Source organism: Streptomyces sp. NBC_00354, assembly GCF_036106915.1.
In the GTDB taxonomy this organism is placed as follows: Bacteria; Actinomycetota; Actinomycetes; order Streptomycetales; family Streptomycetaceae; genus Streptomyces.
This window is the reverse complement of record NZ_CP107983.1, coordinates 1992744-2049975: the sequence shown is the minus strand read 5'-3', so window position 1 is coordinate 2049975 and position 57232 is coordinate 1992744. Positions and strand designations below refer to the sequence as shown.

The following is a 57232-nucleotide window of genomic DNA, read 5'->3' as shown; positions in this document are numbered from 1 at the left end:
ACGGCTGCCTCGGCCGCCGCGAAGGGGAACTCCGGTCGCAGTTGAAGGCGGTACGTCGACGACGGGACCGCAGCTGACGGAGCAGCGGGCGACTCCGGAGTGACGGCTGTCAGAACATTGGATTCCGTTTGGCTGCGCGGGTGCGGCTGGCTCATGAGTTCGTACGTACCCACCTTCCAGGATTCCGTGCCATGACCCAATGCATCCGGGTGACTGCGCCGCGTTAGGGTCGATCAAGTGGCCGGAACCGTCAACACCTACCGAAGAGTCATCGCCCTCACCGGGCCCCTACTCCCGCTCCTCTCCTTCCTCGCGCGGCTCCCCGTTGCGATGTCCCAGTTCGGGAGCGTGCTGCTGGTCGCCGAGACCAGCGGCTCCCTCGCCACCGCCGGCATCGTCGGCGGCATCCTCTCCGCCGGACAGGTGGTCTTCGGGCCCGTCCTGGGCCGGCTCGCCGACCGGTACGGGCAGCGGCCCGTGGTCCTGACCGCCGCCGCGGTCAACGCGGTCGCCACCGGCGCCCTGGTCGCCGGGGCCCTCGGGGGCCTCGCCACCGCCCCGCTCGCCGCGATCGGCGCCGTCACCGGAGCCTCCGTACCGCTGATCGGACCACTCGCCCGGACCCGCTCCGTGGCCCTCGCCCACCGCGCCGAGGCCGACGAGGGCGTGGTGGGCGCCGTCCACTCGCTCGAAGGCACCCTCGACGAGGTCTCCTTCGTCTTCGGACCGGCCCTCGTCGGACTCGCCGCGCTCGCCCTGCACCCCGCGATCGCCCTCGGCGGGGCCGCCGCCCTCGTCGCCGTTTTCGGCACCGCCTTCGCCCTGCACCCGACCGCCGCCGTCACGGCCGGGGCGGGAGCGAAAGCGCACACCCCGCGGGGGCGGGGCATCCACACCGGTGCCGCCGATGCCCCAGCCGGCGTCGAGCGCCGCAGCCGGCACCCGCGTGTCGTGTACGCCGTACGGGGCTCCCTGCTGCTCCAGGGCGCCATGTTCGGCGCGTGCCAGGCCGGAATCGCCGCCCTCACCGCTCGTCTGGGCGTCCCCGGCCAGGCCGGCATCGTCTACGCCGCCATGGGCGTCGTCAGTGCCGCCGTGGGCCTCGCCCTCGGGGCGCTGCCCGCCCGGATCGGGCTGCGGCTGCGCTGGCGGGCGGCCACCGCCGCCGCGCTCGTGCTCTCCGTACCGCTGCTCTTCACCGACACCCTGTGGCCGCTGTACGCGGTCGTCACCGTGCTCGGGGCCGCCTACGCCCCCCACCTGATCACCGCGTTCGCGCTGACCGAGCGGGTCGTGGAGCCGGCCCGGCTCGCCGAGGCCACGGCCTTCGCCGCCAGCTCGCTCGTGGCCGGGCAGGCCGCCGCGCTCGCCGCCTCCGGACGGCTCGCCGAGTCCTACGGGCCCGCCGGGGCCTTCGCCGTGGCCGTCGGGGCGGCCGCACTGTCCCTGCTCCTCGCGCTGGTCACCCGGGTGCCGGCCGCCCGGACGCACCCCGCCGCGCCGAAGGCCTTCATTCCGGCGCAGCAGACGGCCTCCCCGAACGTGACCGGGAGCCCGTCGGGCCCGTCCGGTTCCTCCTACGCCGGGCGCTGAAGCACCACCAGACACCGCCCTGTCAGCGCCACCCGGTCCCCGGCCGCATACTGCGGTCCGGTACCGGGTGGCAGTACGTCCGGCCGCGCCGTGTCCACGACCAGCCGCCACTGCGCCCCGTGCCCGGCCGGGACGGTGAACTCCTGCGGATCGGCGCCCGCGTTGAACATCAGCAGGAACGAGTCGTCCGTGATCCGCTCCCCGCGCGAGCCTGGCTCGGAGATCGCCTCCCCGTTGAGGAACACCGTCAGCGAGCGTGCGTGCTGCGCCTGCCAGTCGCGGGCCCGCATCGGCTCCCCGTGCGGGGTGAACCAGGCGATGTCGGAGAGCTCGTCATTGGTCCCCTCCACCGGCTGGCCGTGGAAGAACCGGCGCCGCCGGAACACCGGGTGGTCGCGCCGCAGCCACACCATCCGCCGGGTGAACTCCAGCAGGGAGGGCGCCGGCTTGCCCGGCTCGGGCCAGTTGACCCACGACAGCTCGTTGTCCTGGCAGTAGGCGTTGTTGTTGCCGCCCTGCGAGCGCGCGAACTCGTCGCCGTGGCTGAGCATCGGCACGCCCTGCGAGAGCATCAGGGTGGCCGTGAAGTTGCGCATCTGGCGCTCGCGCAGCTCCTGGATCTCCGGGTCCTCCGTCGGCCCCTCGGCCCCGCAGTTCCAGGACCGGTTGTGGGTCTCCCCGTCCCGATTGCCCTCGCGGTTCGCCTCGTTGTGCTTCTCGTCGTACGAGACGAGGTCGTTCAGGGTGAAACCGTCGTGGCAGGTGGTGAAGTTGATGGACGCCAGCGGGCGGCGGCCGTCGTCCTGGTAGAGGTCCGAGGAGCCGGTCAGCCGCCCCGCGAACTCCGCGAGCGTCCGCGGCTGCCCGCGCCACAAGTCCCGCACGGTGTCCCGGTACTTGCCGTTCCACTCGGTCCACAGCGGTGGGAAGTTCCCCACCTGGTAGCCGCCCTCGCCCAGGTCCCAGGGCTCCGCGATCAGCTTCACCTGGCTGACCACCGGATCCTGCTGGACCAGGTCGAAGAACGAGGACAGCCGGTCCACCTCGTGGAACTGCCGGGCGAGCGTCGCGGCGAGGTCGAAGCGGAACCCGTCCACATGCATCTCGGTGACCCAGTACCGCAGCGAGTCCATGATCAGCTGGAGCACGTGCGGGGAGCGCATGAGCAGCGAGTTCCCCGTCCCGGTCGTGTCCATGTAGTGCCGGGGATCGTCCGCGAGGCGGTAGTACGAAGCGTTGTCGAGCCCCCGGAAGGACAGCGTCGGGCCCAGGTGGTTGCCCTCGGCGGTGTGGTTGTAGACCACGTCGAGGATCACCTCGATCCCGGCCTCGTGCAGGGCCCGCACCGCCGACTTGAACTCCAGCACCTGCTGGCCACGGTCACCCGAGGCGTAGCCGTTGTGCGGGGCGAAGAAGCCGATCGTGTTGTAGCCCCAGTAGTTGCTCAGCCCGTCGTCGACCAGCCGGTGGTCGTTCACGTACTGGTGCACCGGCATCAGCTCCAGCGCCGTCACCCCGAGCTTGCTGAGGTGCCCGATGACCGCCGGGTGCGCGAGGGCCCCGTACGTGCCGCGCAGCTCCTCGGGCAGATCGGGGTGACGCATGGTCAGCCCCTTGACGTGCGCCTCGTACAGCACGGTGTGGTGGTACTCGTGGCGCGGCGGGCGGTCGTTCGCCCAGTCGAAGTACGGATTGACCACGACCGAACTCATCGTGTGCGGAGCCGAGTCGAGGTCGTTGCGCGAATCCGGCCGGCCGAAGTGGTAGCCGTACACCTCCTCGCCCCAGTCGACGCTGCCCGCGACGGCCCGTGCGTACGGGTCCAGCAGCAGCTTGGCCGCGTTGCAGCGCTGCCCGCGTTCGGGCTCGTACGGGCCGTGCACGCGGAAGCCGTAGCGCTGCCCCGGCATCACCCCGGGCAGGTAGGCGTGGCGTACGAAGGCATCGGTCTCGCGCAGTTCGACGGCGGTCTCCGAGCCGTCCTCGTGGAGCAGGCACAGTTCGATGCGTCGGGCGGCCTCTGAGTAGACCGCGAAATTGGTGCCGGCGCCGTCGTACGTGGCGCCGAGCGGATACGCCTGTCCCGGCCAGACCTGCATGGATACGACTCTTCCCCTCGTTCCCCCGGCTGTCGGGCTGATGGTTCGGGCTGATCCGGCGTGGACCACGTCCCTGCAGATCTTCCCCGAAAGTGGGCCCGCACGCGGGGACTTGGGATGCTCCTCCCGGGTGACCCGGAGAGCTGATATGCGGGTCAGCGGACTATGCGGGCATCGGATAATGGGTCAACAGACCACCGGTGTAAGGGCCATCGGGCTGCATCGGGCGCCGCGCTCGGAGTACCCTTCCGTGATCACTGGAGACGGGCGTCCAGACGCAGAAGGCGGTGCACGGGTGAGCTCGGGAGGTCTGGAGCTGCCCCCTGGTGACAGCGGTCACGAGGGCGGCCCGGCGGACGCCCCAGGAGGTGCACCCGGTGGTGCGCCCGGCGGGGTGTCGGGCGGCGTGTCGGGCGGCGTTCCCACGGGGGTGCCGGCCGGGGCGGTGTCGCTGGCCCCGACGGCGGCCGGGAGCGTGCGGGCCGGGGCCGAGCTGGACTGGGGCGCGGACGCGTGGAGCGAGGTCCGGACCCGGGCGCAGCGCGCCGGGCGGGCGTACATCTGGCTGAACCTGATCGAGCAGCGGCTGCGCGCCGTCGTCGGCGCGGTGCTGCGGCCGATCTACGAGCCCGTGCACGGCGGGGACGACTGGGTGGTCGCGGCCGCCGGACCCGCCGGCCAGGAGTGGGTACAGCGGGCGGTCGCGGTCCGCGAGGTCAGCCGGCGCAAGGGCTACCTGCTGGACCCGGCCGACGACAACGTACTGAGCTTCCTGACGCTCCCGCAGCTGCGGGAGCTCATGGTCCAGCACTGGCCGTGCTTCGAGCCGTACTTCGACGACCGGCGGGAGATCGAGCTCGCGCTCGACGAGCTGGAGGTCACCCGCAACGTGGTCTCCCGCAACCGGGCGCTGTCGCGGGCGGTGCTGGAGCAGGCGGAGCGCGCCTCGGCCCGGCTGCTGGAGGTGCTGGGCGGCGGCGCGGGCTCCCCGGCGGCGGACCGGCTGCCGATCGACGCCGTCGAGGACCTGGTGGGCGACCGGTACGCGGACGTCATCTCGGTCCACCCGGACCGGGTACGGCTGCAGCGCCAGCTTCCGGCGGAGGACCTGTTCGGCGGGGCGCGGCGGCTCGACGCCATCGGCATAGGGCTCAACCTGCTGGTGCAGAACTTCTCGGGCCGAAGACTCGTGCGCCTCACGGAGGCCGGCTGCCGGGTCCGGCTGCTGTTCCTGAACCCTGCCAGCAGCGCCGTGAAGCGGCGCGAGCGGGAGCTCGGTCTGCGCAAGGGCGAGCTGAGCCGCTCGGTGGAGATGAACATCCTGCACGTGCGCCGGGTGCGGGCGGGGCTGCGGGATCCCTCGCGGTTCGAGATCCACGTCTTCGACGAGACGCCCCGTTTCACCGCCTACCTGGTGGAGGGGGAGTCCTCGGGCATCGCCGTCGTGCAGTCGTACCTGCGCCGGGCGCGCGGCATGGAGGCGCCGGTGCTGGTGCTGCGGGGCGGCGGAGCCCGCGGTTCCTCGCGTGACGCGGAGCAGGGGCTGTTCCCGACGTACCGGGAGGAATTCGAGTCGATCTGGCAGGACTCCCGCCCGGTGTCGTGACTGTCAGTGCCCCGTGGCAGGCTGAAAGTCGTTGACCGAAGGTGTACGGGGTGCACGGGGAGTACGGGGGAGGGGCACGGGGTGGAGAACTGGCGCGGCATGGGGGACTGGCACGGCGGTGTGCTGATCGGATTCGACCTGGAGACGACCGGCACGGAGCCGGGGGAGTCGCGGATCGTGACGGCGGCGGTGGTCGAGGTGCGGGCAGGCGAGGTGCGCGAACGGCGCGGCTGGCTCGCGGACCCGGGGATACCGATCCCCGACGGCGCCTCGGCGATCCACGGGATCAGCACGGAGCGCGCGGTGGCGGAGGGCCGCCCGGTGCGGGAGGTCGCCGACGAGGTCGCGCAGGCGCTGGTCGAGCACTGGCGGCGGGGCGCGGTGGTCGTCGCGTACAACGCGGCCTTCGACCTGACCCTGCTGACGGCCGAATTGGCCCGGCACGGGCTGCCCTCGCTGGCCGACCGGCTGGGCGGGGAGCAGCAGACCGGGCCGGTGGTGGACCCGCTGACCATCGACCGGGCCGTGGACCGCTACCGGCGCGGCAAGCGGACCCTGGAGGCGGTGTGCGGGGTGTACGGGGTGACCCTGGACGCCGCGCACGACGCGGGCGCGGACGCGCTGGCCGCGGTGCAGGTGGCCCGCGCGATAGCCGCCCGCCACCCGGAGGTGGCGGCGCTCACCCCGGCCGACCTGCACACCCGCCAGGGCGGCTGGCACGAGCGCTGGGCCCGCGACTTCCAGTCGTACCTGCGCCGGCAGGGCACCCCGGACGCGGTGATCGACACGGCGTGGCCGCTGCGGAGCCTGCTGCCGGCGTCGGCCTGAGGGCCGCGGCCGGCTTCGGTCCTCCGCTCGTACGCGCCGGACGGGCGAGCCACCGGTTTCAGTTGGGGATGGAGCAGTTGGCGTCGGGGGCCCGGCCGGCGGGCCACGCGATGCCGTCGAAGTCGGCGGTCTTCTTCACCGGGTTGAGGTGGACGATGGAGACGGTCTTGTTGTACGGGTTGCCATATTTGTCGAGGCAGATCCAGCCGCTGGCACCCTCGACCCGGTTGTTGCCGTGCAGCCGCAGCCAGCCGGCGGTGACGTCGGAGAGAGAGGGCATCTTCACGTCGCCCACCGCGTTGTTGCGGATGCCCGCGACGGCGGTGGTGACCGCGTCGTAGGTGATGATGACGCGGCCGTCGGAGAGGTCGACGGACCCCATCGAGTCCGGCTCCTTGGTTCCGAGCTTCTGGGCCAGGTCGGTCAGCTCCTTCAGCGCCGCCTTGGAGCCGCCGGTCGCCGCGGTGCTGTCGTCCCCCCAGGCGCCGGGGTGGGCCAGGGCCGCGTAACGCACGGTGATGCCCGCGCCCTTGGTCAGGGCGTCCCACTGGTCGGCGAACTTTTCGTCGACCGTCAGGGTGGAGGCGTGCGAGCCGCTGATGACGGTGTAGGGCTTGTTGCAGGTCCGGTCGCCCAGCTCGACGAGGAACTGACGCAGTTGCACCGGGCGGCCGGCGAAGTAGACGGTCTTTGCCGCGGAGGTGCAGATGTCCGGCACCATCTGGTGGAAGTCGTTGGCGAGGTTGCCCTCGTCGTTGAAGTCGGGCGGCGACCGGAAGGTCTCAGGGGCGTTGGGCGCTCCCTTGGCGAGTTTCTGGAAGGTCTGGCGCAGGCTGGTCAGGTAGTTGTCGCCCTCGCGGACGTCCTCGACCACCAGCGTCTCTTCGGGCTTGATGTCCGCCCCGTACGAGGCGAGGGCGTCGGCCTGGTCGGTGTTGCCGGGGGCTACCCGGGCCAGGCCCGGGTAGCGGTACTCGTCAGCCTCGGTGTTCTTGATGTCGTCCGCGGTCATGGGGCCGGCGACGACCGGGATCCCCTTCTCCTTGGTGAGGTAGCGGACGGCCTCCTCGGTCTCGGTGATGCTGATGTTGATGCCGGCGACGGCCCGCAGATTCTGCTTCTTGTCGGACGCGGCCTGCGCCAGCTGGTCGGCGACGGTGCGCCACTCCTTGTAGCCCCTGCCTGGGTTGGCGAGCACCAGCCGGATGGGCGGCTGTTTGTTGTTGGCCTGGTGGTTGGCGCGGTACTGGGCCAGATAGGCGCCCTGTACCTGCTCGACGTACTCCCGCCGCTCGGCGGGGGCGTCGGAGATCATGGGGATCATCAGGGCGACGGTGGCGGGGGACTTGCCGGCGACGCTGTCGTTCTCCGCCTTGATCCGCTCGGTGACCTGCTTCAGGGACGGGGCGAAGACGAAGCTGCCGTCGGTGACGCCGACGCACTCGTGCTTGGGGCCGTGCTTGGCCACGCCGGGGGCGCAGTCCTCGGCGAACCAGTAGTCGTAGCCGACGTAGCCGCCGGTTCCCAGGACGATGGCGACGGCGGCGGTCAGCAGGGCGCGGTTCAACGGTCCGGCGGGCCAGAGTGTCATGTGCGGGGCTCTCCGTAGGTCGGCAGGTCGGGTGCCTGGAGCCAGCGGTTCAGGAGCTGCGGCCACTCCTCGTAGGCCTGGTAGAAGACCTTCTGGGGGCCGACGGGGCTGTTCTGGGCCAGGGTGAGCAGCTGCAGCCTGATGCTGTTGATCTTCTGCTGGTCGGGGTGTGCGAGCGGGTGCGATTGCAGCCACAGGTTGAGAACGAGGAGCTCCACGGCCTGGCGCACGGGGTCGCCCCCGGCTGTGCGCGGGTCCGTGGCCGGTTCGGCGGCGTTGCCCGGCGGGTGCGGCGCGGCGCAGACCAGGTTGAGAGCGGCGAGCCACCCGGGCGCGTCCTGACGGGCCAGGCGTCTGAGCAGGGCGCGGACGACGAGGTCGGTGCCGCCGATCGCGAGCGAGTGGTGCAGGTAGCGGGCATCGTGCGGCTCGGCCGCGTCCGTGGGGTACAGGATGCGCAGGCGCTCGTGGCTGCCGGTCCACTCCTCGGCCTCGACTGCCCGTCCCGTGCGGGTTCGCAGGTCGTGCACGAGCAGGGCGCGCAGGGTGGGATGACCGACGAAGGGCCCGTCCGTACCCGGCCAGGGGCGATGGTCCCAGCACTCCTGCCGCAACAGGCTCCTGGTCCCCGCCACGGGCACGACGGCGGCCCCCTCCACGGGCTCCCCGCCAGGGTGACGGGGTGCGTAGCCGGCGTTCAGCACGTGGGCGGCCGCGTCGTCGAGGGCCGGGGTGTAGTAGGCGAGTCGCTCCCTCGTCTCCCCGTCGGGGGTCAGGAGCCGCAGCAGCCGTTCGTACACTGGCAGCGTCGGCCCGTCCTCGGGCGCCGGCAGCTCGATCGGCAGGTCGAGCAGCGCGCCGTGCTCGACGGGTTCATGGAGGCGGATCCTCCGCTGGGCGGCCTGCACCAAGGCGTCGGCGACCCCGGCGCGTCCGGCGCTGAGCCGGTGGATCACGTGGGCGGTGCCGGGCTCCGGCCGGTCCGCGCCGAACATCTCCGCGACCTCGTCGAGGTCGAGCTGTGCCAGCGGCAGCCTCAGCACCCAGCCGGCCGCCGTCTGCGGCCGGTCCTGCCGCCAGAACGGGCCCGCTGCACTCCTGGTCGACGGGGCCGTGTCGTCGGAGCCGGGCACGGCCGGCTCCTCCGCGAGGGCCGTCGCGACGATGCCGGGACGCGTCCGGGCGGGCTCGTCGTGCCAGACGCGGGTCAGCGTGTCCAGGACCGCCCGGCCGAGCGGGGTGTGGACGTTGTCGAGGAGCAGCAGGGGGCGTGGCACCCGGTTCTTCAGGCGCAGCCAGGTGTAGTGGTCGGCGATGTCCTCCAAGAGGGCGGCCACCAGGTGGTGTTCGGCGCGCCGCCGGTCGCCCCCGTCGCCGCGGAACCGCATGGCGAGATCGGTCAGCTGGGAGTGCCCGTCGCCCTGTGGGCCGACCCGCCGCTCGGCCCACCAGCTCAGGCCGTGCTTGTTGGCGCGCGGGCCGAACAGTTCGGTGGTGACGATGTCGGTGAGTGGCGCCACCAACTCGCCCACCCCGGGGCCCAGCCCCGCCGCGGCGGCCGGGGTGACCTGCCTGATCCAGCCGGCCACACGCTGGTTGCGTTCCTGGAGGTCGGGCTGGCTCTCCCGGAGCAGTCCCGCGAGCCGGCGGCGGGCGGCCGGCAGCTCGGCGGGCTGGACGACCACGGACTGCCAGCTGGTGATCGCGAGCAGCCCCTGGGTGAGCCGCGGGAAGGACAGCTTCCCGCCGAACTCGGCCGGCTTCTGGCTCAGCCCGTCCATCAGGTAGAAGAGCAGGTCCGAGGTGCCCGAGGCGTTGGCCGTGGTTTCGTCGGCCACGGAGGCCAGCCCCGGCCGGCCGAAGTCCGCTGCCCCGAGGTCGGCGTACGCCTGAGGTAAGCGCTGCGCGTACCGGTCCGACAGGTCCTTCAGAAGCGCGGTCTTGCCGGTGAGCCGCCCGCCGCCGCACTCGATCAGCAGCGGGCTCCCACCCGGTATCCGCAGCCGGGCGGCGCCCCGCGACTGGAGCCCCACCAGTGAAGGCACGACGGCATCGAGCAGTGCCGTCCGTCCGTACAACGTCACGTGACCCCCCCCGTCATGCGGCTCGACCACCACCGCGATGGATGGAGAGTAAGCGGATGACTGCATAGCGCCACAGGTATATGACGAACCCCTGCCTCTCGGTTATACGTTCGTGACTCATGTTGGGCGGAACGCCCCCTTGGCCCCTTGTGTCGCCCCTGTGGGCCCGTCGGCACCCACGGGCACCCTCAGGCACGGAGCGCACCCGCTGCCGCGGCAGGAGGAGGTACCGGCCAGGGCCGCGCCGCGGGGTCCTCGAGGTGCAGGTCACGGTCTCGGCGGGATCGCGGTCCACGCTCCGGTCCCGGTTCGCCCGGTGGCGCCGGTCGGATGCGCCGGGCCCGCGGCGGGGTCGGCGGCGCAGGTCCAGGGCGCGCGGGCGCCCGCGGCCGCGCCGGCCGCGCAGCTCCTTCCACCGGGACGGGCGAACTGCAGGGAATGGTGCAGCAGGACGAGGCCGACGGGCGCCGCGCGCCCGTGTCCGCTCCGCCCGCCGCGTCGGCCCGGATCGGCAGGTGGACCAGCGGCCGGGGCGAGGTGGCCGCGACGGCCCACCGCCCTGCGGTGGTCTGAGCGGCCTCCGGGGCGAACCAGCCGTTCAGGAAAAGGCGTCGTCGACGAGCATCGCCCGGACCAGGGTCCGGGTCGGGTGGATGGCCTTGAACTCCGTCGCCGCCCAGGCGGCGGTGTGGATCGTGGTGTGCCGTCTCATGTGCGGTTCTCGGTACGGCACGGCTACTGCGGTCACAGCACTAGAAAGCGTGCCAGCGCATTTCCGGGTCGCCGTCGCGCAGGGAGGTCACCCGGCGGCGGAATTCGGCCAGCGCCTTCGGGTTGGTCAGGGCGTGCTGGGCGACCCAGGCGCAGCTGGCCGTCTCGCGGGCGCCCCGCAGCACCGCGCAGCCCGCCCAGTCGCGCACGTCCCATCCGTACGCCGCCACGAAGGCCTCGTGCGACTCCGGCGGCAGCCCGTACCGATCGCGGGAGAGGGCCATCACCACCAGGTCGTGCTCGCGCAGATCGGCCGAGACGGTCTCCAGGTCCACCAGGACCGGCCCGTCCGGGCCCACGTGGACATTGCGGGGGAGGGCGTCGCCGTGGATCGGGCCGGGCGGCAGGTGCGGGGTGAGCGTGGCGACCTCGCCGGCGTACGCATCGCGCCGGGCCCGCAGGTACGCCGCGTCGGCCGGGTCGACGGCCTCGCCCGCCAGCCGCAGCCAGCGCTCGACCCCGCCCAGCAGGTCCCGCGCGGGCAGCGCGAACGGCGCCGCCGGGAGGGCGTGGATCTGCCGCAGCAGCACCGCCAGGTCCTCGGGACCTGCCGGCCGGACCGCATCCGCGAGGCGGTGCCACAGGGTCACCGGGTGCCCCGCCACCAGCCGCGGCTCCGGCTCGGCCGCGCGGACCGCAGGGATCCCGGCCTCCTCGAGCCAGCCCGCCACGGCCAGCTCCCGCTCGGCCCGCTCCAGCAGCGCCGCCTCCCGGCCGACCTTCACCACCAGATCGCCGGCCGCGAAGACCGCGTTCTCGCCCAGCGCCAGCAGCTCGGCCGGCCCCGTGAGCCCCGCCGCCGCCAGCACACCCCTGGCCTGCGCCTCGTCCATGCCACCGCTCCACATCCGGATCACCGCGAACCCGCCAAGTCTTGCATCCCGGAGCGCAAACGGTTTGACGTGCCATCAGCCGTCAGCAACGCGCCCCCGCACCACGACGCCCCCGCAACCAGCAGGCTGCGGGGGCGTTCGCGTGGAGTCCCGCTCCGGCGGCCGGATATCTCCGTTGCACGAGACGTATCGTCTCGTTAGGCTCGTGGCATGACCTCAGCCAAGCCCGCACACATCGCCATGTTCTCCATCGCCGCCCACGGGCACGTGAACCCGAGCATCGAAGTGATCCGGGAACTCGTCGTCCGCGGCCACCGCGTCAGCTACGCCATCCCCGCCTCCTTCGCCGAGAAGATCGCGGAGACCGGCGCCACACCGGTGATCTGGAACTCCACCCTCCCCACCGACGACGAGCCCGAGGCCTGGGGCACCGAGCTCATCGACAACATCGAGCCGTTCCTGAACGACGCCGTCCAGGCCCTTCCGCAGCTCGCAGCCGCCTTCGAGGGCGACGAGCCCGACCTGGTCATCCACGACATCACCTCCTACCCGGCGCCCGTCCTCGCCCACCGCTGGGGCGTCCCGGCCGTCTCGCTCTCCCCGAACCTGGTCGCCTGGACCGGCTACGAGGAGGAGGTCGCCGCGCCGATGACCGCCGAGCTGCGCGCCTCCGAGCGCGGGCAGGCGTACTACGCCCGCTTCCGCTCCTGGCTCGACGAGAACGGCATCGACGAGGACAGCGACCGCTTCGTCGGCCGGCCGCGCCGCAGCATCGTGCTCATCCCGCGCGCCCTCCAGCCGCAGGCCGACCGCGTCGACGAGTCCGTCTACACCTTCGTCGGCGCCTGCCACGGCGACCGCAGCGCCGACCAGGGCACCTGGGAGCGCCCGGCCGCAGCAGAGGGGAAGAAGGTGCTGCTGGTCTCCCTCGGCTCCACCTTCACCAAGCAGCCCGCCTTCTACCGCGCCTGCATCGAGGCCTTCGGCGACCTGCCCGACTGGCATGTCGTCCTTCAGATCGGCAAGTTCACCGACGAGGCCGAACTGGGCGCCGTCCCCGCCAACGTCGAGGTCCACCGCTGGGTTCCCCAGCTGGACATCCTGCGCCGGGCCGATGCCTTCATCACCCACGCGGGCGCCGGCGGCAGCCAGGAAGGCCTCGCCACCGGCACCCCGATGGTCGCCGTCCCGCAGGCCGTCGACCAGTTCGCCAACGCCGACATGCTCCAGGGACTCGGCGTCGCCCGGCACATTCCGATGGAGGAGGCCGACGCCCCGACCCTGCGGGAGGCCGTCCTCGCGCTCCTCGCGGATCCCGAGGTCGCGGCCCGCGCCGAGGCCGTCCGCGCACAGATGGCCTCCGAGGGCGGTACGGGACGGGCCGCCGACCTCGTCGAGGCCGAACTGCCCGCGCTGTCGGTGCCCCGTCCTATCGTTCGGTCATGACCACGAAGACCACGAAGAAATACGCGGCCCTGCTGCGCGGAATCAATGTCGGCGGGGCCAAGAAGGTCCCGATGGCCGAGCTGCGCGAGGTCCTGACGGGCCTCGGCCACACCGGCGTGCAGACGTACCTGCAGAGCGGCAACGCCGTCTTCGCCAGCACGGAGCAGGACACGGCCGCCCTGGCCCGCGAGCTCGAGCGGGCCATCGAGGCCCACTTCGGCTTCGCGGTGCGCTGCCTGGTGGTCGACGGGCCCTACCTGCGCGCCGTCGCCGAGGCCTGCCCCTTCCCGGCCGCCGAGCTGGAGGGCAGGCAGCTGCACGCCACCTTCCTCTCCGAGCAGCCGGCCGAGGAGCGGTTCGCCTCGATCGACGGGCCCGCGTACCTCCCGGAGGAGTACCGGATCGGCGACCGGGTCGTCTACCTCTACGCGCCGGACGGGATGGGCCGCTCCAAACTGGGCGAGGCCCTCGCCAAGCCCGCGGTGTTCAAGGGCATCGACGCGACGACCCGCAACTGGAACACCGTCGCCAAGCTCGTCGAGCTGACGGAGGGCACACCCTAGCTCCAGTCGATGTCGGCCACACCCTCCAGCGGACTCCGGTCCTCCAGGGCCTCCGGGACCACCAGCGTGTCCGCCTGGACCAGCGTGGCGGGGAACTTGAGGCCGGTCCGCTTCTGGACCTCGCCCAGCTTGATCTGGAAGACCCGGAACTCGTCCAGCTCCAGGACCTCCGCCAGCACCAGGTTCTGGGTCAGCAGGAACGCCTTGGCCTTGAGGGTGCCGTTCTCGGAGTACACGAGCACCTTCCAGAACTCGCGCGGAAGCTGCACGCCCCGGAAGAGGCGGTCGTCGTCCTGGAACACCGGCCCGCCGAACACGCTGACCCTCAGGCCCTCGACCTCGATCTCCTCGAAGAGGGCGTTCTCCAGCTCACCCCAGATCCCGGCCTTCGCACTCTGGTTGAAGTCGTCCATCTGCGGGGTGATGTTGGTGTAGAAGAACGAGTCGGTGTTGGCGCGGTCCGCCTCGGGCATGGGCCCCCAGATCAGGTCGGCGCGGCGCGCTATGTGGCCCCGGTCGAGCCGGTTGCCCTTGTAGATCTCATTGCCGACCTGGACGTCGGCCGGCAGCCGCGGATCCTTCTTGAACTCGATCCCGCTGCGGTCGATCTTCTTGATGGCGCCGCCGTCGATGTTCCAGGCCACCCAGAACGCGAATCGCCGCTTCCCGTTCAGCGCCAGCGAGAAGTGGGTGTACGGGATGACCTCGGTCCCGGAGAACTGCACGGCATCCGCCTTGACGGCCGCACCCAGCTGCGGGGTGGCTATCGGCACCGCGAGGAAGCCCGGGTCGTACCCCGTCACGGCCTCCAGCGAATCGCGGGCCGGCGGCTGGAGGGTGATCTTCAGTTCCTCGAAGACCGCGTGGGGGAAGCAGGCCAGCGCCCGGTCCTCGGGGTCCGCGTCGCTCTCGCCGCCGAAGTGGAGACCGGCCAGGACGTCGGTCGGCCTGCCGGTGCGCGCCTTGAACAGCCAGGCCGAACCGGAGTCGCCGGGCAGGCTGATCTCGTCGCCGTCCGCCGGATGGCCGGAATCGGGGCCTATCTCGAAGCACTCGATCTCGCGCACCCCGACCGGCGGTCCGTAGTTGATGCTCACCTTGGCGAAGGGCCGCGTCACCACCCCGTGCGTGACACCGGTGGTCCGCCCGCTCTTGACGACCTTGTCGTCGATCTGCGGCTCGCCCAGCTGCGTCGGCGTGACCCCGAGGTCGAGGATGGCCGTGTCGAAGTCGCGTTCCGTGATGCCGGCGACGGCGCAGTCGCCGGCCTGGCCGAGGTGGGAGCGCTTGAGCGTGCCGAGCCGGTTCAGGGCGATGCGGCTGTCGTCGGCGGTCCCCGGCTGGACGACCTCGTCGCCGGGTACGCCCTTCCGGCCGTTCAGCACGTGCCAGTTGCTCAGGACACAGGTCGAGCCGTCGTTCTTGTCGAAGACGATGCAGCCGAGGGTGCCGGCGCTCACCTTGACGTTGCCGACGCTCACCCCCGGACGGACCGGGTCGACGCGCTTCTGCCGCTCGGGCGTCTGGGCCTCGGGCACCACCAGGAAGTGTGGCTTGTAGCTGCGCTGCACGACATCGGTCGGCACCTCGACGCCGCCGCCTATGTCGATGACCGCCGGTATCTCGACGCTGCCCACGTCGCGTACGCCCTCCGGCCGGACCTTCTTGTCCACCGTGAACTGCAGTGCCAGTTCCTTGCTCCGCTTCCCGTTCTTCTCCTTGTAGCCGATGCCGATCGAGGACACGTTCGGGTCGCTGAGGTAGCTCGACCCGCGGGTACGGATGAATTGCTTGAGCGAGGTGATCAGTTTGTCCTGGCCGTTCGCCGAACGGGCCGAACCAGCCGAACGGGCCGAACCAGCCGAACGGGCCGAACCGGCCGCTCCGGCGGAGCGGGCGGAGCCGGCGGTCGCGGGCTTGGCGGACGTGTGCTTCTTGACAGCCATCAGGGGCTCCCTTCAGGCAAGGAGTTCAGGCGAGAGAAGCCCCGCCGAGAAGATTCCGGCCCCCGAGATGGTTGAAACCGACGCAGACAGACCGGGGCTCCCCGCTCCGTGCGTGTACTTCCAGCCTACGGCCGGGCTACCGGCCGAGCGCGTCGAGGACGGCCAGCTCCTGGGGCGTCAGGTGGATGGTTGCCGCGTCAATGTTTTCGGCCAGGTGGACGGGGGATCCTGTGCCCGGCATGGGGCACAGCACCGGCGACCGGTGCAGCAGCCAGGCCAGCGCGATCTGCCCCGGGCCCGCGCGGTGCCCGGTGGCCACGGCGGTCACCGCGGCCGCGCTCTCGCGGGTCAGGGCGCCACTGCCCAGCGGGTAGTACGGGAGGAAGGCGATCCCCCGCGCCTCGCACAGGGCGAGCACCTCCGCCGAGGACCTGTCCAGCAGGTTGTACGGGTTCTGGACGGCGGCGACCGGGACGATCTCCAGCGCCCGGCGCAGCTGTTCGGCGGTGACCGTGTCCAGCCCGATGTGCCGGACCTTGCCCTCTTCCCGCAACCCGGCGAGCGCGCCCAGCTGTTCGGCCATCGGGACCGACGGATCGAAGCGGTGCAGCTGGTAGAGGTCGATGCACTCCACCCGCAGCCGCCGCAGGCTCGCCTCGCACATCTCCCGCAGCTGCTCGGGACGCCCGGCGAGATGCCACCGGTCGGGGCCGGTGCGCACCACCCCGCCCTTCGTGGCGATGACGAGCTGCTCCCCGTACGGGTGGAGGGCCTCGGCGATCAGCTCCTCGGCCAGGTCGGGGCCGTAGTTGTCGGCGGTGTCGAGGAAGGTGACACCGCGGTCGACGGCGGTGTGCAGCAGGGCCCGGGCCTCGGCGCGGCTGCCGCGAGGGCCCCAGTAGCCGGGTCCGACCAGACCGCCCGTGCCGAGGCCGAGCCGCCGTACGGGGAGATCGCCACCGAGAAGGAACATGTCATCCGCCATGCCCCGACGGTAACTCAGGGCTCCGGATGTGCCAGGCTCCTGGCCATGCGTTACATCATCATCGGCGCCGGCGCGATCGGCGCGACCATCGGCGGACGGCTGGCGGAAGCAGGCGCGGAGGTCGTGCTCGTCGCGCGCGGCGCGCACGCGCAGGCCCTCACGGCGGACGGGCTGCGGCTCACGACGGCGGACGGGGCCCGGGTACACCGGATCCCCGTGGTCACGGGCCCGGCGGAGCTGGGTGAACTGCGGCCGGACGACGTGCTGCTGCTCACCGTCAAGACCCAGGACGCGATCGCCGCGCTCGATGCGTGGGGCGATGCGGAGGTGGCGGGCGGCGGTACGGCGGCCCAGCGGCTGCCGGTGCTGTGCGCGCAGAACGGGGTGGAGAGCGAGCGGCTGGCGCTGCGCCGCTTCGCGCGCGTGTACGGGGTCTGCGTATGGCTGCCCGCCACGTTCCTGGAGCCGGGGGAGGTGTCCGCGCTGTGTGCGCCACTGACGGGCATCCTGCACATCGGACTGGCCGCCGGGGGCGCGGATGCGCGGGCCCGGCGGATCGCGGCCGACCTGGAGAAGTCCGGCTTCGAGGCGCCGGTCGTCGAGGACGTGATGCGGTGGAAGTACGCGAAGCTGCTGGGCAACCTGGGCAACGCGATCCAGGCGACGACCGGGCCGGAGCCCGACCCGGCCAAGGCGGCGCTGCTGCAGCGGGCACAGCGGGAGGGCCGGGCGGCGCTCGAGGCGGCCGGGATCGCGTACGCCTCGGCCGCGGAGCAGTCGGCGGCCCGTGACGGCAAGGTCGACCAGCCGCCGAGCCTACGCGGCGGCTCCTCCTGGCAGTCGCTGCAGCGCGGCACCGGCTCGATCGAGGCGGACTACCTGAACGGCGAGATCACCCTGCTGGGGCGCCTGCACGGGATCCCGACCCCGGTGAACGACACCCTGCGCCACGCGGCGAACATCTTCGCCCGCGAGGGTCTCCCGCCGGGCGCGATGTCCATCGAGGACCTGACGGCCCTGGCCGACGAGGCGGCGGCCAGGGCCTAGGCACGGGCGTCAGAACGTGCGGTCGCTGCGCCAGGTGGACTGGCTGGACGGGTTGTTCAGGTCGACGGTGAGGCCGGAGAGCCGGCCGTCCGCGCCGCGGGTGCCGGTGTACCGGCCCCTGGGCCCGTGGTTCCACTGGACGACGAAGTAGATGTCGTTCCCGGTGACGGCGCCCTCCTGCACGGTCCCCACGGTGTTTCCGGACGACGTGGATCCGAAGAGGTTCCCGCCGGCGTCCTGCCTCAGGTCCACCCGCACGGTGGCGTTGGTCTGGAAGATGGTCCAGACCCCACTGGCGTTGAACGCCGCCGCCCGGGCCTCCCGCACCACGCTCGGCGCACTGGCGGGGGCGGCGTTCGCGGGGGCGGTGAGACCCGCCCCCGCGGCGGACAGGATCAGGGCGGCGGCGGACGTGGTGAGGAGCTTGCGCGTACGGCGTGACATGGACATCTGCCCTCCAGGGGCGGCCAGGACGATCGATTCCGTTGTGTGATGCACGGAATCTCGCGGCTGGACTACCCATGATCCACTGGCCCGAGCCCTTGATTCACTCGAACGAGAATCAGGCCGCGGCCAGGAGCGGCACGCTGCGCGGCGCCGTGTCGTAGCGGCGCAGGAGCAGGCGGGCCAGTTCGGGGGCCGCGCCGAGGACGCCGGACACCAGTTCCGCCCCGGAGGCTTCCGCGCCCGCCGCGATACGGTCCGGCAGGCGCCCGGGGGCGATGACGTACGGGGCCACCGCCACCCGGCGGACGCCCTCGGCGCGCAGGGCCCGTACGGCATCCTCCGTACGGGGCAGAGCAGCGGAGGCGAACGCAGGCCGCACGGCGCACCAACCGGTGTGCCGCCACTCCCGCGCGATTTCAGCGATCACTGCGATCGCCTCCGGGTCGGAGGAACCGGCGGACGCGAGCACCACACCGGTGGTGGCGCGGTCCGCCGGGGTGAGGCCCGCTTCCGCGAGGCGGCGCTCCAGGGCGCCGACCAGCAGCGGGGACGGGCCGAGGACGTCCGCAATCCGGACTGAGAGGTCCGGCAGGTGGGACGTGGCCTCGGCCAGCACCGCGGGTATGTCGGACTTCGCGTGGAACGCCCGGGTCAGGAGCAGCGGGAGGGCCACGACCTCCCGTACGCCGGACCGGTACAGGGCGGAGGTCACCTGCGCCACCGTCGGGGTGTCGAAGTCCAGGAACGCCGTCTCCACCCGCAGCCCGGGCCGCAGCGCCCGCACCCGCCGGGTGAGGGCGTGCACGGTCGCCGCGTGCCGCGGGTCGCGGCTGCCGTGGGCTATGACCAGCAGGACGGGGGACATGCCGGTCAGCTCTTCACCAACAGGCCGCGGCTGCGCAGCACCCACCGCTCGACCGGGCTGAAGATCAGCAGGTCGATGGCGATGCCGACGACGAGGATCAGGATGATCGCGAGGAACACGCCGGGCAGGTCGATGTTGTTGCGGCCGTTCTCCAGCAGCTGGCCGAGGCCGAGGCCGAGGTCGGGGGAGCTGGCGATGATCTCGGCGGCCATGAGGGAGCGCCAGGAGAAGGCCCAGCCCTGCTTGAGGCCGGCGAGGTAGCCGGGGAGGGCGGCGGGCATGACGATGTGCCGGGCGCCGCGCAGGCCGGTGGCGCCGAGGGTGCGGCCGGCCCGCAGGTGGAGCGGGGGGATCTGGTCGATGCCGGAGACGAGGCCGTTGGCGATGGACGGGACGGCGCCCAGCAGGATCACCGTGTACATCATGGCGTCGTTGAGGCCGAACCAGAGCACGGCCGGGGGCACCCAGGCGACCGAGGGCAGGGACTGCAGGCCCTGGAGGATCGGGCCGATCGCGGCGCGGACGAACTTGACGCGGGCGACGATCAGGCCGAGCGGGGTGCCGATGGCCAGGGCGAGGAGGAAGCCGAGCAGGCCGCGGGAGACGCTGGTCCAGATGACCTCGAGCAGGGTGCCCTTGAGCCACATGTCGGACAGGCTGTCCCAGACTGCGGACAGCGGGGGGAGCTTGGTCTCGTCGGTGACCTTCGCCGCGACGAGGATCTGCCATACCAGCAGGACCAGGCCGACGGCGATGATCGGCGGCAGGACCTTCTTGACGAGGACCTCGCGGGCGGGGGTGCGGTGGGTCTGGACCGCGTCGAGCGCGTCCAGGCCTGCCTCCAGGCCCGCCAGGTCGTCGCTCCTGGCGCCGGCCGCGGCCTTCGGGGTGGTGTCAGTGCTGGCCATGGCGGCGGATCTCCCCACGCAGGTGTTCAGTGATCTCGACGGACAGCTCGGCGACGTCCGCGTCCTCGATGCGGCGGGGCTGCGGGATGTCCACGGTCCATTCCTTGGCGACCCGGCCGGGCCGCGAGGAGAGCAGGACCACGCGCTGGGCGAGGCGGACGGCCTCGCGCACGTTGTGCGTGACGAAGAGGACGGAGACGTTCGTCTCGGCCCAGATGCGGGTGAGTTCGCCGTGCAGCACGTCCCGGGTGATGGCGTCCAGGGCTGCGAACGGCTCGTCCATCAGCAGCAGCCGGCTGTCCTGGGCGAGGGCGCGGGCCAGGGCGACGCGCTGGCGCATGCCGCCGGACAGCTCGTGGACCCGCTTGCCGTACGCACCGCCGAGACGGACCAGCTCGAGCAGCCGCTCGGCCTCGGGCTTGCGGTCGGCCTTGGCCACCCCGCGCAGGCGCAGGGCGAGTTCGATGTTCTTGCCCGCGGTGAGCCACGGGAAGAGGGCGTGTTCCTGGAACATCAGGGCGGGCCGGCCGGAGGTCTCGATGGTGCCCGCGCTGGGCTTGTCGAGTCCGGCGACCAGGTTGAGCAGGGTGGATTTGCCGCATCCCGAGGCCCCCAGGATGGTGACGAACTCGCCGGGTGCGACATCGAGGCTGATGTCGTCCAGGACGAGCTGCGATCCGGCCGGGCCGGAGAAGGACTTCGAGACGTGCGCGATGCGGGTGGCGTGCGTCTGCTCCGCTACCGTGCCCTCGGCAGCCTTGGCGAGTGTGGTGGCCATGGTCGTCACCTCCTGGGGTTCGTACGGACGGCTGCTGTGTTACTTGGAACTACCGGCGCCGAGACCGGCGTCGGAGACCTCGGGCTTGCCCGCGGCCTTGAGGACCTTGTTCAGGAGCGTCAGGTCGTAGATCCCGGCGAGGTCGGGCTGCTCGATGAGCTTGGCCTTGACGGCCCAGTCGGACTCGGTCTTCAGCGTGGTGGCGAGGGGGTCGTCGGTGACGAGGATGCTCTTCCACGCCGGGTCGATGACCTTCGCGTCGAGCGGCTTGCCGCCGTCGGCCTCCAGCTTGGCGTTGGCGGAGGCCTTGGCCTTGTCCGGGTTGGCGTTGATCCACTCGTTCGTCTTCACGGTGCCGCGCAGCACGGCCTCGACGACGTCCGCGTGCTCCTTGAGGAACTTCTGCGACACGATGACGTTCGTGATCACGAACTTCTTGTCGGGCCACAGGTCGGTCTCGTCGAGGAGGACGGAGCCGCCGTCGGCGACGAGCTTGGAGGCGGTCGGCTCGGGCACCCAGGCGCCGTCGATGGAGCCCTGCTTGAAGGCGTCCGGGGTCACCTTGTTGTCCGTGCGGACGACGGAGACGTCACCCTTGCCGGACTCCGGGTCGACCTTCCAGCCCTTCTCCGCGATCCAGTTGAGGAACGCGACGTCCTGCGTGTTCCCCTTCTGCGGGGTGGCGATCTTCTTGCCCTTGACGTCGTCCAGGGTCTTGATCTTGTCCGGGTTCACGACGAGCTTGACGCCGCCGGAGGCGGAACCGGAGACGATGCGCAGGTTGGTGCTCTTGGACTTGACGTAGCCGTTGATCGACGGCGAGGGGCCGATGAACCCGATGTCGAGAGAGCCCCCGTTGAGGGCCTCGATCTCGGACGGGCCGGCATTGAACGTCTGCGGCTTGATCGCGGTCCCGCCCAGCTCCTTGGCGATCAGGCCCTCCTGGAGACCGACCAGAGCGGTGGCGTGCGTCAGGTTCGGGAAGTACCCGATACGGACCTCGGAGGCGGAGAGCTTCGCTCCGTCGGCGGTCGCGCCGGCCTTCTTGGCGTCCTCGCCGGCGGGCTTCTCGGCCTGGGAGCCGTAACCGCAGGAGGCGAGCGCGCCGATCAGGAGCGGCAGGGCGGCAGCGGCGACAACGCTGCGGCGCAGGGACTTGCGGGTGATACCGGTGGCAGGCACGGGAGGGCTTCCTCTCGTAGCGTCATCTCATGACGCACGTCTTCGTCTGTGGAGCAAGGACAGGTAACGCAGTTCGTGGGGGGTGAGGGCGCGCATGCAGTGCGCGTACGTCATCGCGCACATCGCGCCACTCCGCCCTGGCCGCTGCCGAGGCGGCCGCTGCCTACGCGGCCGCCCTCCTTGGCGAAGGTCGAGTAGATGTCGCAGAGCATGGCTAGAAGTCCCACCCTTCTTCATCCGCCTGGACGGTGGTGCGGGCCTGGGAGGCGAAGGACTCGCCGGCCATGCCCGCCGCCAGGGTGGTTCCGTCGGCCGGGTCGATGAGCAGGAACGATCCGGTACGGCGCGAGTCGGCGTACGCGTCGAGCGCGAGCGGCTCGGCGGTGCGTACGACGACGCGGCCGATGTCGTTGGCCACCAGCTGCCCGGGGTCGGGGTGCTGGGACAGGTCGTCCAGGGTCAGCCGCGAGGGGATCTCCTTGACGATTGCCTTGACCGTGCGCGTGGTGTGCTTGAGCAGCACCCGCGCACCCACGGCCAGCGGCTGGTCCGCGACGTGGCAGACCGTCGCGACGACGTCCTGCGTGGTGGCCGGGGCACTTGCCGACGGCGCGATCAGGTCGCCGCGCGAGATGTCGATGTCGTCCGCCAGACGCACCGTCACCGACTGCGGGGCCCAGGCGATGTCCACGCTCTCGCCGAGCGCGTCGATCCCGGCGATGACCGAGGTACGGCCCGACGGCAGGACCGTGACCGGCTCGCCGACGCGCAGTACACCGGAGGCGATCTGGCCCGCGTAGCCGCGGTAGTCGGGGTGCTCCGCGGTCTGCGGGCGGATCACGTACTGCACCGGGAAACGCGCCGGGCAGGCCGTGAGGTCGTGGCTGACCGGGACGGTCTCCAGGTGCTCCAGCACGGTCGGGCCGCCGTACCAGTCCATGTGGGCGGAGGGCTCGACCACGTTGTCCCCGGCGAGCGCCGAGATCGGGATCGCGGTGATCTCCGGGACGCCCAGGTCCGAGGCGTACGCGGTGAACTCCTCGGCGATCTTTGCGAAGACCGACTCCTCGTAGCCCACCAGGTCCATCTTGTTGACGGCCAGCACCACGTGCGGGACGCGCAGCAGGGCCGCGACGGCGGCGTGCCGGCGGGTCTGCTCGATCACGCCGTTGCGGGCGTCGACCAGGACCACGGCCAGGTCGGCGGTGGAGGCGCCGGTGACCATGTTCCGGGTGTACTGCACGTGCCCGGGGGTGTCGGCGAGGATGAACCGGCGCCGCGCGGTGGCGAAGTAGCGGTACGCGACGTCGATGGTGATGCCCTGCTCCCGCTCGGCCCGCAGGCCGTCGGTCAGCAGCGCCAGGTCGGGGGTGTCCTGGCCGCGCTGGGCGGACACGGCCTCGACGGCCTCCAGCTGGTCCGTCAGGACCGACTTGGAGTCGTGCAGCAGCCGCCCGACCAGCGTGGACTTGCCGTCGTCGACGGAACCGGCGGTCGCGAAGCGCAGCAGCGTGGTCGCTGCAAGGTCGGCGAAGCCGGCGACCTGATCAGTGGTGGAGGTCATGGTTAGAAGTACCCTTCGCGCTTGCGGTCTTCCATCGCGGCCTCGGACATCTTGTCGTCGGCGCGGGTCGCACCCCGCTCGGTGAGCCGGGAGGCGGCGATCTCGGTGATCACGGCGTCCAGCGTGGTGGCGTCGGAGTCGACGGCACCGGTGCAGGACATGTCACCGACGGTGCGGTAGCGGATGAGCCGCGTCTCGGGCGTCTCGTCCTCCTTCGGGCCGCCCCACTCGCCGGCCGTCAGCCACATGCCGTTGCGCTGGAAGACCTCGCGCTCGTGCGCGAAGTAGATCTCCGGCAGCTCGATGCCCTCGCGGGCGATGTACTGCCACACGTCCAGTTCGGTCCAGTTGGACAGCGGGAAGACGCGCACGTGCTCGCCCGGGGCGTGCCGGCCGTTGTAGAGCTGCCACAGCTCGGGGCGCTGACGGCGCGGGTCCCACTGCGAGAACTCGTCACGCAGCGAGAACACCCGCTCCTTGGCGCGGGCCTTCTCCTCGTCACGGCGCCCGCCGCCGAACACGGCGTCGAACTTGAGCTGCTGGATCGCCTCCGTGAGGGGGACGGTCTGCAGCGGGTTGCGGACCCCGTCCGGGCGCTCGCGCAGCTTGCCGGCGTCGATGTACTCCTGGACGGAGGCCACGTGCAGACGCAGGTTGTGCTGCGCCACCGCCCGGTCGCGGTAGGCGAGGACCTCGGGGAAGTTGTGCCCGGTGTCCACGTGCAGCAGCGTGAACGGCACCGGCGCCGGCGCGAACGCCTTCAGCGCCAGGTGCAGCATCACGATGGAGTCCTTGCCGCCGGAGAACAGGATCACCGGCTTCTCGAACTCACCCGCCACCTCGCGGAAGATGTGCACGGCCTCCGATTCGAGGGCGTCGAGGTGCGACAGCGCGTAGGGCGCGTCCGTCCCTTCGTGGACGTGTGCGACGGTGGCGGTCATGCCAGACCCCTCTCGGTGAGCAGCGCGTGCAGGGCGGAAGCCGACTCCTGCACGGTCTGCGTGTGCGACTCGATGCGGAGGTCCGGGGACTCCGGCGCCTCGTACGGGTCGTCGACGCCGGTCAGACCGGAGATCTCGCCCGCCGCCTGCTTGGCGTACAGGCCCTTCACGTCACGCTCGGAGCAGACCTCGACCGGGGTGGCCACGTGCACTTCGAGGTAGTTCGTCTCGGCGGCCGAGTGCCGCTTGCGGACGGCCTCGCGGCTGTCCGCGAACGGCGCGATCACCGGCACGAGCGCCTTGACGCCGTTGCTCGCGAGGAGTTCGGCGACGAAGCCGATCCGCTGCACGTTGGTGTGACGGTCCTCGCGGGTGAAGCCGAGGCTGGCGGAGAGGAACTCGCGGATCTCGTCGCCGTCGAGGACCTCCACACGGTGGCCCTCGGCGCGCAGCCGCTCGGCCAGCGCGTAGGCGATGGTGGTCTTGCCCGCGCTCGGCAGCCCGGTCAGCCACACGGTGGCGCCCTGGTCGCTCACGCTCATCGTTCTCGTCTCCGTCGGTTCTGTGAAAGTCGATGCTTCGAGGTCGGTCATCAGCCGTGCAGTCCGCACTCGGTCTTGGCCCGCCCGGCCCAGCGGCCGGCCCGTGCGTCCTCGCCCTCCGCCACGCGGCGGGTGCAGGGGGCGCAGCCGACCGAGGCGTAGCCGTCCGTCAGCAGCGGGTTGGTCAGCACCCCGTGCTCCGCGACGTAGGCGTCCACGTCGTCCTGGGTCCAGCGGGCGATCGGGGAGACCTTGACCTTCTGCCGCTTCTCGTCCCAGCCGACCACCGGGGTGTTCGCCCGGGTCGGGGACTCGTCGCGGCGCAGGCCCGTCGCCCACGCCTCGTACGCGGTCAGGCCCTCCTCCAGCGGCTTGACCTTGCGCAGTGCGCAGCACAGGTCGGGGTCGCGGTCGTGCAGCTTCGGGCCGTACTGCGCGTCCTGCTCGGCCACCGTCTGCCGCGGGGTGAGGGTGATGACGTTGACGTCCATCACGGCCTCGACCGCGTCGCGGGTGCCGATGGTCTCCTCGAAGTGGTAGCCCGTGTCCAGGAAGACCACGTCCACGCCGGGGAAGGCGCGGGAGGCCAGGTGGGCGACCACCGCGTCCTCCATGGAAGAGGTCACGGCGAACTTCTTGCCGAAGGTCTCGGCTGCCCACGCGAGGATCTCCAGCGGGGAGGCGTCCTCGAGGTCGCGGCCCGCCTGCTCGGCCAGCGCCTTGAGATCGGGTGTCCCCGCTGCCCGGTCCACTGCCTGACTCGTCGTCATATCTCGTCCCCTCCAGCGGTATCGGACTGAACACCCCGGGCCAGCAGCCCGAGGTACTTCAGCTGGAAGGCCCGGTTGCAGGCCCTGCATTCCCAGGCGCCGTGACCCGTCTCGTTCGGAAACAGGTCCTCGTCGCCGCAGTACGGGCAGTAGAACGGGGCCGCGCGCTCGCTCACGAGAGGTCCTCGTCCTTCGCGCGCGTCACCCAGGCGGCGAAGCGCTCGCCGTCCCCGCGCTGCTCCTGGAAGCGCGTGACGACCCGCTCGACGTAGTCGGGCAGACCGGCCGAGGTGACCTTGAGGCCGCGGACCTTGCGGCCGAAGCCGGCTTCCAGGCCGAGGGCGCCGCCCAGGTGGACCTGGTAGCCCTCCACCTGGTTGCCGTCGTCGTCCAGGACCAGCTGGCCCTTGAGACCGATGTCCGCCACCTGGATACGGGCGCAGGCGTTCGGGCAGCCGTTGATGTTGATGGTGAGCGGCTCGGCGAACTCGGGCAGGCGGCGCTCCAGCTCGTCGATCAGCGAGGCGCCGCGCGCCTTCGTCTCGACGATGGCCAGCTTGCAGAACTCGATGCCGGTGCAGGCCATCGTGCCGCGGCGGAACGGGGACGGCTTGACCCGCAGGTCCAGCGCCTCCAGGGCCTCCACGACGGAGTCGACCTTGTCCGCCTCGATGTCGAGGACGATCATCTTCTGCTCGGCGGTGGTGCGCAGGCGGCCGGAGCCGTGCTGCTCGGCGACGTCCGCGATCTTGGTGAGGGTGGCGCCGTCCACACGGCCGACGCGGGGCGCGAAGCCGACGTAGAACTTGCCGTCCTGCTGCTGGTGGACGCCGACGTGGTCGCGCCACTGGCCGCTGGGCTGCTCGGGCGCGGGGCCGTCGGTCAGCTTGCGCCCCAGGTACTCGTCCTCCAGGACCTGGCGGAACTTGGCCGGGCCCCAGTCGGCGACGAGGAACTTCAGCCGGGCGCGGGTGCGCAGGCGGCGGTAGCCGTAGTCGCGGAAGATCGAGATGACGCCCTCGTACACGTCCGGGACCTCGTCGAGGGAGACCCAGGTGCCCAGGCGCACGCCCAGCTTGGGGTTGGTCGAGAGGCCGCCGCCGACCCAGACGTCGAAGCCGGGGCCGTGCTCGGGGTGGTTCACGCCGACGAAGGCGATGTCGTTGATCTCGTGCGCCACGTCGAGCAGCGGCGAGCCGGAGACCGCGGACTTGAACTTGCGGGGCAGGTTGGAGAAGTCCGGGTTGCCCACGATGCGGCGGTAGATCTCGTCGATGGCGGGCGTGCCGTCGATGATCTCGTCCTGGGCGATGCCGGCGACGGGCGAGCCGAGGATGACGCGGGGCGTGTCACCGCAGGCCTCGGTGGTCGACAGGCCGACGGCCTCGAGGCGGCGCCAGATCTCCGGGACGTCCTCGATCCGGATCCAGTGGTACTGCACGTTCTGGCGGTCGGTGAGGTCGGCGGTGCCACGTGCGAACTCCTGCGAGATCTCGCCGATGACGCGGAGCTGCTCGGTGGTCAGCCGGCCGCCGTCGATGCGGACGCGCAGCATGAAGTACTTGTCGTCCAGCTCCTCCGGCTCCAGGATCGCGGTCTTGCCGCCGTCGATCCCGGGCTTGCGCTGGGTGTACAGGCCCCACCAGCGCATGCGGCCGCGCAGGTCGTTGGGGTCGATCGAGTCGAAGCCCGTCTTGGAGTAGATCGTCTCAATGCGTGTCCGCACGTTGAGACCGTCGTCGTCCTTCTTGAACTGCTCGTTGCCGTTGAGCGGGGTGTGGTGTCCAACGGCCCACTGACCCTCACCGCGGTGACGGCCGGTCTTTCGGCGCGCGGCGGCGGGCGTTTCGGGGGTGGCGGCCATGGCGGTACATCCTTCTTCGGCGGCGTCAATGCAGGGTCAGGGGGAGCGGCGGCGAGCCCCTGTCGTCGGCCCTGCCGCTGAGCAGGTGCGGCCGATCGCCACCCTTTGCCGGTGTTTCCGGAGGTCAGGGCGGTCTTGTGCCTTCAGGGGACGTGCAGGTGCTTCGGGGATCGACGCGTCCGCAGCGGCGGGGACGACGGCGATGTGCGGCGGTGGCTGGTTCCGTCAGCTCGCCGGACAGATGGCGCTGGACATGCGGCCGAGGTCGACGTGCCGCCGACTCACCAAGGCAATTCCAGCTCCATTCATGGCGGAAGCGTGTCATGTGCCGATTGGAGGAGTCCACTACTGTCCATTATCCGGACGATGTGGTCCCGCATTGCGAGACAAGGTGACGCCCGTCACCCGAGATCCGGCCTAGGACGCCGCCGGGCCCGGCCCCCGTCGGCAGGGGCCGGGCCCGGAAGGATGCGGTGGCCGGGAGGGGTCAGGCGCCCGGCCAGGGGCCCGGAGTCTGCGTGACCGCCTTGTCCTCCGTCTCCGTACGGAAGACCTTGAAGCCGCGGCGGAGGTAGTTGTCCATCGCCGTCGGGCCGTCCTGGCTGCAGGTGTGGAGCCAGACCCGCGTGGTCGCCCCGCGCTCCGGCCAGCGGTCCGCCAGGGACCATGCCGCTTCGACGCCCAGCGTCAGCAGGTGCCCCCCGATCCGGCGCCCCCGGAAGTCCGGGAGCAGCCCGAAGTACATGATCTCCACCACGCCGTCGTCCTGCGGGTCGAGCTCCACGTACCCGGCCGGCGTCCCGCGGTCGTACGCCACCCAGGTCTCCACGCCGGGACGGCCCAGCTGCTCCACCCACTGGGCGCGGGTCAGCGAGAGCCGGTCCGTCCAGTGGATGTCCCCGCCCACCGAGGCGTAGAGGAAGCGGCTGAACTCGGGCGAGGGGACCTCCGCCCGCCGGACCTGGATCTCAGGCCCTGGGACGGCCGCCCGGACCAGGTCCTGCGGGGAGGTCATTTCCAGGGACCAGGTGGTGAGTGTGATGGTGCTCATGCAGGTCAGGGAATCACGGCCGGCCCCGAACGGCCCAGGCGGGCCTTGATCACCGCCGGCGCCGTGGAGTGCGGCAGCAGCGCCGCCGGGTCCTCGGGGCGGATCAGCTCGACCTCCACGTCGTCCGCGAAGCGGTACGGGCGGTGGGTCAGCACCCCGCCCAGGTGCCGCCGTACCCGGGACAGCTCGGCCCGGACCGTCACCGTACGCGTCGGGTCCCCGAACAGCTCCGCCGACAGCTCCGCCGCCGACCGCCCCCGCGGGCTCTCCGCCAGCAGGAACAGCAGCTCCGCATGGCGCGGGCTCAGCTCCTGGGACCAGCTGCCGGCGGCCCCGTACACCGTCGCCGACCACGTGCGCGGACGGCTCAGGTCCAGGACGACCCGGCTCGCCGCCGTCGCCGTGCCCGGCTCCTCGGCGATGCGCAGCAGCCAGCCGCCCGGCAGCGGCTCCACGACGCAGTCCCCGAGCTGCGGCACCCACACCCGGCCGGCCGCGAACCCCTTCGGCAGCGGGATCCGGTCCGCCGGGGCCAGGCCCGTCACCGCCGCCGTCCAGCCCTGCTGGTCCACCACGACGGCCTGCCCGGGCAGCCGGGCCAGCAGCGGCGCCGCGACCGCCCGCAGCCGCTCCAGCGACTCCAGGTGCCGGATCCGCAGCTCCCGCTCCGCGAGCCGGGCCACCGAGCTCACCCAGGCCAGCGTGGCCGGGTGCATGGTGGCCAGCGGCCCGCTGACGTCGACCACGCCCAGCAGCTGCCCGTCCCGCGGGTCCCGCACCGGGGCCCCCGCGCAGGTCCAGTCGTGGTGGCTGGAGACGAAGTGCTCCGCCGAGAACACCTGGACGGGCTGCCGGGCCACCAGGGCGGTGCCCACCCCGTTGGTGCCGACCACCGCCTCGTCCCAGTCGGCGCCCACCGAGAACCCGAGGCGGTCCGCCTTGCGCAGGATCGACGTGGCCCCCTCCCGCCACAGCAGCCGACCCTCCGCGTCGGCGACGACCATGATGTGCAGCGCCGTGTCCAGCGTCGGCAGCAGCCCCTCGCGCAGCACCGGCAGGATCTCCCGCAGCGGCGAGACCTGCCGCCGCTCCTCGGTCTCGGCCGTCGACAGCATCCGCGAGCGCGCGTCCCGGTCCGGGTGCACCCCGCAGGCCAGCATCCGGCGCCAGGACTCGGCGATCTCCGGGCGGGGCTCGGCCGGCGGCCGGTCCCCGGCCAGCGCCGCCGCCCGTACCCCCTTGAGCAGACGCGCGGCCTCCCGCGCGTCCATGGCCGAGATGCGTGCCGCATCGACCGTGCTGCCTGCGGTGTAGGCCACCGGAACCTCCCCGTGTGGAACAGGACGTACGAGGGAATCCGCCCGGGCGGTCCGCGCGTGCCGCTTCCCCGGGCACGCACGGCGGACGGTTCCGACTCAGAGGGTTGCAACGGTATGCAACTCTCGCCAAGTCCCGTTCACCCGACCGAAACTGTCCGGACGTCGCCTCGCGGCGTGACAGCTCCTCCTCGGGGCTTTCGGATCAGGGGTGGTGCCGAGTCGGCGCGGCGCCACCCCTGCTCCCGGTCAACGGGTCCGGATCCCGGCTCGGACCTGTTTGGGGACAGGGCCCGGAACCTAGAGGGTGTCCGCGATCCGCGCCCGTTCGACCAGTGCACCCAGCCCCAGGCTGTGCGGCAGCGTGCCGAAGGCCGCACCCCCGTCGCCGCCCAGGCGCGAGGCGCAGAACGCGTCCGCCACCTCCGGCGGCGCCCAGCGCACCAGCAGCGATCCCTGGAGCACCAGGGCGATGCGCTCCACCACCCGGCGCGCCCGCGCCTCGATGCCCTCCAGGTCCGCGAGCTCCGTCAGCAGCCCCTTGATGGCCGAATCCAGCCGGTGGTCGGCGCCGCGCGCCTGCCCCACCTCTTGGAGGAACGCGTTCAGCGCCTGCGGCTCCCGCTGCAGGGCCCGCAGCACGTCCAGGGCCTGTACGTTGCCCGAGCCCTCCCAGATCGAGTTCAGCGGGGACTCGCGCAGCAGCCGCGGCAGCCCGGACTCCTCGACGTAGCCGTTGCCGCCCAGACACTCCAGCGCCTCCGCCACCATCGGCGTACAGCGCTTGGTCACCCAGTACTTCGCGGCGGGCACCGCGATGCGCAGGAAGGCCCGCTCCTGCTCCGTCCCGGCGTCGTAGGCGGCCGCGAGCCGTAGCGCCAGCGTCGTCGCCGCCTCCGACTCCAGCGCGAGGTCGGCCAGCACGTTGCGCATCAGCGGCTGCTCGATGAGCCGTGCTCCGAAAGCAGAGCGGTGCTCCGTATGGTGCACGGCCTGCGTCAGCGCCTGCCGCATCTGCGCGGCCGAGCCCAGCACGCAGTCCAGCCGGGTCGCCGCGACCATCCCGATGATGGTCCGCACCCCCCGCCCCTCCTCGCCGACCCGCCGCGCCCACGTCCCGTCGAACTCCACCTCGCCCGACGCGTTCGACCGGTTGCCGAGCTTGTCCTTCAGCCGCTGGATCGCGAACACGTTGCGCGTGCCGTCCTCCAGCACCCGCGGCACCAGGAAGCAGGTCAGCCCCCCGGGAGCCTGCGCCAGCACCAGGAACCCGTCCGACATCGGTGCCGAGCAGAACCACTTGTGCCCCGTCAGCAGGTACTCGCCCGCCGCGTCCAGCGGCTTCGCCGCCGTCGTGTTCGCCCGTACGTCGCTGCCGCCCTGCTTCTCCGTCATCCCCATGCCGAACAGCACCCCGCCCTTCTGCGCGGCCGGCCGCAGCCCCTCCTCGTACACGTGTGAGGTCAGCCGCGGCTCCCATTCGGCGGCCAGTTCCGGGTCCGTCCGCAGCGCCGGTACGGCCGCATGGGTCATCGAGACCGGGCAGCCGTGCCCCGCCTCGGCCTGCGACCACACGAAGAACCCGGCCGCGCGGCGCAGGTGCCCGGCCGGCCGGCCCCACGCATCGGTCAGCCCGGCGCCCACCGCGTGTCCGAGCAGCCGGTGCCAGGCCGGGTGAAACTCCACCTCGTCGATCCGGTTGCCGTACCGGTCGTGCGTACGAAGTTTCGGTGGGTTCTCGTTCGCCAGCGCACCCCACCGCTGGGCCTGCGCCGAGCCCGTGGCCCGCCCGAGCTCCGAGAGCTCCTCCCGCACTTCGCCGAGGAGTTCGGGCGCCGAGGCCGACAGGTGCCGCTCCACGCCCTCGCGAAGGGCCCGGTCGGTGCCGTAGACGTCGTAGCCCACCAGGGGAGGGGGCTGGTTGGTGACGGTGTGGGTGGTGGCTGCCATGCGGATACCGTAAGGACGTGCAGCCAGCAAAAGAAACACCCGAGCGGGTCCCCGGGCGGCTCCATCGGGCCCGCGCCCTCTACCGCAACGTCTCCAAGCGCAAGATGGCGTGGCTGCTCCTGAAAGACACCGTCAATTCGTGCATCGAGTACCGGATCCTCGGCCTGGCGGCCGAAGCGGCGTTCTTCACACTGCTCTCGCTGCCGCCGCTGTTCCTCGGCCTGCTGGGCCTGCTCGGGTACGTGGACGGCTGGACGGGCGGCACCTTCGTGGCCTCCATCGAGGAGAACATCCTGAACGCGGTCGGCACCGTGCTCTCCGACCGGGGCGTCAGCGACATCGCGAAACCGATGCTCGACGACGTCACCAAAGCCGGCCGCCCGGACCTGATCTCCCTCGGCTTCGCGTTCGCCCTCTGGTCGGGCTCGCGGGCCGTCAACGTCTTCATCGACACCATCACCGTGATGTACGGGCTCGACGGCCAGCGCGGCATCGTCAAGACCCGGCTGCTGGCCTTCCTGCTCTACGTGATCGCCCTCGTGATCGGCGCGGTCGTGCTGCCGCTGATGGTGGCGGGGCCGGACGCCGTCGTCCGCTGGGTGCCCTGGAGCACGGAAGTGATCGCGGTGCTGTACTGGCCGACGGTCACCCTGCTGTCCATCGCCTTCCTGACCACGCTGTACCACGTGTCCGTACCCGTGCGCTCCCCGTGGATCGAGGACGTGCCGGGCGCGCTGGTGGCGCTCGCCATGTGGGTGCTGGGCTCGTTCCTGCTGCGGATCTACCTGACCAACACCGTCGAGGGCCCGACCATCTACGGATCGCTGGCCGCGCCGGTCGCCGTCCTGCTGTGGATCGGCGTGTCGGCCTTCGCCGTCCTGGTCGGCGCGGCCGTCAACGCCGCCATCGACCGCGTCTGGCCGTCCGTGGCCACCGCCGCGGCCCGCGAGGCGAACGAGCGGGCCCGGGAGGCGGAGGCCGCGCAGCTGGTCGCGCGGGCCGCCGCCTGGCGGGCGCTGGCCGAGGGCGAGTCGGAGGACGACGACGACGAGGGCGACGCCGGGATGCCGTCCGAGTTCCCGGAGCGCTGGTCGAACTTCCTGCCGCCGGAGGACTACTCCTCCCGCCTGCGCAAGCACTGAGCACCGGACCGGCCGTAGCCTGGCGCTGTGCACGGGGAGCAGGGGTACGAGGAGCAGGGGTACCAGGAGCGGCCGTCCCTGCTGGTGCCCGGCGCGATCGTGTGGCGCCGGGCCGGGGCGCCCGGCGGGCCGGTCCTGCCCGACGGCTGCATGGACCTGCTGTGGGTCGACGGGCGGCTGCTGGTGGCCGGCCCCGACACCGGCCCGCACCCCGTCGGGGAGGTGCCGGGCGGGGCCTTCGGCCTCGTGTCGGGGCTGCGGTTCGCCCCCGGTACGGCGCCCGCGCTGCTCGGCGTACCGGCGTACGAGCTGCGGGACCGGCGGGTCGGGCTGGCCGACCTCTGGCCAGGGCCCGAGGTGCGGGCCCTCGCCGAGCGGATGAGTGCGTACGAGGACCCCGGCGCGGGGCTGGAGCGGCTGGCCCGCAGCCGCGCGGACCGGAGCGCGACCCCCGACCACCTCGCCGCCCGGGTGGCGGCCGGGCTCCGTGCGGGGGAGTCGGTGGCCGCCGTGGCCGCGGCGGTCGGCCTCGGGACGCGCCAGCTGCACCGGCGCTCCCTCGACGCCTTCGGCTACGGACCCCGCACGCTCGGGCGGGTGCTGCGGCTCCAGCGGGCGCTGGAGCTGACGCGGCGGGGGCTGCCGCAGGCCGAGGTGGCGTACCGGGCCGGGTACGCGGACCAGGCCCATCTCGCCCGCGAGGTGCGGGCGCTGGCCGGGACCACCCCGGGGGCCTACGCGGCGGCCCACACCCAAGCGCACACCCAGGCTCACACCCGGGCCCACACCCGGGCCTACGCCCCGGCGGGCGCTTCGGCCGGGGCGAACAGCGAGACGCCGCAGCCGTCCGGGTCGAGGACGACGGCGTAGCGCTGTCCCCAGAAGGCGTCCCAGGGCTCCAGGTGGCCCTTGTACCCGGCATCCGTCAGCTCCGCGTACACCGCGTCCACCTCTGCGGGGGAGTCACACAGGAACGCCAGGTCCCGCCGGCTGTCCTCGGCGGGACGGGTCCAGGAGGGGTCGAAGGAGCGGACGACGTCCTCCGTGTCCCAGGCGATCCGAAGCCGGCCGGGGAGGACGACCTCCACATGCGGCTGTTCCTCCGCCCCGGCCGGGATGTCCAGGCCCAGGCGGCGGTAGAAGGCGAGCGAGGCGGCCATGTCGGAGACGACCAGGCCGAACAGGTCGAGTCGGGGAGTCATGCGCCCAGGCTAGGAGCCGCCCCGCCCGCCGGTCTTGAACGAATCGGACATGCGTGCCGAACGGGCGCCGGAAAAGAATTGGCGGGCTCCTGAGCGCACTTGCTACGTTGATCGTGTTCCCGCCGATCGGCGTGGAACTGCCGGCACGTGCATGACCCGGAGGTGAGTTCATTGAGGACTGTCGTCACGCAGGGCGCGGACCGCTCCCAGAAGACCATCAATGTCACTTCCGTGGTCTCCGGCTGACCTCACACCTCTTCGCGCGCCGCTGAGCGCGCGCTGCCGGGGCCACCCTGTGAAGGGTTTCCCCTTGTCTTTCTCTTCTTCCCCGTCGTTTCCGTCTTCTTCGTACGCGCCCGCCCTCACCCCCCTCGGCTGGGACGAGGCGTGGGAGGCCGAGTTCGCCCCGTACACCGACCAGGGCCTGGTGCCCGGCCGCGTGGTGCGGGTGGACCGCGGCCGGTGCGACGTCATGACCGCGGACGGCATCGTCCGCGCCGACACCGCCTTCGTCACCCCGCACGACCCGCTCCGCGTCATCTGCACCGGTGACTGGGCCGTCGTCGAGGCGGCCGGCAACCCCCGGTACGTGAAGACGTACCTGCCGCGCCGGACCGCCTTCGTACGCTCCACCTCCTCGCAGCGCTCCGAGGGGCAGATCCTGGCCGCCAACGTCGACCACGCGATCATCGCGGTCTCGCTGGCCGTCGAACTCGACCTGGGCCGCATCGAGCGCTTCCTGGCCCTCGCCTGGGAGTCCGGCGCACAACCGCTGGTCGTCCTGACCAAGGCGGACCTCGTACCGGACCCGGTGACGCTCTCGCACCTGGTCCAGGACGTGGAGACCACGGCGCCGGGCGTCGACGTCCTCACCGTCTCCTCCCACACCGGGGAGGGCACGGACGTACTGGCGGCCGTCGTCGCCGGCGGTACGAGCGTGCTGCTCGGCATCTCCGGCGCGGGCAAGTCCACGCTGGCGAACGCCCTGCTCGGCTCCGACGTCATGGACGTGCAGGCCACGCGCGACGTGGACGGCAAGGGCCGGCACACGACGACCACCCGCAACCTGCTGGCCCTGCCCGGCGGGGGCGTCCTCATCGACACGCCGGGACTGCGGGGCGTCGGCCTGTGGGACGCCGAGGCCGGGGTCGGCCAGGTCTTCTCCGAGATCGAGGAGTACGCGGCCGACTGCCGCTTCCACGACTGCGCGCACGAGGCCGAGCCGGGGTGCGCGGTGCTCGAGGCGGTCGAGGCCGGCGCACTGCCGGAGCGGCGCCTGGAGAGCTACCGCAAGCTGCTCCGGGAGAACCAGCGGATCGTCGCCAAGACGGACGCCAGGATCCGCTCAGAGATCCGCCGGGACTGGCGGATGAAGTCGGCGATCGGCCGGGCCAATTACGCGGCGAAGCACAACGGCCGCTTCTGACCCCGGCGCAGCCCGAGGCCCGGCCCCTGCTCCGGCAGGGGCCGGGCCTCGGGCCGGGCGTCAGGCCTCGGTCGTGTCGTCAAGGCCCCAGGCGATCACCCGCTCCGGATGGATCCGGATCACCTCCGGGCTGAAGTGCGGGCCCAGCGTGTGCGGGCCCACCTCCAGGGTGGCGCGCCCGCGGACCTCGATCCCGCGGACCCGCCACGGCCGGGTGCTCACGAGATCGTCCACCACCAGCGCGAGCCGCGGGTTGCCCCGGAGGTTCCGCCACTTCTTCGTCGATCCCATCGCCAGGCCGCCGACCAGGATCGTCCCGTCCTCCTGCGGGAAGAACCCCACCGGGTTCGCCTGCGGCTGCCCGGCCGCGTCCACCGTCGCCAGCCGCCCCAGCCGCTGCGACCCGAGGTACGCCAGCTCCGCCTCGCTGAAACCCTTGAACTCCGTCATACGCACCAGCCTGACAGCGCCGCAGTCACACCGCATCGGGCCTGCGGCCGAGCCGTACCCGGGCCCATGGTCTTAAGCCGTGAACACCAGCGAGGCGTTGTGCCCGCCGAAACCGAACGCGTTGGCCAGCGCGGCCGGCACCCGGCCGTGCCGCGCGGAGCCCCGGACCACGTCCAGGCCGATGCCCGGGTCGAGGGCGTCGAGGTTGCGGGTCGCCGGGATCGCCCCGTCCCGTACCGCGAGGATCGCTGCTATCGCGCCGACCGCCCCGGCGGCTCCGAACAGGTGCCCCGTCATCGACTTGGTCGCCGTCACCGCCGGGTGGGTGCCCACCGCCTCGGTGACCGACCGTGCCTCCACCAAGTCCCCCGACGGCGTGGACGTGGCATGTGCGTGGACGTGCGCGATGTCCGAGGGGGCGAGCCCGGCGGCGGCCAGCGCCAGCCGCATCGCCCGTACCTGGCCCTCCGCGTGCGCTGCCGTGATGTGGTGCGCGTCGGAGGTCACCCCGGCCCCGGCCAGCGTGGCGTGGACCCGGGCCCCGCGCGCCGCCGCGAAGGCGGCCCGCTCCAGGACGACCACGCCCGCGCCCTCCCCGATGACGAACCCGTCCCGGCCGGTGTCGAACGGCCGGGAGGCGGCCGCCGGGTCGTCGTTGCGCGTGGAGTGCGCCTTGGCCTGGGCGAATCCGGCCAGCGGCAGCGGATGGATGCATGCCTCCGTGCCGCCGGCGACCACGACGTCGGCCCGGCCGAGGCGGATCAGGTCCAGGCCCAGCGCGATCGCCTCCGCGCCCGAGGCGCAGGCGCTGACCGGGGTGTGCGCGCCGCCGCGCGCACCGAGGTCGATGCTCACCCATGCCGCCGGACCGTTCGCCATCAGCATCGGCACGGTGTGCGGCGAGACCTTCCGCACGCCCGCGGACTCCAGAACGTCGTCCTGCCCGAGCAGGGTCAGCGCCCCGCCCGTCCCGGTCCCGATGACCACGGCGAGCCGCTCCGGCTCCACCTCCGGCCGCCCGGCTCCGGCCCACGCCTCCCGCGCGGCGACCAGCGCCAGCTGCTCGCACCGGTCCATCCGCCGTGCCTGTACCCGGTCCAGTACCTCACCCGGCTCCTGCCGCAGCCGCCCCGCGATCCGTACGGGCAGCGCGGCGGCCCACTCCTCCTCGATGGGCCGGATGCCGTTCTCGCCGCGCAGCATCGCCCGCCACGTCGTCTCCACGTCCCCGCCGAGCGGGGTGGTGGCCCCGAGCCCGGTGACGGACACGCCTGCGTGGTCAGCGTTCATGACTCATCCCCTTGTGGTCTTCTCACAGTTGGTCGGACTGCTGTCCCTTCCACTGTGACAAGCGGGGACCTGGGAAACAGGCAAGATGATCAACGGACTCGGCGTCCGGGAATTGTCGGGTTACGCCATGGCGGTCCGTCAGCCGACCAGTACCGCCCCGACCCACGCGCCGACCACCATCAGGCACGCGAGCAGCTCCACCAGCACGCTCGTCCCCACCGCCCGCATCACCGCCCGCACCGAGGCCCAGGCCTCGCCGTGCGTGCCCAGCCGCAGCCGCTCGCACAGGTAGATGCCCCCCACGAACCCCGGAACCGCCCCCAGCACCGGCACCACCACGAAGCCGAGCAGCGCGCCGGCGCCCGCGTACACCGCCATCCGGCGGCTGACCCCCACCCCGCGCAGCCGCCGCGGCGGCAGCTGCCACTCGATCACCTGGACCACCAGCAACAGCGCCGTCGTCGAGACCAGCAGGGACCACGCCGGCGCCGAGCGCTCGTGCAGCGCCCACCACAGCACGCCCGCCCACACCAGCCAGGTCCCCGGAACACCCGGGACCAGTACCCCGAGCACCCCGAGCAGCAGCACCAGCCCCACCAGGAACAGCTGAGGCAGATCCATGCGCTCAGCCTGACCGACCAGGGGCTATCGGGCCACCCAGCCCCGTTCGTACGCATGCCAGCCCAACTGGAGCCGGGTCGTGACCCCGGACAGCTCCATCAGGCCCTTGACCCGCCGCTGCACCGTCCGCAGCCCCAGCTCCAGGTGCTTCGCCACGCTCGCGTCCGTCATGCCGGCCAGCAGCAGCGTCAGGATCTCCAGGTCCGTGGTGTCGGGGATGCCCTCGGACACCTCCGCCCCGTCATCCCCCAGCCGCAGCGGCAGCGCCTCCCGCCACACCGCCTCGAACAGCCCCGTCAGGGACTCCAGCAGCCCCGACGCGTGCACCACCAGCGCCGCCGGCTCCGCACCGGGCCCCGTCAGCGGCACGAGCGCGAGCGACCTGTCCGCGATCACCAGCCTGGTCGGGACCTGCCCTGTCACCCGGACCCCCTCGCCCCGCGCGAGCGCCGTCGACGCCTCCCGGATGCCGGTCGGCAGGGTCAGCACGTCCCGCTCGATGACCACCCGGTACTCGACGCCCCGTGCGGCGGCCTGCTCCTCCGCCTCGTTGTCCATCCCCGTCACCACCTGCGGCCGGCTGCTGACCAGGGCGCACACCTCCTCCACCGCGCCCACCTGGAGCTGGTGAAAGCGGTGCGCCACCGCGCTCGCCCCCGTCACCACCTCCACCAGGTCGTGCACCGACGGCTCGGCCGCCTCCGCCCGGTACTCCTGCGCCAGCAGCGCCGCCGCCAGCTCCGCCTGCTCCAGCTCGTGCCGCTGCTGCGTCAGCAGCGCCCCCAGCGCCACCCCCGGCGGGGCCGCCACCCAGCGCCCCGGCCGGGCCGAGGACTGCGCCGCCAGCCCGTGCCGCTCCAGGTGCCGCAGCGCCCGCTCGGTCTGCGGCACCGGCAGTGCCAGCCGGTGCGCCAGGTCCGGTATCTCCGCAGCCCCCAGCGCCACCAGCGCGCGGTACGCCGACTCCTGGCCCTCGTCCAGGCCTATCGCACTCAGCAACCGGTCCACCCACCCTCTCGACGCCGTTCCTGGCGGGAAGCGGCCACGGCGCAAACCCGCCGCGGACATCATCGCCGCACCTCCCGGCTCTCTGCCAAGGTGACGCCACCGCAGCACCAACATCCGCCGGTCAGAAGCCACTTGCGGGCAGCTTTGCCATGCGATGAAGCAATTGGCCGGAATTCACCTGGGGAGAGCGATGCGCCCGATATCGCGCACGGTACTGGGAGCGGCCTGCGCGGCCGTCCTGGCCGTCACCGCCGTCGGCCCGTCGGCGGCACAGCCGATCGACGGAGCGCCTGGAGGAGCGGGGAGGAGACCGATCGCCGGGAGCGAGGCGGCCGGAAAGCAGCCCACGGCCCCCGTCACCGTGACCCTGGTCACCGGCGACCGGATCCTGGTGTCCACCGACCCGGCCGGCCGCACCGCCGCCACCGCGATGCCGCGCGAGGACGGCTCGCAGCCGCTCGTGCAGACCCGCCAGAGCGGCAAGGACCTGTACGTGTACCCCGAGAGCGCGGTCAAGGCCCTCGCCGCCGGCACGGTCGACCAGGAACTCTTCAACGTCACCGGCCTGATCCGGCAGGGCTACGACGACGCACACGCCAAGAAGCTCCCGCTCATCGCGGTCTACGACGGCTCCGCCGACCTGGCGCGCAGCGCACCCCCGGCCCCGCGCGGCGCCGAGCGCTCCCTCGTCCTCGGCTCCATCGGGGCCGTCGCCCTCGCCGCCGACAAGCAGCAGGCCGTCGCCTTCTGGGCGGACGTCACCGACACCCGCTCCCGCGCCGCCGGCGGGCTGAAGAAGCTGTGGCTCGACGGCAAGGTCCGGGCGAACCTGGAGCGGTCCACCAAGCAGGTGGGCGCCACAGCCGCCTGGGCCGCCGGGTACGACGGAAAGGGCACCAAGGTCGCCGTCCTCGACACCGGCACCGACCTCGGGCACCCCGACCTCAAGGGCCGCGTCGCCGCGTCGAAGAACTTCACCGACTCCGACACCGACGCCGACCGCCAGGGCCACGGCACCCACACCATTTCCACGGTCGGCGGCTCCGGAGCCGAGAGCGGCGGCGCCAAGAAGGGCGTCGCGCCGGGCACCGAACTGCTCAGCGGCAAGGTGCTGGGCGACCAGGGCTACGGCCTCGACTCGTGGATCATCGCGGGCATGGAGTGGGCCGTCGAGAGCAAGGCCGACGTGGTCTCCATGAGCCTCGGCGACCCCTCCCAGACCGCCTGCGACGACCCCATGTCGGCCGCCGCCGAGCGGCTCGCGCAGAGCAGCGGCACCCTCTTCGTGATCGCCGCCGGCAACTCCGGCCCCGGCAACAACACGGTCTCCGCGCCGGGTTGTGCGCCCAGCGTGCTGACCGTCGGCGCCGTCGACCGCGACGACACCACGCCCTCCTTCTCCAGCCGCGGACCCGCCGGACTCCGGCACACCCTCAAGCCCGAGATCGCCGCGCCGGGCGTCGGGATCTCCGCCGCCGCCATGGGCGGGCGCGGGGTGTACGCGTACCAGTCCATGTCCGGCACCTCGATGGCCACCCCGCACGTCGCCGGCGCCGCGGCCATCGTCAAGCAGCGCCACCCCGACTGGACCGCCCAGCAGGTCAAGGCCGCCCTCGTCGGCTCCGCGAACTCCGGCGTCCCCGGGGACGTGCGCCAGACCGGCGGCGGCCGCCTCGACGTCAAGGCCGCCGTCGACACCACCGTGACCGGCGCCCCCGCCGTCCAGGGCGGCACGTACGACTGGCCGCAGGACCGCAGCGACCGGACGACCGTCGAGATCCCGTACACCAACTCGGGCGCCCGGCCCGTCACCCTGAACCTCGCCGTCGAGAAGGTCACCGGCAACGACGGCTCGGCCGTCCGCAGCCGGATCGCAGGCCTGGACCGTCGTACGGTGACCGTCCCGGCCGGCGCCACCGTCAAGGTGCCGCTCGCCCTGGACCCGGCGGCCCGGCTGGAGCGCTCCCAGTACGGGGACGTCACGGGCCGTGTCGTCGCCACCGCGGACGGCGTGCACGTCTCCACCCCCTTCTCGCTGTACGTGGAGCCGGAGACCGTCACCCTGCGCGTCAAGCTGATCGACCGCGCGGGCAAGCCCGCCGCCGGACCGTCCTCCCTCGACGTCATCGGCACCGACGACGCCAGTGGCGAGCGCCGCTTCAACGACGGCGCCGTGGACCAGGTCTACCGGGTGCGCCCGGGCTCGTACTTCCTCTCCGGCTTCATCGGCACCCTCGACGCCGGTGACGGAGCCACGCTGTACGACTCCCTCACCTACCTGGGCCGCCCGCAGGTGGAGGTCAGGAAGGACACCGTGATCGTGCTGGACGCCCGCAAGGCGGCCCGGCTCTCGATCGCCACCGACCGGCCGACCGAGGCCCGCAGCACCACCCTCGCCTTCTCCCGGTACTGGGACGCGTCCTGGCTGCACGCCGGCACGGCGATGGGCGGGCGCACCATACGCGGCTACTACGCCTCGGTCGAAGGCCGGGCGCACGAGGGCCAGTTCGAGTTCGGCAGCTACTGGCGCGCGGCCGCGCCGCTGATCTCCGAGCTGAAGGCCGCAGGCGGCCCGGCGCTGCACCCGATCACCGCCTCCACCGGCAGCGACAACCTCGACGGAACCGGCAGCGCGCCGCTCGTCGACGCGGGCTCCGGCACCCCGCAGGAGCTCGCCGCCGCCGGAGCCAAGGGCGCGATCGTGCTGGTCAAGGCCGAGGACGGCGCGCTGTACGAGGTCGCGGACAACGCGAAGGCGGCCGGGGCCAAGGCCGTCCTCGCCCACCGTGACGCCCCCGGCCGCTGGGTCGGCTTCACCGGCTACGCGGGCGGCGCCCTCCCGGCCCTGACCATCGAGCAGCCGGAGGCGAAGGCGCTGCTCGCCGAGCTCGCGGCCGGCAAGGTCACGCTGAACTGGAAGGGCAGCGCGAAGAGCCCGTACGTCTACAACCTGGCGCAGGTGGAGAAGGGCGCGGTGCAGGGGGACCGGACGTACCGGGTGCGCGACCGCGACCTCGGCTCCGCCGAGTCCACGTACCACTCGATGGGCGTTGCCGCCGACTTCGTCGACCTGACCGGCGCCTACCGGCCGCTCGGCAACGCCGTGTACTTCGGCGGCCTGGACACGGTGGCGGTCCCGGGCAAGCGCACCGAGTTCTACTCCGCCGGGGACACCGCCTGGGACCACATGGTCTCCAGCAGCTTCCCGTGGGGCGAGTTCATGACCGACCAGCAGCGCGCGTACGCCAAGGGCGGCAAGCGCAGCGAGAGCTGGTACGACGGGGTCGTCGGCCCGGTCGCCGGCCGCGACCTCGCGGGCAGGCCGCAGCCGGCCGCCGAACGGCAGGGAAACCTGATCGGCTTCGCCTCCGCGATGTGGGGGGACACCGGGCACTTCGCGCAGCCGGGCTCCTTCGGAGACGTCGGCGGGCTCGTCCTGAAGCGGAACGGCGAGCAGATCGGCGACAGCTGGTACCCGTCGGGGGTCTTCGAGGTCCCCGCGGAGGAGGCCACGTACGAACTGACACAGCAGATCGAGAAGTTCGGCCAGCCGGCGCGCACCTGGCAGCGCTCGCAGGCGGTGGCAACGACATGGACCTTCGACTCGAAGCAGGACCCGGCCCAGTACTCGCAGTCCATCCCGATCCTGTTCCCGTCGATCTCGATCCCGGCGGACGGCATGAAGACGCTGCCGGCGGCGGACGGCCAGACGATCGGGCTGGGGGCCACGGGCCATGCGGGGTACGTGCCGGGCGCGCTGAAGTCGGTGAAGCTGTCGTACTCGTACGACGGTGAGCACTGGACGCAGGCACAGGTGTCCGAGCGGGGCGGCCGGTGGTCGGCGGTCGTGAACCACGCCGCGGCCGGGAGCGGCCGGCAGGTGACGCTGAAGGTGGAGCTCACCGACACGAACGGCGCCGCCGTCACCCAGACGGTCGCGCGGGCGTACGACATCCGGTAGGCCGTACGAGAGATACGGAAGGGGTCCACCGGGCGGCGGCCCGGTGGACCCCATTTCGCGTATTCGGCGTTTTCTGCCGCTCTGGGGGGCCAAGAATGAGCCCATGAGTCAGCAGGGCGCGGACGACTGGTGGCAGAAGCTGTACGAGGACCCGGACGCGGGACCGGTCCCGGACCCGGGGGACACGCTGGAGAGCCGTTTCCACTCGGCGTCGGCAGTGACATCCCCACCGGACCCGGCCCTACCGCCCCCGCGCCCCGCGACACCCGGGCCCCCGGGGCCGCCGCCATGGCCTGTGCCGCCCGGGCCGTCGGTGTCGGTGCCGCCCGGGCAGCCGCCGCAGGCCGTGCCGCCCGTGCCACCGCAGGGTGCCGAGCCGCCCGGGGCGCCCCCGCATGCCGTGCTGCCGGGGCCGCGGCGGGAGGCCACGCCGGAGCCGCCGCCACCCCGGGACCCCCGGGAGCCCGGCACGACCGGATACGGCCTCGGCAGCGTGACCGTGCCCCCGGCGCTCCCGGAGGAGCCGCCCGAGCTGCCGGTCTGGCGCTGGGGCGTCCCGCGTGACACCCCGCCCGAGCCCCCGGCCCCCGCCCCCGGGTGGCCCGAGCGCGCCCCCGAGCAGGTCGCGGGCTCCTGGCCCGCCCCCGGGCCGGAGTCCGGCCCGGGACCCGACGCCGGTACGGGCCCCTGGCCCGACACCGGCTCCGCCGCGGGAGCCGAGCCCGGGACGGGTGCGGCCACCGGTACCCGGCCGGTGGCCGGGGACGGCACGGGGCGCCCGCCCGAGGCCTGGGCCGACCCCGGCCCCGGCCCGCTGCCCCGGGCTCGTTCCGGTGCCGAGCCGGGCTCCTGGTCGGGCTCCTGGTCGGGCCCGGAGACCGAAGCGGGGCCCGATGCCGCCGCCGCGAAGCGCGGGTCCGGAGCTGACACCGGTGCCGCGCCCGAGGCCGGATCCACGGGACAAGCGTGGCCCGGGGCCGGGGAGGCCGCGGGGGTGAGCGCCGCCGGTGAGTCCTGGCCCGGTGCCGGTGCCGGTACCGGTGCCGTGCTCGACGGCGGGTCGCGGGCCGATGACGGGCCAGGGGCTGAGGGCCGGGGCGGGGAGCGGCCTGTTGTGGGGTATCTGGGGGATCGCGCGCCCACCTATGCCGCAGAGCCCGGGGCACTGCCCCTCGCCGATCCGGGGGTGCTCGACGGGCTCGTGCCCGACACCGTCCTCGAGGGGGCCCGGCACGGGACGTACACCCTGCGCGCCACCTCCGTACGCGGGGACTCCGCCCGCTTCCGCGGCGAGGCCCGGCGGGACTTCCTGCTGACCGCCCGCTTCGGCACCGGCGACGACGCCCTCGTCCTCGTGGCCCTCGCCGGCGGCGACCGGGCCGCCCCCGGGGCCGCCGAGGCCGCCGTCGAGCTGTGCCGCTGGATGGCATCGGCCGTCGGCCGAAGCCGGGAGCGGCTGGCCGACGACATCCGCGCCGGCCGGCGCGACGCCCTGCGCTCGGGGCTCCAGCGGCTCACCGACCGCGGCTACGGCCGCCTGCGGGCGCACGCCGCCGAGCTCGGGCTCCCGGAGGACGCGTACACCGCCGGCCTGCGCGTGCTGCTGCTTCCCATCGACCCCGAGTGCAAGACCCGGGTCTGCTTCGGCGCGGGCGCCGGCGGCCTGTTCCGGCTCCGGGCCGGGGCATGGGAGGACCTGGAGCCGGAACCGAAGCCGGAGCCGGAGCCGGAATCGACCGAGACCGGCGGGGACGGGTTCCGGTTCCGGGCCGCCGTGGCCCGGCCCGGCGACACCCTGCTGCTCTGCTCCGGCGGGCTCGCCGACCCCATGCGCGAGGAGGGCCTCCTTTCGGCCGAACTCGCGGCCCGCTGGGCCGACCCGGAACCCCCCGGCCTCGCGGCCTTCCTCGCGGACACCCAGCTCCGCCTCAAGGGCTACGCCGACGACCGGACGGCCGCCGCGGTCTGGGAGGCGTAACCGGCGGAACGTGCATGGATGACATCCTCGTCCGCGGATGTACGAAGTCGTCGGCGACAGCCTGAACCCCGTCGTCGACGCCATCCGGCGTACGGGCGGCATCGAGTGGATCCAGGTCCGGCACGAGGAGACGGCCGCCTTCGCCGCCGGGGCCGAGGCCCACATCACGGGCCGGCTCGCCGCCTGCGCAGGCTCCTGCGGCCCCGGCAACCAGCACCTGATCAACGGCCTCTACGACGCCCACCGCTCGATGGCCCCGGTGCTCGCGCTCGCCTCCACCTGTTCTGCGGCAGCGGCACCGCCGGGGCGCACGCCGAGGTCATGGAGTTCGCGGGCCGGGTCAAGACGCCCGTCGGGCACGCCCTGCGCGGCAAGGAGTGGATCCAGTAAGACAAGCGCGGGAGCGCCCCGCGGCGCGTGGCTGCGGGGCGCCTTGTCGCGTTTAGTCGACTTGCTGACCGTCGTAGGTACCGCCCTTGCAGTAGTTGCCCGCCTCATTGACCGCGGGCGTTCCGCCGCCCTGCTTGCACTCAGAAGGGGTGACGACGGATGGGGCACCCTGTGCGGTGGCGGTGGCGGTGGTGGCGCCTGTGAGACCGAGTCCGGCGAGGGCTGCCGTGGCGATGACGGCGGCGAGGATTCGTCGAATGCGCATGTGGTTCCCTTTCACGGATTGCCGCGGTTGGGGCACTATTCAGCTTGATCTTCACCCATCTGGGTGGCGCGTTGGATTGCTCCATTCGGGTGACAGGCCCGTCGGGAGCGGGGCCGCTGACCCGACCCGCCCCAGGTCAGGAGGCATGCGCAGGTATCGCCTGTACGGCAGATCCGTACGACGTCGGCATGAGCGGGCTGCTCGGCTGCGGCGCCGCCTACGAGGCCACGCGCGAGTGCGACCTGCTGATCCTGCTCGGCACGGACTTCCCGGGAGACCCTGCGCGCCCGGCGGAGAAGCACACCCCGATCCACCCCGAGTACGTGGCCTCGGTTCTCGATGAACTCGCGGACGACGACGCTGTGTTCACCGTCGACACGGGCATGTGCAACGTGTGGGCGGCACGCTATCTTTCCCCGAACGGCAAGCGGCGCACAGTTCACGGACCGCGGCCGTCAAGTGGTGTCGATGTCGGGCGACGGCGGTTTCTCGATGCCGATGGGAGATTTCCTCACCCTCGTGCAGTACGACCTGCCCGTCAAAGTGGTCCTCTTCAACAACTCATCTCTCGGGATGGTCGAGTTGGAGATGCCGGTTTCCGGCCTGCCCTCGTACGGAACGACCCATCACAACCCGGATTTCGCGGCCATCGCGCGCGCGGCGGGCGCCTTCGGGGTCCGGGTGGAGAAGCCCAAGCAGCTCACCGGGGCTCTGAAGGACGCGTTCCGGCACAAAGGACCCGCCTTGGTGGACGTGGTGACCGATCCCAGCGCCTTGTCCGTTCCGCCCAGGATCAGCGCCGAGATGGTGACCGGTTTTGCACTTTCGGCCAGCAAGATCGTGCTGGACGGAGGGGTCGGCCGGATGATCCAGATGGCTCGATCCAACCGGCGCAACGTGCCGCGCCCGTAAGCCCGCAGGAGTGCGGATTGCCCCGGCGGGCATGCATCCCGTAGACCAGTTCGAGATCCATGGGACACGGGGGAGGTACATCGCCGTGCGGGTGGGGGCGAAGACCGGAAAGCAGTGGAGAAGAGGGCGGCCCGTACCGCGTGAACCGTCCGTCGAGGACGGGCGAGCGGTGGACGCGCTGGAGATCAGCCGGAGCGTACGCCGGGCGGATCTCAAGGCTGTGGGAGAAGTGCGCCGGGCATTACGGGACTTGATGCACCACCGGTGCCCGGCCGACACCGCGGAGGTGGCGGAGCTGCTGATCACCGAGCTCGTCACCAATGCCCTCGTCCACACCGACCAGGGCGCAGAGGTGTCCGCGCGGCTCGCCGCGGACCGGCTGAGGGTGGAGGTCCGGGACTACGCCTCGCGCCGGCCCCGGCCGTACGTACCGACCGCCGACGACGGTACGCACGGCCGGGGACTGATGCTGGTCCAGGCCCTCGCCGACGCCTGGGGCGTGGACACGCCGGTGCAGGCCGGCGGCAAGGTGGTGTGGTTCGAGCTGGACGGCACCCTCGGGATGTACGACGGGGCGTAGGGACGTACGACGCGACATACGAGGCGACGTACGGCGGAACGTACGGCGGAGGGCCCGCCTGACCGGCGGGCCCTCCGAGGTCCTGGGTGGGGTGCAGCCGTTCAGCCGAACTGCTGTTCCAGATCCTTGAGTTTGCGCTCGAGCGAGTCGAGGCGGGGGATGGTCTGGGTGTCGTCCTCGGCGGTGAGGTCCACCGTCCGGGGGCCGGTCACCTCAGCGATCTCGGTCCGGTGCACGGCCTGCAGGGAGGGCCGGCGGAGCGGGGCGGGCAGCTGTCCCGTTTCCGCTATGGCCGGCTCCGCGCCGACCGGCGCGGAGCCCGACCCGGGGGCCAGCCCCGGCACGTCGACCTGGCGGGCGCGGGATCGCCCGAACGCCCGGTTCTGCCGGCCCAGGGCCTTGATGCGGGCCCGGTCCAGCCGGTTCTGGTCGCGCCTGCGGTGGCGGTCCTGCTCCCGCTCGCGCTTGTCCTCGCGTACCTCGTCGACGGCCTCGTCGAGGGTGCGGACCCCCTCCAGCAGCATGAGTGACCAGGCGCCGAAGGTCTCCCGGGGGGCCCGCAGCCAGCGGACCATCCGGATCTGCGGCAAGGGCCGTGGAATCAGGCCCTGTTCGCGCAGTGCAGCCCGGCGGGTCTGCTTGAGGGCGCGGTCGAAGAGGACGGCCGCCGAGAGCGACATCCCGGCGAAGAACTGCGGGGCGCCGTCGTGGCCCATGCCGCGCGGCGCGTGCACCCAGTTGAACCAGGCGGCCGCGCCCGCGAACAGCCAGACCAGCATGCGGGAGCCGAGGGCCGCGTCACCGTGGCTGGCCTCACGGACGGCGAGCACCGAGCAGAACATGGCGGCGCCGTCGAGGCCGAAGGGGACCAGGTACTCCCAGCCCCCGGAGAGGTTCAGGTTCTGCCGGCCGAAGCCGACCAGTCCGTGGAAGGAGAGCGCGGCGGCCACCGCCGCGCAGCAGAACAGCAGGACGTAGGAGGCGGTTCCGTAGACGGCTTCCTTGCGCCGCCGCCGCTCTTCGCTGCGCTCCCACGTGTCGTCCGCCGCTGCCTTGTCGCCCTCCCGCTTGCCCCGGGCCAGTACCGCAACTGCCGCAAGTACGCCCAGGATCAGCAGGCTGCCGGGCAGCAGCCAGTCCAGCGATATGTCGGTCAGTCTCATGCGGATGTCCCTTGCCTCTGCCTCGCGTGTGCGGCCTTCCGGAGCCATGGTGGCGCAGGAGATCGGCCCGGCATGCGGGTTTCGGGGCAAGTGGACGCCATCGGGGGGTGGGGCCCGCCGGATAGGGTGTTGTAGCTCGAACTGCCGCTCGTGCTGCCAGAGTTGTGTTCGATTACGGTCAGCCGGACGAGTGGGTTCAGATGTCAGGCGGCAGCAGTGAGGCGGACGATGCGGTCCGCGTCGCAGGTGCGGGGGCACGTGGTGCAGGTGTCCTCGGGCCGGATCGTGTAGAAGAGGCAGCAGCTGGCCCGGTCCCGGGTGGGCAGCCGTTCGCCGTCCGGGCCGGAGAGCATGCGGAACGCCGCGCCCGCGGTGTACGGGGCCGTCCTGCCGGGCAGCAGCGCCTCCAGCTCGGCCCTGGCCCGGCGCTCCTCGCCCACGAGCTTGCCCAGGTGCCAGACGCCCGAGACGATCTCGTCGGTCACCATGCCCCACAGGGCGCGGCGGCCGCGCCGCGTGCGCGGGCCGAAGCCGTCCAGGAGGGGCTCGAGGTGCTCGGCCACCGCAGCCCGCACCTCACCGCGCAGCGCCTCCTCGTCGGGCACGACACGGGCCCCGGGGAGAGCGGCCGCCGCATCGTCCGGCAGGCAGGCGAAGGACTCGATGCGCACGCTCATGCGCCCCTGGGTCCGGTGGAAGGCCACGTGCTGCGCCGACAGCCGGGGCACCCGCCGGTGGAGGAACCAGGGGGCCGTGATCAGCAGGCACGCGGGCCATGCGTACCGGTGCAGCCCGAAGGTGGCCACGACGTCGGGCCGGGCCTGGCGGCCGTAGTCCCGCAGGACCTGGGCGTCGTCCCACGCGAGGTACCCGTCCAGCTCGGCTCCGCCCGCCGCGAGCGCGTCCGCACCGACCCACCCCACACCGCGAGGGGCGGTCTCGTGCGCTGCGCGCTCGGTGACCTGCAGCCTGTCGTACACCTGCGACAGGCGTGCGTACGCGTCCGCCACCGGAGAGCCGGCCGGGGGCGGGGCGACGACGGAGCTGTCGGGCATGGCGGAACCACCGATTCGCACGGATGCTAAGGGCAAAGGTAAGCCTTACCTTAGCTGATCTCGGTGGCCTGTACCAGCACTTGCAGGACCGATTCACCTATTCTCTGAGGGCCCAGGTCGAACCCGGAGGAGGACCGAGTGCACGAAGCGGCCCACGTCGGGGTGACGGCGCTGATCCCGACGCAGAAGGTGCTGCGCCATTCGGTGCGCGCGCAGGTACTGGACGCGCTGCGTGCCGCGCTCGTCGACGGCGAGCTGGTGCCGGGGGAGATCTACTCCGGGCCGGCCCTGGGTGAGCGCTTCGGCGTCTCCGCGACGCCCGTGCGCGAGGCGATGCAGCAGCTGGCGCTCGAAGGGGCGGTGGAATGTCTGCCGAACCGGGGCTTCCGGGTGCTGTCGCGTACGCCGCGGGCCCTGGCGGAGCTGGTGGAGGTCCGCGCGCTGCTGGAGGTGCCGGTGATGCTGCGGCTGGCCCGTACGGTCCCGGCGGAGGCCTGGTCGGCGCTGCGGCCGGCGGCGGCCGCCACGGCCGAGGCCGCCGCGGCCGGTGACCTCCCGGGGTACGCGGATGCGGACCGGGCCTTCCACCGGGAGGTCCTCTCCCTGGGCGGGAACGACCAGCTGGTCCAGGTCGCGGAGGAACTGCACCGCCGGTCCCAGTGGCCGCTGCCGGGCGCTCCGCGGGTCCGCAGGGCGGACCTCGTCGCGGACGCGGCGGAGCACTCGGCCCTGCTGGAGGCCCTGATCGCAGGCGACCTCCCGCTGATCGAACCCCTGATCCGCAACCACTTCACCGGCACCTGACCGGGGCCCCGCACGGGCCCGCGCCGTCAGGTCGCCGGAGCCGGGCGGAGCTGGTCCGCCAGCCAGGTGGGGATGCCGCCCAGGAGGTGGAACAGGCGGCGGGCCTCCGCGCGCAGGCGGGCGGCCTCCGGTTCCGGCTCGGCTTCGGCCAGCGCCGCCAGCGCCGGTGCCGTGCCGATCAGGAAGCCCAGCTCCTCCCGGATGCGCAGCGACTCCGCGAAGCCCTTGCGGGCCTCCGCCACCTCCCCGTCCCGCAGGGCCAGCGCCGCCAGGTGCCGCCAGGTGAACGACAGGAGGAGGGTGTCCCCGTGGGCCAGGGCCCCGGCGTGGGCGCGGCGGTACGCGGGCCGGGCCGACTGGGGGTCGTCCGCCAGGTGTTCCGCGACCAGGCCGCGGCGGAAGTCCAGCAAGGGCCGAGTCCGGGACCCCGGGGACAGCAGCGCCGCCGCCCGGCCCAGCGCCGACCGGGCCTCGTCCGAGCGGTCGCGGACCCCGAGCACCGTGGCCGCGTACGCCAGCTGCCCCCGCTCGCACGCCGCCGAGCCCCGCTCGTCGTCGTCCCGGGCCACCGCCTCCGCGACCCGCAGCGCGTCCTCCGCCTCCGCCCAGCCCTGCCCGGTGAACAGACACCGTTCGACCAGCAGCGCGGTCCGCTGCACGGCCGCGCCGGCGTCGGGCAGGTGCGGCGTCAGCAGGGCCGCCGCGTCGGTCCAACAGCCGCGCGAGCGCAGCCGCCATATCGCCCGCTGGAGGGGGTCGTCTCCCCCGGTAGTTCCGGCACCGGACATGGCGGTATCCGCCACATTGCCCTCCCCAAAGCAACCAAGCAGCACGTCGTCGAGCCCTGGGCCGAAATGAGAGCACGGATCGACGGCTTCGGCCAAGGGGTCGGGTGAACTCTTTCACAAAGTCCGGACGCCGCGTCAGGCATCCGGCACCGCCCCTGGCCGGATCTGCTCAGCTCATCCGCAGTGCCAGGAAGAAGTCGAGCTTGTCTTCCAGCCGCGAGAGGTCACGCCCCGTCAACTGCTCGATTCGCCCGACCCGGTAGCGCAGCGTGTTGACGTGCAGGTGCAGCCGCGTCGCACACCGCGTCCACGAGCCGTCGCAGTCCAGGAACGCCTCCAGCGTCGGAATGAGCTCCGCGCGGTGGCGGCGGTCGTAGTCCCGCAGCGGGTCCAGCAGGCGCGCCGTGAAGGCCCGGCGCACGTCGTCCGGGACGAACGGCAGCAGCAGTACGTGCGAGGCCAGCTCGTGGTGGCCCGCCGCGCAGACCCGGCCCGGGCGCGCCGCGGCGACCCGGCGGGCGTGCCGGGCCTCCTCCAGCGCCCCGCGCAGCCCCTCCGCGGAGTGCACGGCCGCGCTGACGCCCAGCGTGATCCGGCCGTCGTCGGCGAGGCCCGCCTGCAGGGGCTCCCGTACGGCGGAGAGCAGCTCGTCGGCGTGCAGGGCGCGGTCCGGGCCGCCCTTCTCCTCGCCGGGCTCCCCGGGCAGTGCGGGCAGCGGTACGAGCGCGATGGCCTCGTCACCCGCATGGGCCACCGCGATCCGGTCCGAGGGCTCGGGCCCCGAGACGGACGGGTCGACCAGGATCTCCTCCAGCAGCGACTGGGCCACCGGGCCGCCGGGGATGTCCCCGCCGTCCCAGTCGACCCGCGCCACGACGACCTGCCAGTGCGGGGCGGTGCCCAGCCCGGGCAGCAGCACCGGGGCCGCGACCCGCAGGCGGGCGGCGATCTCGGCGGGCGCGGCGCCCGTCTGGACCAGCTCCAGCACCTCCTGGGCGAGCCGGCGGCGCACCGTACGGGCCGCGTCGCGCCGGTCCCGCTCGACGGCGATCAGCTGGGTCACGCCCTGGAGCAGGTCGAGCCGCTCGGCGGGCCAGTCGCCCGCGTCCGCCTCGACGGCCAGCAGCCAGTCCGAGAGCACGCTCTCGCGCACGTCACGGGCCCCGGGGCCGCCCGGGGCCCGTCCCGCTCCCCTGATCGGGAACAGGGAGTAGGTAATACCCTGGATGGAGATCCGGTGCGGGCCCCTGCGCCCGGTGCGGACCGCCGCCAGGTGCTCGCCGGCCAGCGTCGCGCAGACGCCTGGTGCCAGGGGTTCTCCCGCTCCGGCGATCTGCCGGCCCGTGGGGGACAGCACCCAGGCGCGCAGATCGAGGTCGGTGGTGAGCAGATCGAGCACCACGTCGGGTCCACCGCCCGCGGGGCCCGAGGTCATCAGGCGGCGGTGCCGGTCCACGACGGCCGCAAGATCGCCCGCACGCTCCCCCGAGACCTGCCGCACCACGTACTCGGTGATCGTGGCGAATGCAACGTCTTCGTTCACAGCGAACAGGGGCAGCCGGTTGCGCCGACAGGCTGAAACGAGATCGTCGGGGATGTCCCCGAGCTCCGCCTCGCCGGCCGCGAGGCCCGCGACGCCCGCGCTCGCCAGGATTCGTACGAACGGCTCGGAGTCGGCTGAATTTCTTCGCCAGGCCAGGCCGGTGAGGACGAGTTCGCCCCCCGTCAGGTATCGGCTGGGATCCCTCAGGTCGGTCGTCATGACGCCGCGGACCGTCCGGTCGAGTTCGTCCTCGCCGCCCAGCAGCCGCAGCCCCAGCGCCTCGGTTTCCAGCAGTGCGCGCAGCCGCATGGTGTCGCCGCCGATCTGTCTCGAATGTTGCCGTTGGAAATCGGGCAGGTCGTTGCATCCTGCCTTTCATACGAATCTACAAGACGAGGGAGGCCGCCAGCCAACTCCTTCATGGTTTCGGTGACTGCACCGGGGGGACGCGCGGCTTGTGTACTGGCTCCACACCGCGTTAACAGCACGTGAACGACCAGTCGAGGGCCTCATGGCCTCCTGGCTTGAAGTGAACGACACGATGAAGAAGAAGAGAGCCGCACATGGACTTCCTTCGCCCCGCCAGCTGGGAGGAGGCGCTCGCCGCTAAGGCCGAGTTCCCCACAGCTGTGCCGATTGCGGGTGGCACCGACATCATGGTCGAGATCAACTTCGACCACCGCCGTCCGGAGTACCTCCTCGACCTCAACCGCATCGGGCTGCTGCGGGAGTGGGAGGTAGGCGAGGAGGTCACCAAGCTGGGCGCCTCCGTCCCGTACACCCAGATCATGGAGAACCTGCGCGGCACGCTGCCGGGTCTCGCGCTCGCCTCGCACACGGTCGCGTCCCCCCAGATCCGCAACCGCGGCGGCGTCGGCGGCAACCTCGGTTGCGCCTCGCCCGCCGGTGACTCCCACCCCGCCCTCCTCGCCGCCGGCGCCGAGGTCGAGGTCGAGTCCGTACGCGGCTCCCGCCTGATCCCGATCGACGAGTTCTACACGGGCGTCAAGCGCAATGCGCTCGCCGCCGACGAGCTCATCAAGTCGGTCCACATCAAGAACGCCACGGGCCCGCAGCAGTACTCCAAGGTCGGCTCCCGCAACGCGATGGTCATCGCCGTGTGCGCCTTCGGCCTGGCCCTGCACCCCGACACCCGGACGGTCCGCACCGGCATCGGTTCGGCCGCGCCGACCCCGATCCGCGCGAAGGCCGCCGAGGAGTTCCTGAACGCCGCGCTCGAAGAGGGCGGCTTCTGGGAGTCCGGCAAGGTCATCACCCCGTCGATCGCCAAGCAGTTCGGTGAGCTCGCCACCGGCGCGGCCAACCCGATCGACGACGTCCGCGGCACGGCGAAGTACCGCCGCCACGCGGTAGGCATCATGGCTCGCCGCCAGCTCGTCTGGACGTGGGAGCAGTACCGCGGCACGAACGGCCGCTCGCTTGAAGGGGCTGCGTAACCATGCGCGTCAATTTCACTGTCAACGGCCGTCCGCAGGAAGCCGACGACGTCTGGGAGGGCGAGTCCCTCCTCTACGTCCTGCGCGAGCGCCTGGGCCTGCCGGGTTCGAAGAACGCCTGTGAGCAGGGCGAGTGCGGTTCCTGCACCGTCCGCCTCGACGGCGTGCCGGTCTGTTCCTGCCTGGTCGCGGCCGGTCAGGTCCAGGACCGCGACGTCGTGACCGTCGAGGGCCTGGCGGACTTCGCCAAGCAGCGCGAGGAGCACGGCCACGGCGGTGCCTGCGGCACCGGCGGTGGCTGCGGAAGCAAGGGCGTGACCACCGACGAGGCGAAGCGCTGGGCGGCCAAGCCCGGCGACTCCCAGACCGGTGAGGGCGTCGAGCTCTCCGGCATCCAGCAGGCGTTCATCGACGCCGGCGCCGTCCAGTGCGGTTTCTGCACCCCGGGTCTGCTCGTCCAGGCGGACGCGCTGCTGGAGGAGAACTCCGACCCGTCCGACCAGGACATCCGTGAGGCCCTGTCCGGCAACCTCTGCCGCTGCACGGGCTACGAGAAGATCCTCGACGCGGTCCGCCTCGCGGCCGCCCGTCAGGGAGAGGCGGTCTGACCATGGCTCAGAACACCCGCACCGTGCCCGCCGGTACGCCGACGAACGTCACCCAGAAGCACAACAAGGGCGGCATCGGCGAGTCCATCCTGCGTCCGGACGGCACCCTCAAGGTCACCGGTGAGTTCGCCTACTCCTCGGACATGTGGCACGAGGACATGCTCTGGGGCCAGACCCTGCGCAGCACCGTCGCCCACGCCGAGATCGTCTCCATCGACATCTCCGAGGCGCTCGCCATGCCCGGCGTGTACTCGGTCCTGACGTACGACGACCTGCCCGCCGAGATGAAGAACTACGGCCTGGAGATCCAGGACACCCCGGTTCTCGCCAACGGCCGGGTACGCCACCACGGTGAGCCGGTCGCCCTCGTGGCCGCCGACCACCCGGAGACCGCCCGCCGCGCGGCCGCCAAGATCAAGATCGACTACCGTGAGCTGCCGCTCGTCACCGACGAGGCCTCCGCCCTCGCCGAGGGCGCGCCGCTGATCCACGAGGGCCGCGACGACCACCACATCGGTCACGTCCCGCACCCGAACATCGTGCACCGCCAGCCGATCATCCGCGGCAACGTGGAAGAGGCCCGCAAGCGCGCCGACGTCATCGTCGAGGGCGAGTACACCTTCGGCATGCAGGACCAGGCCTTCCTCGGCCCGGAGTCCGGTCTGGCCGTGCCGTCCGAGGACGGCGGTGTCGAGCTGTACGTCGCCACCCAGTGGCTGCACTCGGACCTCCAGCAGATCGCCCCGGTCCTGGGCCTCCCGCCGGAGAAGGTCCGTATGACGCTCTCGGGCGTCGGCGGTGCCTTCGGCGGCCGCGAGGACATCTCGATGCAGATCCACGCCTGCCTCCTGGCCCTGGCCACGAATAAGCCGGTCAAGATCGTCTACAACCGGTTCGAGTCCTTCTTCGGCCACGTGCACCGCCACCCGGCGAAGCTGTACTACGAGCACGGCGCCACCAAGGACGGCAAGCTCACGCACATGAAGTGCAAGATCGTCCTGGACGGCGGCGCGTACGCGTCCGCCTCCCCGGCGGTCGTGGGCAACGCCTCCTCCCTCTCGGTGGGTCCCTACGTCCTGGAGGACGTGGACATCGAGGCGATCGCGCTCTACACGAACAACCCGCCCTGTGGCGCGATGCGCGGCTTCGGTGCCGTCCAGGCCTGCTTCGCCTACGAGGCCCAGATGGACAAGCTCGCGGCGAAGCTGGGCATGGACCCGGTCGAGTTCCGCCAGCTGAACGCCATGGAGATGGGCACGATCATGCCCACCGGCCAGGTCGTGGACGCCCCGGCGCCCGTCGCCGAGCTGCTGCGCCGGGTCAAGGCCCGCCCGCTGCCGCCGGAGCGCCAGTGGGAGACCGCCGGCGAGGGCGCGGACGTCCGGGCGCTGCCCGGTGGCCTCTCGAACACCACCCACGGTGAGGGCGTCGTCCGCGGCGTCGGCTACGCGGTCGGCATCAAGAACGTCGGCTTCTCCGAGGGCTTCGACGACTACTCCACCGCCCGCGTGCGCCTGGAGGTCATCAACGGCGAGCCCGTCGCGATGGTCCACACGGCCATGGCGGAGGTCGGCCAGGGCGGCATCACCGTCCACACGCAGATCGCCCGTACCGAGCTGGGCGTCACGCAGGTGACCATCCACCCGGCCGACACCCAGGTCGGCTCCGCCGGTTCCACGTCCGCCTCGCGGCAGACGTACATGACCGGTGGCGCGGTGAAGAACACCTGTGAGGCCGTCCGCGAGGCGCTCCTGGAGATCGGCCGCCGCAAGAAGGGCTCGTACCACCCGGCGTGGGCCACCGCCGAGCTGCTGCTCGAAGGCGGCAAGGTCGTCACCGACGGCGGAGAGGTCCTCGGCGACATCGCCGAGATCCTGGAGGACGAGGCCATCGACCTCGAACTCGAGTTCCGCCACCACCCGACCGTCCCGTTCGACCTGGTCACCGGCCAGGGCAACGGCCACGTCCAGTACACCTTCGCCGCGCACCGCGCGGTCGTCGAGGTGGACACCGAGCTGGGCCTGGTCAAGGTCGTCGAGCTGGCGACCGCGCAGGACGTCGGCAAGGCGCTGAACATGCTCTCCGTGGTCGGCCAGATCCAGGGTGGTACCACCCAGGGCCTGGGCGTCGCGATCATGGAAGAGATCATCGTGGACCCGAAGACCGCGAAGGTGCGCAACCCCTCCTTCACGGACTACCTGATCCCGACCATCCTCGACACCCCGACCATCCCGGTCGACGTCCTGGAGCTCGCCGACCCGAAGGCGCCGTACGGCCTGCGCGGTATGGGCGAGGCCCCGACCCTCTCGTCCACCCCGGCCGTCCTCGCGGCGATCCGGCAGGCGACGGGTCTGGAGCTCAACAAGACGCCGATCCGTCCGGAAGCCCTCACCGGCACCCTCTAGGACGGCGTGGTCCGGGGGCCGCGAGGCCCCCGGACCCCCACAGATTTCCGGGCGGTGTGACACCGGGAACGTCACACTTCCAGCCACACCGCCCGGAGCAAGAAGTCCGGAGTACGAAAAACCGCACCGCTCGCGGTCCGTTCGACCGGCAGTACCCCACGAAACACCCGGTGGCCCCGGCACCCCGGAGCCGCCTCCAGTACCGCAGAACCCCCGCAGTACCCGCAGTACACGCAGTGATTTTCGCGTCGCCTCGGGCCGTCACCCCGGGTCGTGCAGCCAAACGGAGTTTCCCAAATCCCGCGTCTCCAATCTTTATGCGGGTGCCCCTTTGAACCTTGGGAGTTAGGCACCATGACCCAGTCGTCTGTGGAGCCCAAGACCACCGCGGAAGAGGCCGGCGACGGCTCTCGTACCCCCGCCGGGCGTTCTTGGCTCGACCGGTACTTTCACATCACGCACAGAGGATCCAGCGTCGGCAATGAGGTTCGTGGCGGAGTCACGACCTTCATGGCCATGGCGTACATCCTCCTGCTCAACCCGCTGATCCTCTCCGGCAAGGACGTCGCCGGAGACACCATGAGCCAGAAGGCTCTCATCACCGCCACGGCGTT

48 protein-coding genes and 2 pseudogenes (2 of these 50 only partly in view) are annotated in these 57232 nt (G+C 72.3%); 19 read left to right on the top strand and 31 right to left on the bottom strand.

Features of this window, described 5'->3' with window-relative positions; translation table 11 throughout:
• A protein-coding gene (gene treY, locus OHT74_RS09290) for a malto-oligosyltrehalose synthase (protein WP_328619994.1) crosses the window boundary here: on the bottom strand, window positions 1–155 show its start. It extends 2161 nt beyond the left edge of the window; the window shows 155 of its 2316 coding nt (coding positions 1–155); it begins with the start codon at window positions 153–155; its stop codon lies beyond the left edge, outside the window.
• A gap of 82 nt (window positions 156–237) precedes the next feature.
• On the opposite strand from treY, the gene OHT74_RS09285 reads away from it, so the two are divergent.
• A complete protein-coding gene (locus tag OHT74_RS09285) occupies window positions 238–1593 on the top strand; it encodes an MFS transporter (RefSeq protein ID WP_328619993.1) in 1356 nt (451 codons plus the stop codon).
• Here OHT74_RS09285 and glgX read toward each other — a convergent pair.
• A complete protein-coding gene (gene glgX / locus OHT74_RS09280; RefSeq protein WP_328619992.1) occupies window positions 1578–3692 on the bottom strand; it encodes a glycogen debranching protein GlgX in 2115 nt (704 codons plus the stop codon). The two genes, OHT74_RS09285 and glgX, sit on opposite strands and share 16 nt — an antisense overlap.
• Before the next feature lie 295 nt (window positions 3693–3987).
• On the opposite strand from glgX, the gene OHT74_RS09275 reads away from it, so the two are divergent.
• Both OHT74_RS09275 and OHT74_RS09270 read left to right on the top strand, forming a co-directional pair.
• Entirely contained in the window at window positions 3988–5298 is a 1311-nt protein-coding gene (locus OHT74_RS09275; protein ID WP_328619991.1) for an SAV2148 family HEPN domain-containing protein, read from the top strand.
• A 99-nt stretch (window positions 5299–5397) separates the two neighbouring features.
• The gene (locus tag OHT74_RS09270; RefSeq protein WP_266672592.1) at window positions 5398–6126 is read left to right on the top strand and encodes a 3'-5' exonuclease; all 729 of its coding nucleotides are present in this window, start codon (window positions 5398–5400) and stop codon (window positions 6124–6126) included.
• 58 nt (window positions 6127–6184) lie between these two features.
• On the opposite strand, the gene OHT74_RS09265 is transcribed toward OHT74_RS09270, so the two are convergent.
• Window positions 6185–7717: a hypothetical protein gene (locus tag OHT74_RS09265; protein WP_328619990.1), complete on the bottom strand. Its 1533-nt coding sequence runs from the start codon at window positions 7715–7717 to the stop codon at window positions 6185–6187.
• Window positions 7714–9801: a hypothetical protein gene (locus OHT74_RS09260; RefSeq protein WP_328619989.1), complete on the bottom strand. Its 2088-nt coding sequence runs from the start codon at window positions 9799–9801 to the stop codon at window positions 7714–7716. Before OHT74_RS09260 ends, OHT74_RS09265 begins: the two co-directional genes overlap by 4 nt.
• A gap of 438 nt (window positions 9802–10239) precedes the next feature.
• Between OHT74_RS09260 and OHT74_RS09255 the strand changes: the two genes are divergently transcribed.
• Window positions 10240–10374: a hypothetical protein gene (locus OHT74_RS09255; RefSeq protein ID WP_328619988.1), complete on the top strand. Its 135-nt coding sequence runs from the start codon at window positions 10240–10242 to the stop codon at window positions 10372–10374.
• Between the two features lie 179 nt (window positions 10375–10553).
• Here the strand turns inward: OHT74_RS09255 and OHT74_RS09250 are convergent, their stop codons facing one another.
• On the bottom strand, window positions 10554–11405 hold the full coding sequence (locus tag OHT74_RS09250) for a phosphotransferase enzyme family protein (protein ID WP_328619987.1): 852 nt from the start codon (window positions 11403–11405) through the stop codon (window positions 10554–10556).
• Between the two features lie 166 nt (window positions 11406–11571).
• Here OHT74_RS09250 and mgt point away from each other — a divergent pair.
• Both mgt and OHT74_RS09240 read left to right on the top strand, forming a co-directional pair.
• Window positions 11572–12851 (top strand): annotated as a pseudogene (mgt, locus tag OHT74_RS09245) (macrolide-inactivating glycosyltransferase).
• Window positions 12848–13414, top strand: coding sequence for a DUF1697 domain-containing protein (locus OHT74_RS09240; protein WP_328619985.1), 567 nt, complete (start codon window positions 12848–12850; stop codon window positions 13412–13414). The pseudogene mgt and the gene OHT74_RS09240 overlap by 4 nt, the downstream one beginning before the upstream one ends.
• Here the strand turns inward: OHT74_RS09240 and OHT74_RS09235 are convergent.
• On the bottom strand, window positions 13411–15360 hold the full coding sequence (locus OHT74_RS09235) for a DNA/RNA non-specific endonuclease (protein ID WP_328619984.1): 1950 nt from the start codon (window positions 15358–15360) through the stop codon (window positions 13411–13413). The two genes, OHT74_RS09240 and OHT74_RS09235, sit on opposite strands and share 4 nt — an antisense overlap.
• 136 nt (window positions 15361–15496) lie before the next feature.
• Window positions 15497–16345, bottom strand: a complete 849-nt coding sequence (locus OHT74_RS09230; protein ID WP_328619983.1) for an aldo/keto reductase — start codon at window positions 16343–16345, stop codon at window positions 15497–15499.
• A 45-nt stretch (window positions 16346–16390) separates the two neighbouring features.
• Between OHT74_RS09230 and OHT74_RS09225 the strand changes: the two genes are divergently transcribed.
• Window positions 16391–17392, top strand: coding sequence for a ketopantoate reductase family protein (locus OHT74_RS09225; RefSeq protein WP_266662478.1), 1002 nt, complete (start codon window positions 16391–16393; stop codon window positions 17390–17392).
• Between the two features lie 9 nt (window positions 17393–17401).
• Here OHT74_RS09225 and OHT74_RS09220 read toward each other — a convergent pair whose 3' ends face one another.
• From OHT74_RS09220 to OHT74_RS09150, 15 genes are all read right to left on the bottom strand, one after another.
• Window positions 17402–17842, bottom strand: coding sequence for a hypothetical protein (locus OHT74_RS09220; RefSeq protein ID WP_328619982.1), 441 nt, complete (start codon window positions 17840–17842; stop codon window positions 17402–17404).
• A 112-nt stretch (window positions 17843–17954) separates the two neighbouring features.
• The gene (locus OHT74_RS09215) at window positions 17955–18704 is read right to left on the bottom strand and encodes a sirohydrochlorin chelatase (RefSeq protein WP_328619981.1); all 750 of its coding nucleotides are present in this window, start codon (window positions 18702–18704) and stop codon (window positions 17955–17957) included.
• 5 nt (window positions 18705–18709) lie between these two features.
• Window positions 18710–19612 (bottom strand): ABC transporter permease, encoded by a 903-nt coding sequence (locus OHT74_RS09210; protein ID WP_328619980.1) that lies wholly within the window; start codon window positions 19610–19612, stop codon window positions 18710–18712.
• Window positions 19599–20390, bottom strand: a complete 792-nt coding sequence (locus tag OHT74_RS09205; protein WP_328619979.1) for an ABC transporter ATP-binding protein — start codon at window positions 20388–20390, stop codon at window positions 19599–19601. The genes OHT74_RS09210 and OHT74_RS09205 overlap by 14 nt, the downstream gene beginning before the upstream one ends.
• 39 nt (window positions 20391–20429) lie before the next feature.
• Window positions 20430–21572 (bottom strand): ABC transporter substrate-binding protein, encoded by a 1143-nt coding sequence (locus tag OHT74_RS09200; protein WP_328619978.1) that lies wholly within the window; start codon window positions 21570–21572, stop codon window positions 20430–20432.
• A 214-nt stretch (window positions 21573–21786) separates the two neighbouring features.
• Entirely contained in the window at window positions 21787–23136 is a 1350-nt protein-coding gene (locus OHT74_RS09195; RefSeq protein ID WP_328619977.1) for a sulfate adenylyltransferase subunit 1, read from the bottom strand.
• Window positions 23137–23138: 2 nt separating this feature from the next.
• Window positions 23139–24077, bottom strand: coding sequence for a sulfate adenylyltransferase subunit CysD (cysD, locus tag OHT74_RS09190; RefSeq protein ID WP_266662466.1), 939 nt, complete (start codon window positions 24075–24077; stop codon window positions 23139–23141).
• Window positions 24074–24619: an adenylyl-sulfate kinase gene (gene cysC, locus OHT74_RS09185; RefSeq protein ID WP_328619976.1), complete on the bottom strand. Its 546-nt coding sequence runs from the start codon at window positions 24617–24619 to the stop codon at window positions 24074–24076. The genes cysD and cysC overlap by 4 nt, the downstream gene beginning before the upstream one ends.
• A 50-nt stretch (window positions 24620–24669) precedes the next feature.
• On the bottom strand, window positions 24670–25389 hold the full coding sequence (locus OHT74_RS09180) for a phosphoadenylyl-sulfate reductase (protein WP_328619975.1): 720 nt from the start codon (window positions 25387–25389) through the stop codon (window positions 24670–24672).
• Window positions 25386–25565 carry a hypothetical protein gene (locus tag OHT74_RS09175; RefSeq protein ID WP_007267254.1) on the bottom strand — a complete coding sequence of 60 codons (180 nt, stop codon included), beginning with the start codon at window positions 25563–25565 and terminating at the stop codon, window positions 25386–25388. Before OHT74_RS09175 ends, OHT74_RS09180 begins: the two co-directional genes overlap by 4 nt.
• Window positions 25562–27253, bottom strand: coding sequence for a nitrite/sulfite reductase (locus OHT74_RS09170; protein ID WP_266662458.1), 1692 nt, complete (start codon window positions 27251–27253; stop codon window positions 25562–25564). The genes OHT74_RS09175 and OHT74_RS09170 overlap by 4 nt, the downstream gene beginning before the upstream one ends.
• Before the next feature lie 225 nt (window positions 27254–27478).
• Window positions 27479–27562, bottom strand: coding sequence for a putative leader peptide (locus OHT74_RS09165; RefSeq protein ID WP_309550570.1), 84 nt, complete (start codon window positions 27560–27562; stop codon window positions 27479–27481).
• A 178-nt stretch (window positions 27563–27740) separates the two neighbouring features.
• On the bottom strand, window positions 27741–28304 hold the full coding sequence (locus OHT74_RS09160) for a GNAT family N-acetyltransferase (RefSeq protein ID WP_328619974.1): 564 nt from the start codon (window positions 28302–28304) through the stop codon (window positions 27741–27743).
• Between the two features lie 5 nt (window positions 28305–28309).
• Window positions 28310–29575: a GAF domain-containing protein gene (locus OHT74_RS09155; protein WP_328623287.1), complete on the bottom strand. Its 1266-nt coding sequence runs from the start codon at window positions 29573–29575 to the stop codon at window positions 28310–28312.
• Window positions 29576–29920: 345 nt separating this feature from the next.
• A complete protein-coding gene (locus OHT74_RS09150; protein ID WP_328619973.1) occupies window positions 29921–31570 on the bottom strand; it encodes an acyl-CoA dehydrogenase family protein in 1650 nt (549 codons plus the stop codon).
• A 17-nt stretch (window positions 31571–31587) separates the two neighbouring features.
• Here OHT74_RS09150 and OHT74_RS09145 point away from each other — a divergent pair, with 17 nt between their 5' ends.
• Complete coding sequence (locus tag OHT74_RS09145; protein ID WP_328619972.1) at window positions 31588–32712, top strand: YihY/virulence factor BrkB family protein; 1125 nt, start codon at window positions 31588–31590, stop codon at window positions 32710–32712.
• A 27-nt stretch (window positions 32713–32739) separates the two neighbouring features.
• Window positions 32740–33582: a helix-turn-helix transcriptional regulator gene (locus OHT74_RS09140; protein WP_266662450.1), complete on the top strand. Its 843-nt coding sequence runs from the start codon at window positions 32740–32742 to the stop codon at window positions 33580–33582.
• Here OHT74_RS09140 and OHT74_RS09135 read toward each other — a convergent pair.
• Window positions 33507–33914 (bottom strand): VOC family protein, encoded by a 408-nt coding sequence (locus tag OHT74_RS09135; RefSeq protein WP_266662448.1) that lies wholly within the window; start codon window positions 33912–33914, stop codon window positions 33507–33509. The genes OHT74_RS09140 and OHT74_RS09135 overlap by 76 nt on opposite strands.
• 310 nt (window positions 33915–34224) lie before the next feature.
• On the opposite strand from OHT74_RS09135, the gene rsgA reads away from it, so the two are divergent.
• On the top strand, window positions 34225–35340 hold the full coding sequence (rsgA, locus tag OHT74_RS09130) for a ribosome small subunit-dependent GTPase A (RefSeq protein WP_266997687.1): 1116 nt from the start codon (window positions 34225–34227) through the stop codon (window positions 35338–35340).
• Between the two features lie 60 nt (window positions 35341–35400).
• Here the strand turns inward: rsgA and OHT74_RS09125 are convergent, their stop codons facing one another.
• The 4 genes from OHT74_RS09125 to OHT74_RS09110 form a co-directional block, all read right to left on the bottom strand.
• Entirely contained in the window at window positions 35401–35790 is a 390-nt protein-coding gene (locus tag OHT74_RS09125; RefSeq protein ID WP_266662444.1) for a PPOX class F420-dependent oxidoreductase, read from the bottom strand.
• 72 nt (window positions 35791–35862) lie between these two features.
• Window positions 35863–37080 (bottom strand): beta-ketoacyl-[acyl-carrier-protein] synthase family protein, encoded by a 1218-nt coding sequence (locus tag OHT74_RS09120; protein WP_328619971.1) that lies wholly within the window; start codon window positions 37078–37080, stop codon window positions 35863–35865.
• Window positions 37081–37218: 138 nt separating this feature from the next.
• Window positions 37219–37701, bottom strand: coding sequence for a DUF456 domain-containing protein (locus OHT74_RS09115; protein ID WP_266662435.1), 483 nt, complete (start codon window positions 37699–37701; stop codon window positions 37219–37221).
• A 24-nt stretch (window positions 37702–37725) separates the two neighbouring features.
• Entirely contained in the window at window positions 37726–38700 is a 975-nt protein-coding gene (locus OHT74_RS09110; RefSeq protein WP_328619970.1) for a helix-turn-helix domain-containing protein, read from the bottom strand.
• A gap of 199 nt (window positions 38701–38899) precedes the next feature.
• Between OHT74_RS09110 and OHT74_RS09105 the strand changes: the two genes are divergently transcribed.
• The 4 genes and pseudogenes from OHT74_RS09105 to OHT74_RS09080 all read left to right on the top strand — a co-directional run bounded on the left by OHT74_RS09105 (window position 38900) and on the right by OHT74_RS09080 (window position 46795).
• The gene (locus OHT74_RS09105) at window positions 38900–42670 is read left to right on the top strand and encodes a S8 family peptidase (protein WP_328619969.1); all 3771 of its coding nucleotides are present in this window, start codon (window positions 38900–38902) and stop codon (window positions 42668–42670) included.
• A gap of 103 nt (window positions 42671–42773) precedes the next feature.
• A complete protein-coding gene (locus OHT74_RS09100; protein ID WP_328619968.1) occupies window positions 42774–44648 on the top strand; it encodes a protein phosphatase 2C domain-containing protein in 1875 nt (624 codons plus the stop codon).
• Window positions 44649–44685: 37 nt separating this feature from the next.
• A pseudogene (locus tag OHT74_RS42115) lies at window positions 44686–46215 on the top strand (thiamine pyrophosphate-dependent enzyme).
• A 178-nt stretch (window positions 46216–46393) separates the two neighbouring features.
• Window positions 46394–46795 (top strand): ATP-binding protein, encoded by a 402-nt coding sequence (locus OHT74_RS09080; RefSeq protein ID WP_443047698.1) that lies wholly within the window; start codon window positions 46394–46396, stop codon window positions 46793–46795.
• A 101-nt stretch (window positions 46796–46896) separates the two neighbouring features.
• Here OHT74_RS09080 and OHT74_RS09075 read toward each other — a convergent pair whose 3' ends face one another.
• A complete protein-coding gene (locus tag OHT74_RS09075) occupies window positions 46897–47958 on the bottom strand; it encodes a DUF2637 domain-containing protein (RefSeq protein WP_266662423.1) in 1062 nt (353 codons plus the stop codon).
• A gap of 203 nt (window positions 47959–48161) precedes the next feature.
• The gene (locus OHT74_RS09070) at window positions 48162–49013 is read right to left on the bottom strand and encodes a (2Fe-2S)-binding protein (RefSeq protein WP_266662421.1); all 852 of its coding nucleotides are present in this window, start codon (window positions 49011–49013) and stop codon (window positions 48162–48164) included.
• A 138-nt stretch (window positions 49014–49151) separates the two neighbouring features.
• On the opposite strand from OHT74_RS09070, the gene OHT74_RS09065 reads away from it, so the two are divergent.
• Window positions 49152–49817 carry a GntR family transcriptional regulator gene (locus OHT74_RS09065; protein WP_266662419.1) on the top strand — a complete coding sequence of 222 codons (666 nt, stop codon included), beginning with the start codon at window positions 49152–49154 and terminating at the stop codon, window positions 49815–49817.
• Window positions 49818–49843: 26 nt separating this feature from the next.
• On the opposite strand, the gene OHT74_RS09060 is transcribed toward OHT74_RS09065, so the two are convergent.
• Together OHT74_RS09060 and OHT74_RS09055 are read right to left on the bottom strand one after the other, a co-directional pair.
• Entirely contained in the window at window positions 49844–50620 is a 777-nt protein-coding gene (locus OHT74_RS09060; RefSeq protein ID WP_266662417.1) for a hypothetical protein, read from the bottom strand.
• Between the two features lie 154 nt (window positions 50621–50774).
• A complete protein-coding gene (locus OHT74_RS09055; protein WP_266662415.1) occupies window positions 50775–52457 on the bottom strand; it encodes a PucR family transcriptional regulator in 1683 nt (560 codons plus the stop codon).
• A 254-nt stretch (window positions 52458–52711) separates the two neighbouring features.
• On the opposite strand from OHT74_RS09055, the gene OHT74_RS09050 reads away from it, so the two are divergent.
• From OHT74_RS09050 to OHT74_RS09035, 4 genes are all read left to right on the top strand, one after another.
• The gene (locus tag OHT74_RS09050) at window positions 52712–53605 is read left to right on the top strand and encodes an FAD binding domain-containing protein (protein WP_266662413.1); all 894 of its coding nucleotides are present in this window, start codon (window positions 52712–52714) and stop codon (window positions 53603–53605) included.
• A 2-nt stretch (window positions 53606–53607) separates the two neighbouring features.
• Window positions 53608–54213, top strand: a complete 606-nt coding sequence (locus tag OHT74_RS09045; RefSeq protein ID WP_266662411.1) for a (2Fe-2S)-binding protein — start codon at window positions 53608–53610, stop codon at window positions 54211–54213.
• A gap of 2 nt (window positions 54214–54215) precedes the next feature.
• The gene (locus OHT74_RS09040; protein WP_266662409.1) at window positions 54216–56618 is read left to right on the top strand and encodes a xanthine dehydrogenase family protein molybdopterin-binding subunit; all 2403 of its coding nucleotides are present in this window, start codon (window positions 54216–54218) and stop codon (window positions 56616–56618) included.
• Window positions 56619–56972: 354 nt separating this feature from the next.
• A protein-coding gene (locus tag OHT74_RS09035; protein WP_266662407.1) for an NCS2 family permease crosses the window boundary here: on the top strand, window positions 56973–57232 show its 5' end (the start). The gene runs 1204 nt beyond the window's last position; only the first 260 of its 1464 coding nucleotides appear in the window; the start codon lies at window positions 56973–56975; its stop codon lies beyond the right edge, outside the window.

Excerpts from the sequence above, each read along its gene's own strand:
- OHT74_RS09165 (WP_309550570.1), bottom strand. The coding sequence starts at position 27,562 with ATGAATGGAGCTGGAATTGCCTTGGTGAGTCGGCGGCACGTCGACCTC.
- OHT74_RS09195 (WP_328619977.1), bottom strand. The coding sequence starts at position 23,136 with ATGACCTCCACCACTGATCAGGTCGCCGGCTTCGCCGACCTTGCAGCG.
- OHT74_RS09170 (WP_266662458.1), bottom strand. The coding sequence starts at position 27,253 with ATGGCCGCCACCCCCGAAACGCCCGCCGCCGCGCGCCGAAAGACCGGC.
- OHT74_RS09265 (WP_328619990.1), bottom strand. The coding sequence starts at position 7,717 with ATGACACTCTGGCCCGCCGGACCGTTGAACCGCGCCCTGCTGACCGCC.
- OHT74_RS09270 (WP_266672592.1), top strand. The coding sequence starts at position 5,398 with ATGGGGGACTGGCACGGCGGTGTGCTGATCGGATTCGACCTGGAGACG.
- OHT74_RS09120 (WP_328619971.1), bottom strand. The coding sequence starts at position 37,080 with ATGAACGCTGACCACGCAGGCGTGTCCGTCACCGGGCTCGGGGCCACC.
- OHT74_RS09155 (WP_328623287.1), bottom strand. The coding sequence starts at position 29,575 with ATGGACGCGCGGGAGGCCGCGCGTCTGCTCAAGGGGGTACGGGCGGCG.
- OHT74_RS09050 (WP_266662413.1), top strand. The coding sequence starts at position 52,712 with ATGGACTTCCTTCGCCCCGCCAGCTGGGAGGAGGCGCTCGCCGCTAAG.
- OHT74_RS09125 (WP_266662444.1), bottom strand. The coding sequence starts at position 35,790 with ATGACGGAGTTCAAGGGTTTCAGCGAGGCGGAGCTGGCGTACCTCGGG.
- OHT74_RS09230 (WP_328619983.1), bottom strand. The coding sequence starts at position 16,345 with ATGGCGGATGACATGTTCCTTCTCGGTGGCGATCTCCCCGTACGGCGG.
- OHT74_RS09160 (WP_328619974.1), bottom strand. The coding sequence starts at position 28,304 with ATGAGCACCATCACACTCACCACCTGGTCCCTGGAAATGACCTCCCCG.
- OHT74_RS09100 (WP_328619968.1), top strand. The coding sequence starts at position 42,774 with ATGAGTCAGCAGGGCGCGGACGACTGGTGGCAGAAGCTGTACGAGGAC.
- OHT74_RS09055 (WP_266662415.1), bottom strand. The coding sequence starts at position 52,457 with ATGCGGCTGCGCGCACTGCTGGAAACCGAGGCGCTGGGGCTGCGGCTG.
- OHT74_RS09240 (WP_328619985.1), top strand. The coding sequence starts at position 12,848 with ATGACCACGAAGACCACGAAGAAATACGCGGCCCTGCTGCGCGGAATC.
- OHT74_RS09205 (WP_328619979.1), bottom strand. The coding sequence starts at position 20,390 with ATGGCCACCACACTCGCCAAGGCTGCCGAGGGCACGGTAGCGGAGCAG.
- OHT74_RS09180 (WP_328619975.1), bottom strand. The coding sequence starts at position 25,389 with ATGACGACGAGTCAGGCAGTGGACCGGGCAGCGGGGACACCCGATCTC.
- OHT74_RS09105 (WP_328619969.1), top strand. The coding sequence starts at position 38,900 with ATGCGCCCGATATCGCGCACGGTACTGGGAGCGGCCTGCGCGGCCGTC.
- glgX (WP_328619992.1), bottom strand. The coding sequence starts at position 3,692 with ATGCAGGTCTGGCCGGGACAGGCGTATCCGCTCGGCGCCACGTACGAC.
- OHT74_RS09255 (WP_328619988.1), top strand. The coding sequence starts at position 10,240 with ATGGTGCAGCAGGACGAGGCCGACGGGCGCCGCGCGCCCGTGTCCGCT.
- OHT74_RS09135 (WP_266662448.1), bottom strand. The coding sequence starts at position 33,914 with ATGACTCCCCGACTCGACCTGTTCGGCCTGGTCGTCTCCGACATGGCC.
- OHT74_RS09235 (WP_328619984.1), bottom strand. The coding sequence starts at position 15,360 with ATGGCTGTCAAGAAGCACACGTCCGCCAAGCCCGCGACCGCCGGCTCC.
- OHT74_RS09115 (WP_266662435.1), bottom strand. The coding sequence starts at position 37,701 with ATGGATCTGCCTCAGCTGTTCCTGGTGGGGCTGGTGCTGCTGCTCGGG.
- OHT74_RS09210 (WP_328619980.1), bottom strand. The coding sequence starts at position 19,612 with ATGGCCAGCACTGACACCACCCCGAAGGCCGCGGCCGGCGCCAGGAGC.
- OHT74_RS09040 (WP_266662409.1), top strand. The coding sequence starts at position 54,216 with ATGGCTCAGAACACCCGCACCGTGCCCGCCGGTACGCCGACGAACGTC.
- cysC (WP_328619976.1), bottom strand. The coding sequence starts at position 24,619 with ATGAGCGTGAGCGACCAGGGCGCCACCGTGTGGCTGACCGGGCTGCCG.
- OHT74_RS09215 (WP_328619981.1), bottom strand. The coding sequence starts at position 18,704 with ATGTCCCCCGTCCTGCTGGTCATAGCCCACGGCAGCCGCGACCCGCGG.
- OHT74_RS09045 (WP_266662411.1), top strand. The coding sequence starts at position 53,608 with ATGCGCGTCAATTTCACTGTCAACGGCCGTCCGCAGGAAGCCGACGAC.
- OHT74_RS09250 (WP_328619987.1), bottom strand. The coding sequence starts at position 11,405 with ATGGACGAGGCGCAGGCCAGGGGTGTGCTGGCGGCGGCGGGGCTCACG.
- OHT74_RS09220 (WP_328619982.1), bottom strand. The coding sequence starts at position 17,842 with ATGTCCATGTCACGCCGTACGCGCAAGCTCCTCACCACGTCCGCCGCC.
- cysD (WP_266662466.1), bottom strand. The coding sequence starts at position 24,077 with ATGACCGCCACCGTCGCACACGTCCACGAAGGGACGGACGCGCCCTAC.
- OHT74_RS09070 (WP_266662421.1), bottom strand. The coding sequence starts at position 49,013 with ATGCCCGACAGCTCCGTCGTCGCCCCGCCCCCGGCCGGCTCTCCGGTG.
- OHT74_RS09225 (WP_266662478.1), top strand. The coding sequence starts at position 16,391 with ATGCGTTACATCATCATCGGCGCCGGCGCGATCGGCGCGACCATCGGC.
- OHT74_RS09075 (WP_266662423.1), bottom strand. The coding sequence starts at position 47,958 with ATGAGACTGACCGACATATCGCTGGACTGGCTGCTGCCCGGCAGCCTG.
- OHT74_RS09150 (WP_328619973.1), bottom strand. The coding sequence starts at position 31,570 with ATGGCAGCCACCACCCACACCGTCACCAACCAGCCCCCTCCCCTGGTG.